We start from the raw sequence: 57,671 nt of genomic DNA, 5'->3' as shown, positions 1-57,671 counted from the left end.
TTTATTAAGAAATATTTAACAATTATAAAATTACTTCAATGATTAGTATGTAATTTGATATTTAATCTAGCTTTTTACTAATTTTAGATGCGTAGTAATTGTTACTTTTGCATGAAATAAAACTTCTGATGTCGATTGCTGAATATTTAAAATTCAATCAAAAAATAAATTATAAAAACGAAATATTAGCCGGCTTAACTGTTGCTATGACAATGATTCCTGAATCGCTTTCGTTTGCAATTTTAGCTGGTTTATCACCTTTAATAGGTTTATATGGTGCATTTATCATGGGAATTGTAACGGCGGTTTTTGGAGGAAGACCAGCGATGGTTGCGGGTGGAGCAGGTGCTACCGTTATTACTTTAATCGCGTTGAATGCAACGTATGGTGAGCAATATATTTTTGCTGCGGTTGCTTTAGCAGGAGTTTTCCAGATAGTAATTGGTGTTTTCAAATTAGGAAGATTTGTTCGTTTAATTCCTCAACCTGTTATGTATGGCTTTCTAAATGGTTTGGCTGTTGTTATTTTTATGTCACAAATAGAACAATTCAAATCAACTACGAATGGAATAACGAGTTGGTTGAGTGGTACACCTTTTTATACGATGGCTGGATTGACGCTAATTACGGTTCTGATAGTTTATTTCTTTCCGAAATTAACGAAAATTATTCCAGCTTCTTTGGTTGCAATTCTTGTGACTTTTCTATTGGTAATTGGATTTCATATTGATACAAAGACTGTTGGTGATATTGCTAGTATAAAAGGAGAATTGCCAAGTTTTCATATTCCGAGTGTTCCGTTTACGTTAGAAACCTTGAAAATTATTTTGCCTTATTCGATTATTATGGGTTCGGTTGGGTTAATTGAAACTTTGCTAACGCTTACTTTGGTGGATGAGGTGACAGAAACAAAAGGTTCGTCGAATAAAGAATGTTTGGCGCAAGGTGCTGCAAATATTACAAATGGTTTTTTCGGTGGAATGGGAGGTTGTGCAATGATTGCTCAGACGTTTGTTAATTTAGATGCAGGTTCTCGTTCGAGATTAGGACCAGCAATTGGTGCAATTACAATCTTGATTATTATTCTAATTGGTGCTCCAGTGATTGAGAAAATTCCGATGGCAGCACTTGTTGGTGTAATGATGATGGTTGCGATTTCGACTTTTAAGTGGGGATTTTTTAAATTAATAACAAAAATGCCAAAATCGGATGTGTTTGTAAGTATTTTGGTGGCGATTATCACGATTGTGTTACATAACCTTGCTTTGGCTGTTTTTGTAGGTGTTATCGTTTCGGCTTTGGTTTTTGCTTGGGATAATGCTAAACGTATTCGAGCACGTAAATTTGTTGATGAAAATGGACGAAAAATATATGAGATTTATGGACCACTTTTCTTTGGTTCGACTTCTACTTTTTTAGAGAAATTTGAAATTAATTCTGATCCAAGAATAATTGTTATAGATTTGAAAGAGAGTAGAATAGTTGACATGAGTGCAATTGAATCTTTACATATTATTACATCTAAATATGCACAACAAGATAAAATTGTAATTTTGCGACATTTGAGTAAAGATTCTATTCGATTATTAGAAAATGCAAAAAGTGTTATTGAGGTAAATATTGAAGAAGATCCGACTTATAATGTGATGCCGAAATAAAAAAAGTCAGCTTTTTAGAAGCTGACTTTTTTTATAAATATCGTTCATTAATTACATTCATATGATGGATGGAATGACCAGCCATTACATAACCGATTTTCTCAACAGAATACTCTCGATTACCAACTTTTCCTATTTTGTTTAAAGTTTCATCATTAAAAGATTCAAACTGAAAGTAAGTTGCTTTCATCAAATTAGTCCATTCTTTTATTAATTCTTCGGGCTTTCTTTCATTTGCATTTGAAGTCAATACATAGGCGTTTTCATCGAAGAAATTTAATGTTTGTGAATCTTCTCTCGCAATATGTTGTGCACGATAGGAAAAAATACGTTCGCAATCTATACAATGTTGTATCATTTCTTTGATGGTCCATTTACCTTCTGCATAGGCATAATCCCATTTATCTAATTCTGTTACAATTATTAATGTTTTCTTGATGTCAGCAATACGTGTTTGTAAAGCATCTACAACTTCTATTCCATCGTAAATAGAAGTATAATTGTCGTGGTTTATTGTATTCATTTTTCAGTAATTTTTTACAATTTAAGGATAATTTGATGGAGTTATTTTAAGTATTTGTTAAAAATAAACCTTCATTTTTTTGAATTCATTTTTGATTTTAATAAAAAAATACGATTCTTTTAGAAATTTAAAATCTTGTATTTGATAAATTTATTTTCCTGAAAATCGTTGTTAAGTTTGAGTTGGAAAGTAATTTTAAAAACATAGAATATAAGCACATGATTTCTAACTTATCATACTCAAGTGGTGCATCACAATATCCTCTTTTAGGAGAAACAATTGGCGAAAATTTACGAAATACGGTTGCAAAATATCCGCAACAAGAGGCTTTGGTTTGCGTAGATCAAAATTATAGAGCGACGTATACAGAGTTTTATTCACAAACCGAACAAATAGCAAAATCATTGATTGCAATTGGTTTGCAAAAAGGAGATCGCGTAGGTATTTGGGCGCCAAATCGTGCAGAATGGACATTGTTACAATATGCAACGGCCCGTGTGGGAATGATTTTGGTTAATTTGAATCCTGCTTATCGTGAAAATGAACTCGAATTTGTATTAAATCAAGCTGAAATTTCTGCTGTTTTTGCTTCTTTAAGCTTCAAAACAAGTGAATATAAAGTGATGTTGAATAATGTAAAAGAGAATGCGAAATCACTAAAACATATCATTATTTTTGAAGAAAATTGGGATGATTTCTTGATTGAAGGAGAAGAAATTTCGACTTCAGAAGTGCATCAAATAGAGCAATCTGTTCAGTTTGATGATGCTGTAAATATTCAATATACATCTGGAACAACAGGCTTTCCAAAAGGAGTAACTTTAACGCATCATAATTTATTGAACAATGGTTTTTTTATTGGTGTTCGATTAAATTATACGCATCGTGATCGTGTTTGTATTCCTGTTCCATTTTATCATTGTTTCGGAATGGTAATTGGTAATATGGCGTGTACTTCGCATGGCGCTTGTATGGTAATTCCTTCGGATAGTTTTGATCCAGCAAAAACATTGAATGCAGTCGAAATGGAAAAATGTACATCACTTTATGGAGTTCCGACGATGTTTATTGCGGAATTAGAATTACCAAATTTTGATCGTTTCGATTTAACATCTTTGAGAACAGGTGTAATGGCTGGTTCGCCTTGTCCGATTGAAATTATGAAGAAAGTGCAAGCTAAAATGAATATGAAAGAAGTTTCGATTTGTTATGGGATGACAGAAACTTCGCCAGTTTCTACACAAACTATTATCGGAACACCTTTAGAAAAGCAAGTTTCGACGGTTGGAACAGTTCAAGATCATTTAGAAATTAAGATTATTGATCCGCAAACAGGAGATATTTTACCTCGTGGAATTGCTGGTGAATTTTGTACAAGAGGTTATTCCGTCATGCAAAAATATTGGAACAATCCGGAAGCGACATCACAAGTTATTGATGAGAATAATTGGTTGCATACTGGTGATTTAGCGACTATGGATGTTGATGGTTACATTAATATTACTGGACGCATTAAAGATATTATCATTAGAGGAGGAGAAAATATTTCTCCAAAAGAGATTGAAGATTTTTTGTACGAACATGAATCAATTTCTGATGTTCAAATTATTGGTGTTCCAAGTATCAAATACGGAGAAGAGGTAATGGCTTGGGTGAAAGTGAAAGATGGTATTACTATAACCGAAGACGAATTGAAGGCTTATTGTTTATCCATCGCTCATTTCAAACGTCCTAAATATTGGAAATTTGTACAAGAATTTCCAATGACTATTTCAGGAAAAATTCGAAAAATAGAAATGAGAGAAGTTTCTATTAAAGAATTAGGTTTAGAAAATGCACGAAAAGTTAAAACATCTTAAAAAAAGTATTAAAATCTATATCAAAAGTAGACTCAAAAATAATAATTTCAATTATCTTTGAGTCTATTTTAATTTTACAAAAATAAACGATCTAAACGATGTCAAATATCTTATTAATCGAAGATGAACAGGCAATCCGCAACGTTTTGAAAAGCATTTTAATGGATGAAAACCCAAAATGGAATGTGGATGAAGCTGAAAACGGAGCTGTTGGGCTTGAAAAAATAAAAGAAAAAGAATACGACTTAATTATAAGTGATATAAAAATGCCATTGAAAGATGGGATGGAAGTTTTATCGGAAGCGATGGAATATAATCCTGATTTAACAATGGTGATGATAACGGGGCACGGAGATGTTGATTTGGCTGTAGATGCGATCAAAAAAGGTGCGTACGATTTTATTTCAAAACCACCAGATCTTAATAAATTATTGACGACTGTTCGCAATGCTTTAGACCGTAAATCGTTAATCTCTTCGAACAAAGAATTGAAGAAAGAAAATAAAGCATTAAAGAAGAAAGTTGCGAAGAAATATGAAATGATTGGTGATGCTCCTGCAATTGCAGAAGTGAAACAAATCATAGATAAAGTGGCTGCTACAGACGCTCGTGTATTGATTCTTGGTCCAAATGGAACAGGAAAAGAGTTGGTTGCTCATCATTTGCACGAAAAAAGTGATCGTAATGTAAAACCTTTGGTTGAAGTAAACTGTGCGGCAATTCCAGCTGAATTAATCGAAAGTGAATTATTTGGTCACGTGAAAGGATCGTTTACTGGAGCCGTTAAAGACAAACAAGGTAAGTTTGAATTGGCTAACGAAGGAACAATTTTCTTAGACGAAATAGGGGATATGAGTCTTTCTGCTCAAGCAAAAGTTTTGCGCGCGCTACAAGAAGGAAAAGTTTCTCCAGTTGGTTCTGAGAAAGAAATTAATGTGAATGTTCGTGTGATTGCAGCAACAAATAAAGACTTACGAAAAGAGATTGAAGAAGGTCGTTTTCGAGAGGATTTATATCATCGTTTAGCGGTAATTATTATTAATGTTCCGGCGCTTAATGATCGTAAGGATGATATTCCTGCTTTGGTTGAACATTTTATTACAGATACGACAAGTCAAAAATCTTTTGATAATTCAGCTTATGAAGCTTTGAAAGAATTAGATTGGTCAGGAAATATTCGTGAGTTAAGAAATGTTGTTGAACGTTTATTGATTTTGGGCGACAATCCAATTTCGAGAAAAGATGTTGAACAATTCGTGAAAAAATAATTCATCTCAGATGAAAAAGATTTTCTTTTTGCTATTTATCGGTCAACTCTTTTTATTTTCATGTAAAAAGGATAATGTAGAAGTGGATAAAAGTTCGGATGGTTTGTCGCATGAAGATGTATTGTCTTTAGAGAAAAATTCTGTTTTTACGAGCGAAACGCTTATTTACAAAGGAGTTTTTGAAGGAAAATATTTTGGAGATAAAATCGTTTTGAAATTAGCAGATGACAAATTTACTGCTGAATACAAAGGTCAATCTTATAACGGAGAATTATTTAAAAAAGATGATGGATCGTTGATGGAGATTGATTCAAAAAAGAAAAAATTACCTTTTCAATTTTTACGTTGGTCGGACAATTCGGAGATTATGATTCTCAATGAAGATGGAATGGCTGATGATAATGGTAAAAATTATTTAACAAGAATTTCAGACAAATGAAAATAAAATTTACGTGGATTTTAAGTCTTATTGCAATTACTTTTTTAGTAAGTTGTAATTCTTCTTCAGCCAGTAAAAATGATGAATTAGGAAAACGTTTTTTCGAAAATTATTCATCTCGAAAAGATTACAAAAAAATGTTATCTTTTTACAATGATAGTTTGGTGTATGAAAATGTGGAACAATATTCGGGAGGTTCTACGGTAGATCCACGTTATTTATTGAATGATATTATTCGTTGGAGTGATCAAACGATGCAATATGAAAATAATAAATTATTGAAAGTAAATGAATTATTTTCTAACGATTCGATAATTATTGCAAACGGAGAATTTTCGCCTTATACCTATAATGGAATGAAGTTTCCGGCGATGAAATTCACGACATATTTGTATTTAGATCAAAATTCGAAAATCAAAAAACAAGTCGATTGGTTTAATTATCCAATTGAGGATATTATAGAGTTGTATCAATTGCAACAAGGTCAAGACAAAATAAAATTAGATAAACAATAGTTTTTAGTAAATCCAGTTAGAGTTTTTTAACTGGATTTTTTTATTTTTAGATATGATAAGAATTGCCGTAGAAAATGATATTCCTGAACTGAAAAGAATGATGATAAAATTGTTACAACATCATCAATAGTTTAATGCATTGTATCAAATAGATTTGACCTACAAACATGATATTGATGATTTTTTCAAGGGAGTTTTACAACAAGAAAACATAAAAGTATTTGTAGCCTAAATAGAAAGTCATTTAGCTGGATATATTATTTGTTCCAAACATCTTTGTCCGAAATACTTTGTGATTAAATCAAAAGGAAGAATAGATTCGTTGTATGTTGATGCAAATTATCGCAATCAAAACATCGCTTCTAAATTGGTTGAAGAAGCGATAAATTTCTTGAACGATCAAGCATATATTGAATTAGAATTTACAGCTGAGAATCAATTTGCAAAAGGTTTTTGGCTGAAAAATGGTTTTGAGATTTTGAATCATCAATGTATTTTGAAATTGAATTAATATCAAAAAAAAGCTCCAAAATAGGAGCCTTTAATTTATTGTTCAGAATTGAAATAGACTTTATAATAATACATTTTCTTTTCTTCGTCAAAACCACGTTCCAAATATTCTTCGGCTGCATCAGGATTTGTCAAATCTAATTTTATGTTAATCTTTGTATCTAATTTAATTTCACTTTTAATTTTCTTAGATTCTTTCATCAAAGTTGGAACTGAAACTTCGAAAGCTTCCACAAATTCAACACGATTATTTTCGCTATAATCTTTCTTATATTCTTTGAATTCATCAATAATTTCGAAAGGTTTCAAAACTTGATCTTCAAAAATTTCATTCGTTACAACTTCATTCGAATTCAGCACATTTATCGAATTTGAGATAAATTCTGCTTGTTGTTTTTTGTCTGTTTTATCCAAAAGAAAATCATTCGAGAAATCTGTAATCAACTCCATATATTTCTTCGTATGGTAATTGTTATCCTTAATCAAATCAATTTCCAAGAAATTTTTCTTCCAATATTCTGACTCCACATTTTTATCATCGATAGAGTAGACACGGAAACCTTCGTCACGATAAGCATCAAGAATAAGACAGGCTTTGTCGATTCCTTCTAGCTTATAACCTTTCCAAATGTTGTAATCTAAACCACGTGATTCGTCAAAACGCAAGAATTTCTTCTTATTCTCTAATTTATAAATTCCAATTCCACGACAAGGAATTCCGTCGAACATCATATTTTCGAAAAGTGCAATAAAAACTTCACCACTTTTGATCTGCGGATGCAATGATTTCTCGTATAAATGACTTAAAACTTCTTGCGAAAAATCGATAAAATCTATTTCTTCATCAAACATTTGTTTGCATTGATTGTACAAAACATTAAATTCTAATTTTTCTGTATAATGCGTGAAACGATTAATTTCGAGTGTTTTTTTGAATGGACTTAATAAGAAAGGAACCAATTGTTCTTCCTTAGATTCATCGTATTCTAGTGTTTTATCGGCAAAAATGTTAGCTTCTTCTCGAACTTTATGTCCAACTTTTTGTAAACTAATAAAGGCGATGTAAGCATTTTTAACGTCAATCATTTTATATAATTTCTTAAAAACAAAAGTAATCAATTCAGAAATCAATACAAACGATGTCAGGAATAAAAATATTTAACAAAATTGTCAAACAAAAATGTTAATGCAATTCATTGAATTTGAATGGATTATAAATTATTTTGATTATTATAACATTTTCTATGGTTTAAACTTATAATTATGGCACGGAAATAGTATTAGGAGAAATGTCTTAATTTATTAAAAAGTTAGGTGATGAAAAATATTAAATTTACACTTTTAGGAGTAGCTTTTACAGCCATGTTAGCTGTTGGTGTAAATGCTCAAGATAGAGGTCAAAGAGGTGGTGAGAGAAGTTCTTCTTCAAGAGAAGCAACTTCAAGAAGTAAAGGGAATGGACGCTCTGAAATGGCTAGAACAGAAAATAGAACTAGTCGTATTGAAGGAAATAGAACAGAAAGAATAGGTCGTGGAAATTCTACGAATGAATCTTGGAAAAATTCTACAAATAGAACTGAACGTGAAACGAGTACACGTATAGATAGAAATAATACAGCGATTGTAAGTAGTAGATCAAGTTCTAATAAAGATTGGAATAATAGTGGAAATAACAGAGAAAATAACCAAGGTAATCAAGGTAATAGATCTGAGAGTTTAAAAAACAGAGATTTCTACAACAATCCAGTTCGTATAAATTCTAGCTCATACAACAGAGGAAACCGACCAGTTTCTAATGTGAATGTAAGAAACTATAACAAGTATTCGTATAACAGTTATAACTTCTACGGAAACAATGGTATTTACTATCGTCCTTATAACAATGGATATGTGAGATATATGCCATATGTAGGATTTAGAATTAATATTTTACCAGTAGGTTATGTAACAATTAATATTGGTAATAGAAATCCATATTATTTCTACGAAGGTGTTTATTACAGCCCAAATAGAAATTATTATGAAGTAGTTCAAGCTCCACTAGGTGCTATCGTATATGCGTTACCAGCAGGATATGAAAGAGTAGATTATGGAGGAGAATATCTGTATGAATTTGGAGGTGTTTTGTACCAAAAAATTTACAATAGAGGAACAAGAGCTTATCAAGTAGTAGGTTATTTAGATTAGTATAGGTTTTAGTAGTTAAGTAAAAGCCCAAACAGATTGTCTGTTTGGGCTTTTTATTTGTAGCGAAGAGCAGAATCGAACTGCCGACCTCAGGGTTATGAATCCTGCGCTCTAACCATCTGAGCTACCTCGCCTAAATTTTAATTTTTGCAAAGGTAATTTTTTTTTGATTTTATAACAAAACTTATTTTGATTTTCTTTGGTAGATACAATTCATTTTATATCTTGCGACTTCAATAAAATAGAATTATGCCAAAAAAGAAATATCAAGTAGAATTTTCAATCAAGTCTTCACCGTCTTTGCTATATAACTATATTTCAAACCCTTCTGGTTTATCAGAATGGTTTGCAGATAACGTAAATTCTCGTGGAGAAAAATATACTTTTATTTGGGATGGACACGAAGAATCTGCATTTTTGATGAAATCTAAGCAAGATGGATACGTGCGCTTTCAATGGGAATATGATGAAGATACAAAATATTTCTTCGAATTAACAATTGTAGAAGACGATTTAACGAACGATGTATCATTAGTTATTACAGATTTTGCTGATGAAGACGAAGTAGAAGAATCAAAACAATTGTGGGAAAGTCAAATTGAAGATCTTAAAAAAATCTTAGGATCTGTTTAAAATCTATTATTTTGAAAATTAACTTAGGTGGCGTTATTGTCGAAAAAGCAAATGCAGAAATAGGAATTCAGAACAGAGCTTTTCGTAATGGTGATGCTGTAAAAGAAATTTTGCGATTTGTAAATGGTGAAATTATTGATTGGGAAGATCATTATTTCAATTTAATGGCTTCTATGCGTATTTACCGCATGAATATTCCGTTAGATTTTACACCAGAATTTTTTCAAGAACAAATCAATTTATTAGCAGAAGCAAATCAGACCAAATCAGGGAAAGTAGAATTTTTTGCGTTCAGAAATGATGAGGGCGATTATCTAAAAGCATCCATCAATTATTTGATTTCCATTGAAAATAGTGAAAATGATTGGGAGTTTTTACAAGCTGAAAACGAAATTGATGTTTACAAAGATTATGCAATCAATACTGCATTTTATTCACTTGTAAATACGTATCGTCCAGAAGAAAATATTGCAGAAATCTATCGTTTAGAGAATGATTATGCTGATATTATTTTGCTAAATGCAAACAAAAAAATGGCGCGTTCTTTACGAGGAAATATTTTTGTTGTGAATGGAGAAACGATTCGTACACCGAAAAAAGAAGAAGGTGTTATTACTAGTGTTTTGAGAAATAATTTCATTACAAAAATTAATAAAGCCGAAGAATTTAAAGTAGAAGAAGTCGAAATTTTTCCATTTGAAATTCAGAAGGCAGAAGAAGTTTTCATTTTGATTGATGGAATTGGAATTTTACCAATTACCAAAAATCGTAAAAAAGAATACACTTTAGACAAAACAAAATCGATTTTTAAATATTTATAATCGATTAATTCATAGAAGGATCAGCGGGGGTGTTTAGCCAAATTAAGTTCTCACCTCCAAGCTGTTTCATCAATTTTTTCCACAAATCAGCATCCCAACGCTCAAAAATATCAAAATCCAAATCCGTTACAGCCCACGAATTGTTGTTTAATTCATCTTTGATTTGCTTTGGTGCCCAACCACAATATCCAATAAAAAACTTGATTTCATCTTGACTAATCAAATTCTGATTTACTGCATCACGCACATCTTCATATACGCCAGACCAATATAAATTTTCAGTAATTTTTTCACTATTTCTGATTAAATCAGGTCGTTTGTGAATATAATAGATGTTTTCTTTATCGACAGGTCCACCTTCAAAAACAATAGATGCAGACTCCATTTCAGATACAAAAATACTAATCGGAATATGAGATGAATGATTAAGAATAAAACCAATACTTCCAGATTCTAAGTGTTCTGTAATTAAAATTACACTTCGCTGAAAAATATCGTTACTTAATGTTGGTTTTGCGACCAAAATAGCTCCTTTTTTTATACTTTTGATAGACATTTTTGTTTCGGTTTTGTTACGTGAAATCTTGACGAAATATACAATTAGCTGTTTAAAAATATAAAATAATCATTAATGAAACAAGATTTAAGTTATAAAAGAAAAGTTTACGAAAAACAGTCGATGAATTTTGATTCGTTAAGAGAAAATCCGATCGAACAATTTCGTGATTGGTTTCTGCAAGCTGAAGAATCGGATGGAGTGGATGAAGCAAATGCGATGTCTGTTGCAACGATTGGTGAAGATGGATTTCCGAGAACGCGCGTTGTTTTATTGAAAAGATATACGGACGAAGGTTTTATTTTTTATACGAATTACAACAGTCAGAAAGGAAAAGCTTTATTAGAAAACCCGAAAGTTTGTTTGTCATTTTTTTGGCCATTTCTCGAAAGACAGATTATTATAAAAGGTGTAGCTGAAAAAACTTCGGATAATAATTCGGATGGATATTTCGAAACACGTCCAAGAAGTAGCCAGTTAGGCGCTTGGATTTCGGCGCAAAGTTCTGTGATTGATGAGCACGAAGATTTGGCGGCAGAGGAATTGGAATTAGAAAAAAAATACGAAGGAAAAGAAATTCCTCGTCCAGCACATTGGGGAGGTTTCTTGATTCGCCCAACTGAGATAGAGTTTTGGCAAGGACGTCCAAGTCGTTTACACGATAGAGTTCGTTATGTTTTACAAGACGATTTTGATTGGAAAAAAGAGCGTTTAGCACCTTAAGATATAAAATAAAAGCCTCTAATTAAGAGGCTTTTGTTTTTGATGTATAGTCTAATAATGGTTCGTATTCTTTTAGGAAAGCAGCTTTTTTTTGAAACAATAAGTTATTTGAAACTTGATCTACAAAGTATAAATTTTCGATTAAATTTTCAAAAGCATTGTTGTTATAACCTGTAGAGTCAAAAAAGAAAATCCAATCTTCATCTATAAAATATTGTGCATTTTCAATTTCTCGAATAGTTATTTTTTCCTTTGCGATTTCACTTTGTAGAATATCTTTTGTTACATTTTTCAATTGCTCTATTTGATTATTCAAAACTGTTAAAGCTTCGATTCTTAGCTTTTCGTGAATAGGTTTTGTTGCAAAATTAATATGAGTTCTAATTTCATCTACCAATTGAATATTTGCTGATAAATCTGCTTCAACTTTGATGCAATCTTCTAACAAAATAGTTTTTTGTTCATCTAAATTAGATTTGAAAAAGATTTTGATATTGTCTAAATATTCTGAGAACTCAGCTTCTTTTTCCTTATTAATTTGCTCTAATTCTTCTTTAACTTTCAGTACATCTTGTTTTTTATTGTAAACAACATTGTTGTATTTGAATGGTTGCGGCTTTTTTTGACTAGTAAAAAAATCTAATTGAAGTAAATCAATTTGTAAAGCTAAATATTGTTTTGCAACTAAAATATTTTCATCCGAAAACAATTCATTCGTAGGAATATTTTGTTGTTTATTCGTTAAATCAACTTCTTTAATTCGATCAAAAGGTAAATCATAATTTGTAAAAAAATGATTGTAAACTTTAGGGTAATTGTATTTGTTATAAATGGTTTTAAACGTTTCAATAAATTCTGAATTATTTATTTCATTGACACGATATAAATTTAATTGAAAGAAAAAATTGAATGTAAATTCTTCTTCAAATTCATTATTTTTTTGAAGTAATGTAATTGCTTTTGGAGATTTATCTATTTTAGAATGATGATTTGTAGACGCTATATTTGCCAAACGTTTGTCCATTTCTGGATGTGTCGACCATAAATCTTCAAATTGTAGTAAAGAATGATTTTGATTAAATTCATTAATTCCAACAATAGCTAAATTATTTTCTAAAGAAAGTTCGTAATCATCGATATAAAAATCAACTAATTGATTCATGTTTTGATAAATATTAGTCGAAAACTTTTGATCATCTTGTAAATTTGTATAAAAATTAGCTAATTCTTGGTAAACAAATTGATACAATTCTATTCTCAATAATGGTTTGCTCATCGTCTCAATTCCCACAACATTTGTTGCAATTTGATCAGCATGAAATTCCATTTCTCGACTTAATTTTAGATAATTGAATTCTAATTTTTTGTGTATTATTTTCAAAATAGATTCAATCATTTTATTGTAAGCAACAGCGCCCATTGAAATAAAACCAACAATTCCATTAATTTGACCTAAATTATCAACATCAAATTTTAAGGTTTGATTACTGTATAAAATATCTTCCATAATTTTGGTCGCATTTCCAACATGGCTACCAATTGTCATTGATTTTTGAGAAAAATGCCCAAATTCGTGCGCAATAATTCCTTTTAACTCATTTTGAGAAATACCATGAAGCAAACCAACGCCAATAGATAAGTTTTTTCTTGTTGGAAAAACTAAACTTTGTAAATTGTTCGAATAGGAAACATATGCATTTACATCATCAATAATAAATACTTTTTTGGGATGTTTTGTGCCAACTTTATCTGCGGTTGCTTTTATTAATTTGAATAATTCTGGTTGATCTGTTTCAAAAATTTCAATTCCATTTGTAGCTGTTTTTTTGAAAATATTTAGAATAAATTTAATATTATAGTAAACGATTAAACCTCCTAAAGCCAACAGTCCCAAACCTAAAAAAATAGTAATCCACATTGGTTTAGCAATGACGATAGCGATTCCTCCACAAACGCAAATTATGAAAATGATGATGCTCAAAATTGTAGAAAAGAAGAGAGTAATCAAGAAAAGAGCAATCCATACTGCCGATTTTTTTTGCGCCTTTTTGTACGTTTCGGAAACGTTTATTTTAAAAGAATTCATAGTGTTAATTAAAGTTTCGAATATAAAAAAACCTGATGAAATTTCATCAGGTTTTTTCTATATCATTTTATTGTTGATTATTTATTAAACTCTTGTGCAGTTTTACGAATAATCGCTAAACATTCGTGTAATTGTTCTTCGTTCATCACTAAAGGAGGAGCGAAACGAATGATGTTTCCGTGTGTAGGTTTGGCTAATAATCCGTTGTCTTTCATTGCAACACAGAAATTCCATGCTGTTTCAGATTCTGGTGTATCGTTGATTAAAATTGCATTTAATAAACCTTTTCCACGAACTGATTTGAATAACGGAAATTCTTCAGCCATTTTCGTAATTTCTGCTCTAAAAATTTGTCCTAATTTTTCAGAATTTTCAGCTAATTTTTCGTCCAAAACAACTTGCAAAGCTTCTGTAGCAACAGCCGCAGCTAATGGATTACCTCCATAAGTAGAACCGTGTTGTCCTGGTTTGATGACATTCATTATTTCATCATTTGCTAAAACTGCAGATACTGGATAAGCTCCACCTGAAACGGCTTTACCTAAGATTAAAACATCAGCATCAATATTTTCGTGATCGATAGCTAACATTTTTCCAGTACGTGCGATTCCTGTTTGAATTTCGTCCGCGATAAATAAAACATTATGTTGTTTACATAATTCTTCACAAGCTTTCAAATATCCTTCAGAAGGTACATTAACACCAGCTTCTCCTTGAATTGGTTCTACTAAGAATGCACAAATTTTATCTGCTTTTTCTTCTAAAATTTGTTTTAAAGCTTCAACATCATTGTATTCTACAGCTTCGAAACCACTTGTGTAAGGATTGAAATTTTTACGTGCATCTTCATCATTCGAGAAAGAAATAATAGTAGTTGTACGACCATGGAAATTGTCTTTACATACTACAATAATCGCTTCACCAGTTGGAATTCCTTTCTTTTCGTAACCCCATTTACGAGCAATTTTTAGCGCTGTTTCTACAGCTTCAGCACCCGTATTCATTGGCAATACTTTATCGAAACCGAATAATTCTGTGATAAAATTTTCGTATTTTCCTAATTCCGCATTATAAAAAGCACGAGAAGTTAACGTTAATTTTTCGGCTTGATCTTTCAACGCTTTAATAATTCTAGGATGACAATGACCTTGATTAACAGCTGAATAAGCTGATAAAAAGTCGAAATATTTTTTTCCATCAACATCCCAAACGTAAACACCTTCACCTTTTTCCAATACAACTGGAAGTGGATGATAGTTATGCGCTCCGTATTTTTCTTCTAATGCAATTAATTCTGCTGATTTTTCCATGTAATAATTTGTTTTTGTTTGTTCGTAATATTTTATAAAAAAACCGACAAATAATGGTCGGTTCTATTTCGTTTCTAAATTTTTCTCAATTAATTGAATATCTTTTCCAAAGAATTTTTTTGCCACTTTTATAATATTATCTGTATTGTCAGAAATATAAAATGTATAGTTTGCAACAGTATCTTTAGCAGCCAATTTTCCTTCTTTTGCCAATTGATAAATTACTTGATTCACGACAATTAAAGGTGAATTTACGATATCAACTTTTCCTTCAAATACTTGATTGATTTCTTTTTCCAGATGTGTATAATGCGTACATCCTAAAATAATCGAATCAATTCCTTCTAATTTTTTGTTCAACAAATACGTTTCTAAAACTGCTTTAGAAATCGTAGAATTTGTAAAACCCTCTTCGATAACAGGTACTAAGAGCGGAGTAGCCATTTCAATAACCGTAATATGTTTATTTCGACGACGAATTGCTTTCTTGTACGCGCCTGAATTTACAGTTGCTTTTGTTGCAATAACACCTATCTTTTCTCTTAATTCGAACGAAACTTTCTCCGCAACAGGCGAAATAACATCGATAACAGGAATATCTTTTCCTGCAGCGTCTCTAATTTCTTTCAACGAATTAGCGGTTGCAGAATTACATGCAACTAAAATCGCTTTACAATTATTGTTTATTAAAAAATTAGTAATGTCTACCGAAAATTGTGTAATCGCTTCTTTCGATTTTTCTCCATAAGGCAAATTTTGAGTATCGCCAAAATAGATCAAACTTTCGTTTGGTAGCAGACGTTTTATTTCTTTTGCAAACGTCAAACCGCCAACTCCAGAGTCGAAAACACCAATTGGTCTGTTATCATTCATATCGCAAATTTAACAAATTAATTGATGTAAAATAATCTAGAAGCAATTCCGTCTGCGAAAAATTTTGCTTCGGGTTTCAAAATAATTTTATTTTCTTTCTTTTCGACTAAATTTTCGTTGATTAATTGATTGAGTTCTTCATGAAAAGAATTAACTAAAGGTTGAGAAAATTCTGAATTAATTCGATTTAAATCTATTCCATAAATTGTTCTCAATCCTATCATTATCATTTCATTAAATTTTTCTACTTCATTTAAAACTTCAATTTCTTGAGGTAGATTATTTTCGTTGATAGCTTGTATGTATTTAGAATTATTTGCAATGTTCCAAGCACGAGTTTTTCCGTTATAAGAATGTGCAGAAGGTCCAATTCCTAAATAATGAATTCCTTTCCAATAATTAGAATTGTGCAAAGAAAAATAGTCTTCTTTTCCGAAATTGGAGATTTCATATTGAATAAAATCATTCGAAGTTAAAGTGTCAACTAAAAGTTGAAATTGTTCGTTTTGACGATCTTCATCAACCGGTTTTGTGATTCCTTTTTTGATTTGATGATCTAAAATTGTTTTTTCTTCGACTGTTAATGCATAAGAAGAAATATGTGGAACATTCAGCTCAATTGCTTTTTGCAAATTTTGCTTCCACATTTCGTTGGTTGTGGTCGTAGAACCATAAATCAAATCAATAGTGATATTTTCGAAACCAAAATCTTGCGCCAATTTTATCGAAGTTTCAGCTTCTTGTACATTATGTGCGCGATTCATTAATTTCAAATCTTCTTCAAAAAATGATTGAACACCAATCGAAAAACGATTAATCGGAGTTGATTTTAAGAAATTAAGTTTTTCTTTATTCAAATCATCAGGATTCGCTTCGAGTGTAATTTCCTTTAAATTTTTGGTCGAATAATTTTTATAAATCGTTTCGAAAATACTTTCTAATTCAATTTCGGATAGGATAGAAGGTGTTCCTCCTCCAAAATAAATTGTTTCTAAAGGTGTTGAAATTTCATCTTTTCTGATCTCAAGTTCTTTATTAATTGCTTGAATTAAATTTGATTTATGTTGAAGATTTGTCGAAAAATGAAAGTCGCAATAGCTGCATTTTTGTTTACAAAACGGGATATGAATATAAATTCCTGCCAAAATATTATGATTTGAAGCAAAATTATAATGAAATTATAGGCTAAAAAAATTGTTATAAAAAAAAACTAAAAATTAATATTGGTTTTGTAAATAAATCTTATATCTTTATCAACGAAAATAAAATACTATGAATAAAGGAACTGTAAAATTCTTTAATGAAGAAAAAGGATACGGATTTATTAAAGATGACGAATCAGGAAAAGAGTACTTCGTACACGTTTCTGGTTTAACAGACAAAGTAGCTCAAAACGATAAAGTATCTTTTGACTTAGAACAAGGAAAAAAAGGCATCAACGCCGTTAATGTGAAAGTAATCTAATTAATATATTATCTCAACATATTTCTTGTAAGCGACCTATTTAGGTCGCTTTTTTTATTTTTTGATTTCGTCGCTATTTTGATAAAACTCTGCATCATGTAGTAATTCATTCACGAAATGATACAATCTTCCTAGCTGATATTTTGCTAAATAATGACCATATAAACTAGCTAAATAGGTTCCTAAAGCCATAAATAATGCTATAGGAATACTCCAAATCCATACACTATTTCCTTGTACAATATATTCAGAAAACGCATAAGAGCCTAAGGTGATAAAAATGGCTCCGCTTAAACCATACAAAAATGCGAAAAATGTCCAAACATTAGAAGGTGGACCAATAATTCCTCTTACAACCAAATAGTCAGGATGATCAACGTCATCTTCAATTCTGATTTGTAGTTGCGGATGCCAATATTTATCCTTGTCTTTGCGGACACGAATCATCGCAACTTCTTGATTGGCATAACCTCCGTATTCAGTAGAATTTGTTTCAAGGTGTTTTTTGATTAAATCAATAAATTCTTGTTTTGATAAATGCGTAAAAACCTTAAAACGTGGTCGGCTTAAAAGAGACTTAATTGGAACTTTTTGGTTCATATTCTATTACTTTCTTTAAATTTACAATAAATGTTTAGATTATGACAAAAATCATTTCTGATACTTATGAGAAAATTTATGAAATAGTTCGTCAAATTCCCGAAGGACGTGTTTCTACTTATGGATTGATTGCAAAATATATAGGTGGAAAATTTTCTGCGCGCGTGGTTGGTTATGCGATGAATCATGCACATAATCGAGAAGATGTCCCTGCTCATCGTGTTGTAAACAGAAATGGTTTGTTAACTGGAAAACATCACTTTAATCCTTCGAGTTTGATGCAACAATTATTAGAAAATGAAGGTGTGGAGATTATAAATGATAAAGTGGTTAATTTTAAAGAAATTGTATGGAATCCGAACGAATCTCATTAAAATCTGTAACAAAATTTACTTTCTTCTTACTAATTTTACAAATCAAATGATATAGAAAATGGAATTTTTATTGCAAGCTCAAGGCTTAACAAGAAAATATAAAGATAAAATTGCGCTCAATAATTTTAGTATCAATATTCCACAAGGTTCTATTTATGGACTTTTGGGACCAAATGGTGCTGGAAAAACAACTTTTATTCGTATTGTCAACCAAATTACGGCGCCAGATAGTGGAACGATTTTGCTAAATGGTGAACCTTTGACAAAAAAATCAATCGGTCAAGTTGGTTATATGCCAGAAGAACGTGGTTTGTACAAGAATATGAAGGTTGGAGAACAGGCACTGTATTTTGCAAAACTGAAAGGTCTTTCTTCTGCGGAAGCTAAAAAACGTACCGAATATTGGTTCGAGAAACTTGATATGATGTCTTGGTGGAATAAGAAATTGAGCGAGTTGTCGAAAGGAATGGGACAAAAAGTTCAGTTTGTAATTACAGTTATTCACAACCCTTCTTTGCTCATTTTCGATGAACCTTTTAGTGGTTTTGATCCTGTAAATGCGCAAATTATTGCGAATGAAATTCTTGAATTAAGAGACAAAGGAACGACAATTATTTTCTCAACGCATCGTATGGAATCTGTGGAGGAAATGTGTGATCATGTGGCATTGATTAATCAATCGAATAAAGTATTAGATGGAACAATCGAAGAAGTTAGAAATCAATTTAAGACAGGGAAATTTTCGATTCAATTGAATGAAATTCCCGCTGATTCTCTTCAAAATTTAGCGAATGAATTTGAGATTTCGGAAGTTCGAAACGTTAATCAACGAACTGAATTTAATTTGTTGTACAATAAAGAAACACCAACCAATGTGATTTTAGATAAATTGATGCAAGTGGGGCAAGTTCATCAATTCAAAGAAATTATTCCTTCGATGAATGATGTGTTTTTGGAAGCCGTCAAACAAAGTTCAATTCCTAATCTTTAAGCTAATTTTCAAATGAAAAATATATTTTTAGTTGCACAACGCGAGTTCTTTTCTCAAGTAAAAAACAAAGCGTTTATTGTTATGACTTTTCTTTCGCCTTTGTTGATTGTTGGAGCAGGAGCGGTGATTTTCTTTTTGAGTTCTGCAAATAATTCCGAAGTGAAAAACATTGCAATTGTAGATGAAAGTACAGAGTTTGTAACCTCGTTTAAATCGACTAAACAAATGATGTTTAGTATTTACACGCCTCAAGAGTTGAAATCTATCAAAGATACTTTGAAAGGAAGCGAATATTTGAATGCGATTCTTCATATTCCGAAAAATACAGATGGAAATTATGAAAATATCGAGAAAAATACTGAATTAATCACAAATGGAAATCTTGGAATTACTGATCGTGAAAAACTTTCGAGAACGATTAGTGATAAAATAGTAAAAGAAAAACAGGCAAAATCTGGTATTGACAAAGCGGCTTTAGAAGCTTCTAAGGCACGTGTTAACCTGAATGTTTTTAACGTTACAGACGGAAAAGAAGATAAAGGAATGGAGTTGAAAATCGGATTATCGATGTTTTTAACTTACATTATTTTCATGTTTGTGATGATTTATGGTGTAAAAGTAATGCGTTCTGTGGTTGAAGAAAAAAATAATCGCGTTGTCGAAATTATCATTTCTTCTGTAAAACCTTTCGAATTAATGATGGGTAAAATCTTAGGAACGACAATGGTTGCAGTCACGCAATTTGCAATATGGATTGGAATGACAATGGGGTTATTGATTTTATTTCCAACAATTGCTGCTTCAAGAATGGATATGTCGCAACAAATGATGAATCAAGCACAATTAGCCGAGACTAATCCAGATATGATGCAAAAAGTAACAGAAATTAGCGAAGTATTGTTAACGTTTAATTATCCGTTAATCATTTTTGCTTTTATTTCTTATTTTATCTTAGGATATTTGTTCTACAGCTCTGTTTTCGCGGCAATTGGTTCTGCGGTTGACAATGATACAGATACGCAACAATTTACATATTTTCCTTTAGTTCCGATGATGATTGGACTTTACGGAAGTATGACAACTTTCGAAAATCCTGATGGTCCAGTTGCTTTTTGGTTATCAATGATTCCATTGACTTCTCCCATCTCAATGATTACTCGAATTCCGTTCGATGTTCCGATTTGGCAATTAGCTTTATCCTTATTTTTGCTGTTAATCAGTACAATATTTATGGTTTATATTGCTGGAAAAATCTATAGAATTGGGATTTTAATTTATGGTAAAAAACCAACTGTGAAAGAAATGGTGAAATGGATTTCTTACAAAAACTAATTTCACACAATTTATAAAACCAAAAAAAGAGTTTGATTTATCAAGCTCTTTTTTGATGATAGATATTCGATTTATTTTGTAATCAACGTAAATGTTTTATTCATAATAGAATCCACCTTAAAGGTTAATTTATCTGCACCTTTTGCATTTAAATGATCTGAATTTTTGAAATCTTTTTTACTGAAACTTTTATTATTGATAAAGTAATCGATGAAAATGACATTATCATATTTCGATAAGCGATTAATATTATTTTTTAAGTTGAAATATTGAGGTGTTTTTATAACATAATTTTTATACAAATTAGTTGTAGGAGTAGCCAATAGAACAACTTTTATATCATTTGATTTTGCTTGTTTTATAATTTGTTCTAAATCATGATAATTTGTTTTTATAATACGTTGTATTTGATTTGAATTCAAATTTGCACGATGTCTTTCAAACGTTTTTTTAGCATAAATACTATCATTCCAACTTGGTTCGTATCGTTTTTTTATATATCCATTAGTATCTATTGTCAAATTATTTTTATCCTCAATCCAATAATCTTTTATTCGATTATAATTAACTTCAATGGGTTCTGAAAAAATTTCGTAATTAAGATTTAAGTCATTATTATTTATATCAACATTCCAATAAATTGAATAATATTTTAACTTTTTTTGATTAAAATCATTCAATTGTTTTGTAAACGAAAAATACGAAATGGGAATAATAATGGTTTTTAAATTGGGTAAATATTTTCGATTTTGTTCAAAAATTTTATAATCTAAATCTAGTGATTGAGCAGAATTTGCAACATTAAAAGTTTTATTGGTAAATAATTTTGGATTGAGCCCTGTAAAAGTATGTGAACTTCCAAGAATCAAAGTTTCTATTTGTTTTCCATTTTCTTTTAAATAATCTGCTTTGTATTTGTAAGCATTCGGAATTTTTCGAAGCGTTTGTTCTATTCCAATTATTAGCATAATAACAACTATGAATAAAGGTATAATGAAGTGTAATAATTTTTTCATGAAGATCTAGAAATCTTGAAATTTCATTTTTTAGAATTGTACAAAAATAAAGTAATTCGTTATAATTTTTTGTCAATTTTTCAACTACTTTCTTATTTTAAACTTACTTTTGAGTTAAAATTCGATAACATGATAAATCCAAATGATAGACTATTGGTGATAAGTACGAGTACTATTCACGGTTATAGTTTTTTAGAATATATAAAAGATGAAATCAAAGAATTTATTAATTCTGATGAAATCATTTTTGTTCCCTATGCGCGTCCTTCGGGAATTTCGTACGATGATTATACGCAAAATGTAAAAGATGCTTTGCAAACGGTTGGAATTTCTGTAAAAGGTTTGCATACTTTCGAGAATAAAAAAGAAGCAATTTTACATGCGAAAGCGATTTTTATTGGAGGAGGAAATACATTTTTATTGCTAAAAACGTTATATGAACTTGGTTTGGTCGAAGAGTTGAGAAGTGCTGTACATAATGGAACGCCATATATTGGAACTAGCGCAGGAAGTAATTTGACAGGTTTAACAATTGGAACAACAAACGATATGCCGATCGTTTATCCACCAAGTTTTGATGCATTGCAATTTTTACCTTTTAATATTAATCCGCATTATTTGGATCCTGATCCTAATTCTACGCACAAAGGAGAAACAAGAGAAACACGTATCAATGAATTTCACAAGTTTAATCATCAAGTTGTAGTTGGATTGAGAGAAGGAAGTTGGCTTCGTGTAGAAAATGGAGTGGTGGAGTTGAAAGGAAAATTATCGGCCCGAATTTTTAGACAAAATGAACAACCAATTGAGATTGAATCTGGTATTTTAGAAGAAAAAGTTTATAGAATATAGAAAAACTCTTCACTTTTCAGTGAAGGGTTTTTTTGTTATATTTGATTGATTTAAAATTGAATAATGAAATATTTGTTGATTCTCATAATTGGTTTAATGAGTTGTTCGCAACATAAAATATCTAAAAGTGTAAAGGACAAAGATTATATCTTTTTTCTCCATAATAAATATTTAGAAACACATAACGATGGTGATTATGATACAGTTTATAAAACTAAAATTGAATATTCTAAAGTTTTGAATTCATTCAGGAATGACGGATTTATTGTGATTAGCGAGAAAAGAAAGCCAAAAACAGACGGAATAATATATGCAAAAAAGGTTGTTAATCAAATTGATAGTTTGATTAATATAGGAGTTGGACCTAATCATATTACGGTTGTAGGAACTTCCAAAGGTGGTTATATTGCGCAATATGTATCAACTTTTAAAAATAATCCTCAAATCAACTATGTATTTATAGGTTCGTTTCAAGAAAGTGATTTAGAAGAAATGCCTGATATAAAATTTTCTGGAAATGTTTTAATCATTTACGAGAAGTCTGATGCATTTGGTGTTTCAGCTATAAAACGTAAAGAAAATTCAACGAATAAAATCAATCATTTCAAAGAAATTGAATTAAATAATGGCTTAAAGCATGGTTTTCTTTATAAAGCTCTTGATGAATGGATTGAACCAAGTAAAAAATGGGCGAGGAGAAATTATGATTTTAAATAAATGATTCATTTATAATTTTTCCTAAAAATCACTCGAACTGACAATTTTTATTCAATCTGTACAAGAAATATCTTATACAAAAAAAGGTTAGACTCTAAAAAAAATAGAATCTAACCCAAGTTTATTTTGTTACTTAAATACTATAAGAAATGGTGATATTAAGATTTCCTTACTTCAATTTTTTAGCAATATACATTTTTTCTGCTAATTGAACAGCTTTGTACGCATCAACAACACCGCCTGTTACAGAAATATCTGTTAAAGCAGGATTTTTGTTGACAGATTCTAACAATATTTGTTTGATATCTGTTGCAGTTAATTTAGGATAATGTGCCCAAACCAAAGCCGCAACTCCTGCTACAACTGGAGAAGCCATAGAAGTTCCGCTTTCATTTTTGTATTCCCCATCTTTATTAGGAACAGTAGAATATATTTCATTTCCTGGCGCAAAAACATCTACAGACTTTTTACCAAAATTAGAAAAACTTGCTCTTAAATTGTTATTATCCATTGTGTTTGCTCCAACTGTAATTACGTTTTTAGAAACTTCTGCACCTTTGTTATCATAAACAGTAGGGAAGTGAATTTCGTCATCAATATTTACGTTTTCATTTCCTGCAGCTTTAATCAATAAAAGACCTTTTTTCTCCGCATATTTAAATGCATCCCAAACAATTTGTTTATCTGGAGAATAAGCTTTTCCAAAAGACATGTTCAAGATTTTTGCTCCATTATCTGCAGCATAACGAATGGCATTTGCAACATCTTTATCGCGTTCGTCTCCATTTGGAACTGTACGAACTGACATGATTTTTACATAACCATTTCCTGCGATTCCATCCATTCCAATTCCGTTACCAGATTTTGCAGTAATAATTCCAGAAACGTGCGTTCCGTGCATAGAATCAGGACCGTCTACATCATTATTTCCGTAAAAACGTTCTGATTTATCAGCATAATTATCACCAACAATTGGACGAGGATCTAATTCTGTATTCAAGTTAATTTCAACTTGTTCTTTGTAGTATTTTGTTCCTTCAGAAATTTCATTTCCAACTTCTGTTAAGAAATCTTTCATCGATTTTCCTTCCCAAGCTTCTTTCGGAACCATACCAAAAATAATCATCCCTTGTTGTGCTTCTTTAGAAACAGGTTTAAAAGACATCATATTTTTTTCATTCAAATCTTTTTCGCCCCATTCTTTAATCAAAGCAGGAAATGCAACCGAGAAAACATCATTCATCTGTACATATTGCGCTGCATTTTGTTTTGCTTCGGCTAATTTATTTTCGAACTCAGGTTTTATTTTTTGATATTCTTCAAATTCTTTTGGGAATTTTGTTTTGTTTGAAGCTGCATCTTTACTTTTTTCGAATAAATCGCGGTATTTTACAAAAAGACGTGTTAACTCTAATGTATCTCCATCAACATTTTTACCATCTTTTCCTCCGATAAAATTCCAACCGTGAACATCATCAACATACCCATTTTTATCATCGTCAATTCCATTCCCAGCAATTTCTTTGCTATTTGTCCAAATATTATCTTTTAAATCTGGATGAGTAATTTCAACTCCAGAATCTAAAACACCAACAATTAACTGTGAAGGTTTACGTTTTTTTGATTCTAAAAATTGTAAAGCTTTTTGAGTATTAACACCATAAACACCACTTTCTTCGAAAGATTCGTGTTGCCAATATTTTTGATCAACTTTAGGTAAAGGTAGAGCAGTTGTAGTTTCTTGTGCGAACGATGCCACACCAACAAACATGGCAACTGATATACTTAATAAGAATTTTTTCATAATTGATTTTATCTATATGTCGAGAAACAACCGAAATTGTTACATCTAAAATTATCCCGAGTTTAAACGCAAAAAAGGCTCCAAAATTTGAAGCCTTTTTATAATGTTGTGTTAAATTTAAAATTATTTCAACTTACGTTGTTTGTAAATTTCTTCAGCTTTTTGTACAGCTTTGTAAGAATCTACAACACCTCCAGCAACAGAAATATCTTTTAATTGATCGTTTTTATTTACTGTTTCCATTAAAATAGTACGAATATCTTCTGCTGTTAATTTTGGATAATGTGACCAAACTAATGCAGCAACACCAGCAACAGCAGGCGAAGCCATAGAAGTTCCGTTTAAGAAACGATATTGATCAACACCTGGATATGTTGCATAGATCTCTTGTCCTGGTCCAAAAACATCTACCGATTTTTTACCATAGTTAGAGAAACGAGCTTTTAATGCATTTGGATCTTTAGTAGAAGCACCAACTGTAAGGACAGATTTAGAAACAGTATTTCCATTTCTGAAATTAGTTGGATAATGTACATGAACATCAATATCTTCGTTGCTATTTCCTGCAGCTTTAACGATTAAAACACCTTTATCAGAAGCATATTTGAACGCATCCCAAACTAAATCTGCATCAGGAGAATAAGGTTTTCCGAAAGACATGTTCAAGATTTTTGCTCCATTGTCAACTGCATAATAAATAGCATTTGCAACATCTTTATCGCGCTCATCTCCATTTGGAACTGTACGAACAGACATAATTTTTACATTATTTCCTCCTGTTGTTCCTTCAGAACCGATATTATTTCCTCTTACAGCACCGATAATTCCAGCAACGTGAGTTCCGTGAGAAGACTCAGGTCCGTTAGAATCTCCGTTTCCATAAAAACGCTCTTTCTTATCATTTGGATTGTCAACATTTTTACGATCAACCAAATCTAAATTTAAGTGAGAAGATAAAGCATCTCCCTTCGCAGCACGACGAGCAGCTCCTAAATAGGTATTCGAAACTTCTTTCATCGTTTTTCCAATCCATTGCTCTTCTTTCAATTCACCAAAAATCCATAAAGCTTCTAAGATTTGAGAATCTGTTGGTTGATAATTTTTTAAAATATCTTTGGTTAATTTAGTATCACCAAATTCAAGAACCATTTTATTTACACCACCTTCAACTGCATTCAATTTAGATTGAGCAACTTGTTGGTTATATTTTGCTTTTCCTACAGCGCTTAAATATTCTTTTTCAATTTTTTGAAATTCAGCATATTCAGTAGGATTTTTTAAAATAGCTTCATGATTTTTCTTTTGATCGAAAGTTGCGTATTTAGATGATAAAGCTTTGTAAACACGTGTTAATTCAGTTGTATCATCATTGTAATTGATTCCTTTTGCTGTTCCTAAGAAAGACCATCCATGCACATCATCAATATAACCATTTTTGTCATCATCGATTCCGTTTCCTGGAATTTCTTTTGGATTTGACCACATATTTGCTTTCAAATCTTCGTGGAAATTTTCAACACCACTGTCCAAAACTCCTACAATAATTGTATTAGCTTTTCTTTTGTTGTCTTTTAAGAATTGTAAAGCTTGATCAGTATTTACACCATAAACACCTGTTTGTTCTACACCTGCATGATACCATTTTTCTTTTGGTACCTCTGTTGTTTGTGCTTGAGCAAACCCTAATGTAAAGGCAAATCCTAAAGCAATAAATAATTTTCTCATGTTGTTATTTTATTAAGTTTTTTAAATATACTGCGGCACTTGGCCCTTCGCTAAAAAGTAAATCTAAGATACTCAAACCTTCTATAAACTCAAATTTATCATCAAAAACTTGTGCATATTCTGGTAAGTTGTATTGAGAAGCTTTTTTAGCAGAAAATTGATTTCTGAAATCATTTTCAGGATTTAAATCTTGATATGTTTCAGTTTTAGAAATATCTAAATCTAAGCTTAATTTCTTGTTGATAAAATCAATTGTTTTTAGATTAAAATCTAATAAAAACTTTTCTTTTTGTTCTAAAATCGGAATAACTTCATCTTCATAATATTCGAAATATGGAGAACTTTGATAAGCTGACTTTAATGATTTGATATGTTCTTTTTGCCAATCATATTCGTAAGAAGGTTGTAAATCTTTGAATAAGCGCGTTCCGTTGTGTAAGATTGGAATATTCAACATCAATTTACCATTTGCGCCCAAAATATACATGCGGTTACGGTAAGTTTGCTTTTGAAAATTTTCTTGAACTTCGATATCCAAAGTTTGGCTTTTTACCATTTCTGCATAGTAATCAATCGGTCCAAAATAAAAAGCTGCAAACGTATTTTTCATTCTATTATTTTATATGGAAATGTGCATTACAATTAGCTTATAATGCACATTTATAGTGTTGTTAATTTTATAATTTAGAGGATTTTAATCGCTCTTTTTATTAATATTTGTTTTTCTTTTTCTCTTTACGAGCTTTTACAATATCATATCCAATCCAACCAATTAAGGCAATTAAAACATAAATTCCGTACGAAGTTTTGTCCGGATTATCATTATTTATTGAAGTAAAGAAACGATTCCAAATAAATTTCTTAGGAGCAGCAGGCTCGAACATTCCGTTCATATTTGCCCAAATCATAATTGGACGACCAATAATATGATCTTCTCCAACATAACCAAAGAAACGTGCATCTAATGATTGATTTCTGTTATCACCAACCATAAAATAATAATTTTGTTTGATTTCGTATTTATCTGTTTTTTGATCATTGATAAATACATCAAACTTACCGTTTGTAGAATCAACTCTTAATGTATTGTTTTCATAGCGACGAATAATGTTAATATATTGCGCTAAAGTTTCTTTGTTAACATCAACTACATCACCTTTTTTCGGAATGTATAAAGGTCCGTATTGATCTGGATTCCAGTTTTTGTTTACTGGAAAAATAGTGTTTGTACTATCAATTTTTCCATTTACAATATGTTCCGTTTTTTCACCTACAGGTTGTAAAATAGGTTCAACAGAAACTACATTTGCATTAGATTTCATTGCTGTAACATGAGCATCAGTCAAAGCTGCAAATTGATAAATAAATGTTCCGTCACCTTGTTTTGCAGCATTATAATCTGTACTTATGATTCCAAAATTATCGTATAATAATTTATCACTGAAAGGAGTTTTTACAACAACTGTATAAGCATGCTGAACTTGTGCATCTTTTTTCGGAATGAATTTTTTATCGTTTACATATAAAACTCCATTACGAATCTGTACAGTTTCTCCTGGTAAACCAACTAAACGTTTTACATAAGCATCTTTACGATCGATCGCATTGTAAATAGAATCTGTAGGATAGTTGAAGACAACAATATCATTCGATTTTAAATCTCTCCAACCTGGAATACGCATATAAGGTAGGCGAGCTTTGTCGATAAAACCATCTCGGTAAATAAATTCTGAGAATGGAATTCCGATTGGTGTCATAGGAACACGCGCTCCATGACTTACTTTTTCTACAAATAAAGCATCACCAATTTTGATTGTATTTTCCATTGATCCTGTTGGAACAATCATTGGTTGAATAAACCAGTTATGAACCAAAGTTGCTAAAACAAGGGCAAAAATTAAGGAAGAAACAAATGTTGGTTTGCGTTTTTCTGGACCTAAATATTTTGGATTATCAGAATAATTAACCGCAAAAATGTATAAACCTAAAGTCAAAACCATAATGACTTTGTCTTTTGTTTCAATTTTTCCGTAAGAATCTCCTAAATCAACAAAGAATACTAACCAAAAAATAGGACCAACAATTGGCAAATAAAATAGAATAATCCACCATTTTGGACGATGGATAATTTCTAAACCTTTCCAGATATTTAGAAAAGGAATATAAGCTTGAATTGCTTGCTTTCCAGCATTTTTATATAATTTCCAAGTTGCAGCTCCAAAGATTATATTGGCAATAATAAAACCAATTAACCAGTAAATTAGTACATGCATAAGTTTTTGATATTTAGTATTTTAATTTAGTTCAGTTCAAGTACATCTTTCATTGTGAAAACACCTTGTTTATTCCAAATCCATTCCGTAGCAATCACGGCACCTAAGGCAAAACCTTTGCGAGAATGCGCCGTATGAGAAATCTCAATAGTATCTACATCAGAGTTATATTGTACGATATGTGTTCCGGGAACATCCTCGATTCTTTTTGCTTCAACTGGAATAATGTCTTTTGCTTTTTCGTCCATCGACCAAGAATTATATGTTGAATTGTCAATAATTCCTTCTGCAATTGTAATCGCTGTTCCAGAAGGTGCATCAAGCTTTTGTGTATGATGAATTTCTTCTAGATTAATTTGGTATTCGTTACGATATTTATTCATCATTCGAGCTAAAATAGAATTTAATTCGAAGAATAAATTAACGCCCAAACTAAAGTTAGAAGCATATAAAAAAGCGGTGTTATTTGAAATTGCTAAATGATTAATTTCTTCTTGTTTATTTAACCATCCTGTTGTTCCACAAATTGTTGCGACTTTATTTTCAAGTAATACTTTAAGGTTGTCGTAAGCAAATTCTGGTCTAGAAAATTCTATTGCAACTTCAACATCATTTAATTCTTCCGCAAGTGGAGTACGAGATATTTTAAGTACAACTTCGTGTCCGCGTTGAATTAAAATTTCTTCAATGGCTTTTCCCATTTTTCCGTATCCTATTAATGCAATTTTCATCTGTAATTTCTAAAATTTTAAGTTAAATGCCAATCCTAAAACTGGCTCTAATGTCATTTCATCTTGAATGACTGTTGGTTTGAATGACATTTCTGTGTCATTACGAACTGTGAATAAATGCGCATCAACAGTAGCATCTACAATATTTAATAAATAAGCTAATGCAGTTAAAGCGACACTATAATCACGTTTTCGTTTGTAATCATCTTGAATAACTGCCAATTGTTCTGCAGATAAAATTCCTGTGAATTCGTTTGGTGTTCCTTCTCTTACCGCAATATAAGCTTTTCGGTATTTTTTGTACAAATTATTGTAATAAATCGTGAAACCTGTTCCTGTACCTACTAAACCAAGCGCAATAGGTGCTTTTAACCATTTTTTGTTGTACAATTGTCCAGCACCAGGTAAAATAGCCGAATACAAAGATGCTCTAATTGGACTTTTTTCCATCAAAACTTCTTTAGTTACGCTCATTGTATCGTTTACAATAATATTATTTTCGACAACGACTAAAGAATCCGTTTTAACCTGACCAAAAGCAAACGTCGAAGAGATCGTTAATCCAAGTAAGAATGATTTAATTTTCATTTAAAAATTTTCTTAATCGTTCAAACTCATCATCTGAAGTAAAATTCAGAATGATTTTACCTTTTCCATTATTTGCACGTTTTATTTCAACTTTCGTATTCAATAAATTTGAAATAGAACTTAATGCTTCTTTGTACTGATAAGGCAATTCATTTGTTGCTTTTTTCTCAGGTTTGCCTTCTTTTATCGATTTGATTAAACGTTCTGTATCACGTACAGATAAATTGTTTTTGACAATTTTTTCGTAAATATCAAATTGTAAATCAGTATCATCAATAGCCATCAAAGCGCGACCGTGTCCCATTGAAATCATTCCGTCACGAATTCCTGTTTGGATAATTGGGTCTAATTTTAATAAACGCAAATAATTGGTAATAGACGTTCTGTCTTTCCCAACACGTTTACTTAATTCTTCTTGTGTTAACTTGATTTCATCAATCAATTGTTGGTAAGAAAGTGCAATTTCGATCGCATCTAAATCTTGACGCTGAATATTTTCGACCAATGCCATTTCCAGCATTTCTTGGTCATTTGCTAAACGCACATAAGCCGGAATTGTTTTTTTACCAGCTAATTGCGAAGCGCGAAAACGTCTTTCACCAGAAATCAATTCATATTCACCAGTTGGTTTTTTACGAATCGTAATCGGTTGAATAACGCCTAATGTTTGAATAGACGAAACCAATTCCTCTAAAGTTTTTTTATCGAAATTAGTTCGTGGTTGCCAAGGATTCGCGGTGATTTTTTCTAAATCTATTTCCAAAATGTTTCCAACCAATTTTTTAGCACCTTCATCTTGTGCTGTTTTTACAGTTGGTTCATCCTTTAATAGAGCAGATAATCCACGTCCCAAGCGATTATTTTTGTTTGGCTTTGCCATTTTATTTAAACTGTATCGTTGTTGTTAATTAAAAATTCACGCGCTAAATTTAAGTAATTTTCTGCACCTTTACTTGCTGCGTCGTACTGAATAATTGTTTCGCCAAAACTTGGTGCTTCTGACAAACGTACATTTCGAGTAATAATTGTTTTGAAAACCATTTGCGGAAAATGATTGTTCACTTCGTCTAATACTTGATTAGAAAGGCGTAAACGCGAATCATACATCGTCAACAATAAACCTTCAATATCCAGTTCTTTGTTGTGATGTTGTTGAATTCCTTTTATCGTATTTAATAATTTTCCTAAACCTTCTAATGCAAAATATTCGCACTGAATAGGAATAATCACAGAATCTGCAGCTGTAAGCGCATTCAAAGTAATTAAACCAAGTGAAGGCGCGCAATCTATAATAATATAATCATATTGATCTTTGATTTCTGACAACGCGTTTTTTAACATGTATTCGCGGTTCTCGTAATCTACAATCTCAATCTCGGCAGCAACTAAATCTAAATGAGCAGGCATCAAGTCTAGGTTTGGCGATTCTGATTGTAAAATAGCTTTGCTCGCAAGCACTTCATTTTCCAATACTTCATAGGTTCCAGCTTCGATTTCATCCAAATCAAAACCCAAACCAGATGTTGCATTTGCTTGCGGATCTGCGTCAATTAATAAAACTTTTTTCTCTAAAACACCTAATGAAGCGGCAAGGTTTAACGAAGTTGTCGTTTTACCAACACCACCTTTTTGGTTAGCAATAGCAATAATTTTACCCATAATTTACGTTCAAAACGATTTCAAAAATACAATATTTAACCTTGCTAAACCTTAAAGAAAAAATAAATTTTTGAATAATTGTTGAATATTTGTTTTACATCATAAAACATCAGTTCTGTAAAGCTAAATTTTAATATTATTTTATCTTTTTAACAGAATTAAAAAACTTATATTTGCGACAAGTATTTTTATAATTTTTTTAATAAAAAAAGTTGATGAGTTTTAACCTTTTATTCGAAAGCGTTGAGAATAGAAAGAGCTTTAACGCAGTAGTTTTAATGAATAGAAACGAATTTAAGAATTATTCTTTCCCCTTATTGCTTCGCAATGTATATTATGCGATACGTCTGTAATACCCTAATTTTTTTGCAAAATTTTTAGAATTATTAAACACACGTAACATTTATAAAGCATAATGAAAACTAAATACATAGATTTAATCACGCAATCATTTGACTTTCCACAAGATGAATTTGAATTAGATGGAGAGTACTTAAAATTTAATGGAATTGACCTAAAAGCTTTGGTCGAAGAACATGGAACACCATTAAAATTCACATATTTGCCTAAAATTTCGCAAAACATTCAGAAAGCGAAAGGTTGGTTCGAAAAAGCGCGTGAAGAGTTAAACTATGAGGGAACTTACAATTATTGTTATTGTACAAAAAGTTCTCACTTTCGTCACATTTTAGGTGAAGCATTAAAAAACGATATTCACATTGAGACATCTTCTGCATTTGACATTAATATTGTCGAAAATTTGATTGGAGAAGGTTTGATTACAGACGATCAATATGTTGTTTGTAACGGTTTCAAGCGTGAGGAATATGTAGAAAATATTGCTCGTTTGGTAAATAGCGGACATCGTAAAACGATTACAGTAATTGACAATTACGAGGAAGTTGATTTGTTTTCTGAGGCAATTGAAGGTGATTTTGAAATCGGAATTCGTATTGCATCGGAAGAAGAACCAAAATTTGAATTTTATACTTCTCGTTTAGGAATTGGTTATAAGGATATTGTTCCTTTTTATCAGACAATGGTAAAACCTAATGAACGCATTAAATTGAAAATGCTTCATTTCTTTATTAATACAGGAATTAAAGACAATTCGTATTATTGGAATGAGTTGACAAAATGTTTGAGAGTTTATGTAAACCTTAAAAAAGTTTGTCCAGAATTAGATAGTTTGAATATTGGTGGTGGATTCCCAATCAAAAATTCGTTGAATTTCGAATATGATTACGAATACATGGCGAAAGAAATCTTGTTGCAAATTAAAATGATTTGTGATGAAGAAGGAATTGCTGTTCCAAATATTTTTACAGAATTTGGTTCGTTTACAGTTGGAGAAAGTGGAGGAGTAGTCTACAAAATTCTTTATCAAAAGAAACAAAATGATAAAGAGTATTGGGATATGATCGATTCTTCTTTTATGACAACTTTGCCAGATGCTTGGGCAATTTCGAAACGATTTGTAATGTTACCAATTAACCGTTGGTACGATAAGTATGAACGTGTATTATTAGGAGGTTTAACATGTGATTCTGACGATTATTACAATTCAGAACAGCATGTAAATGCTATTTATCTTCCGAAATATGATCAAGCAAAACCATTGTATATCGGTTTCTTTAATACAGGAGCATATCAAGATAATATTAGTGGTTTTGGTGGAATTAATCACTGTTTAATTCCTCAGCCCAAATATATTTTGATTGATGAAAATTATGAAGCAAAAGTATATTCTGAAGAACAAACGCATCAAGATGTGTTGAATACTTTGGGATACAAATAATTGAATTTTAAATAAATAAAAAACAAATAAAATGAGTAAAGGACCAATCAGTCAGTTTATAGAACATAACTATAGACACTTTAATGCAGCTGCTTTAGTTGACGCTGCAAAAGGATATGAGCAACACTTGTTAGAAGGTGGTAAAATGTTAATTTCTTTGGGTGGAGCAATGTCTACTGCTGAATTAGGAATTTCATTAGCTGAAATGATTCGCCAAGATAAAGTGCACATCATTTCTTGTACAGGAGCAAATTTAGAAGAAGACGTAATGAATTTAGTTGCGCATTCACACTATAAAAGAATTCCAAATTACCGTGATTTAACACCAGAGCAAGAGCGCGAATTGTTAGATACGCACTTCAATCGTGTTACAGATACTTGTATTCCAGAAGAGGAGGCTTTTCGTCGTTTACAAGAGCATTTAGAGAATGTTTGGCATGCTGCTGAAGAAAAAGGTGAGCGTTATTTACCACACGAATTTTTATATCAAGTTGTAAATTCTGGAGTTTTAGAGCAATACTACGAAATTGATCCGAAAGATTCTTGGATTGTTGCTGCAGCTGAGAAAAATTTACCTATCGTTTGTCCAGGTTGGGAAGACTCTACAACAGGAAACATTTTTGCGTCTAACGTAATCAAAGGTAATTTAAAAGCGTCTACAGTAAAATCTGGAATTGAATACATGATTTACTTAACAGAGTGGTATCGTGCTAATTCTGATGGTAAAGGTGTAGGTTTCTTCCAAATTGCTGGTGGTATCTCTGGAGATTTCCCAATTTGTGTTGTTCCAATGATGTACCAAGATTTAGAGTGGACAGATGTTCCTTTCTGGGCATATTTCTGTCAAATTTCTGACTCTACAACATCTTACGGATCTTATTCTGGAGCTGTTCCAAACGAAAAAATTACATGGGGTAAATTAGACATCGATACGCCGAAATACATGATAGAATCTGATGCGACAATCGTAGCTCCATTGATTTTCAACTATATTTTAGGAAACTAATCAATAGAATATATTAAGCATAAAAAAAAACCACTTCAATCGAAGTGGTTTTTTTGTTATATATCGTTCCGATAATTAATCTTTCATTGCTTCACCAGCTTTTCTATGCGTAAATTTTCCATAGATATGTCTTCTTGCAAAACGGCTTGGAGAATCAGAATTTACCATTTTGATGTACGTATTTTTAGGAACGCCAAAATACTCGTAATGATTTCCATCTAAATGTTCTACTTTCAAAATTTGTTCATCCATATAAAAATCATGAATGTTAGATTTTGCAGTTGTAATCGTATATTCTTCTTTGTTTTTTTCGTGCGTTTCAGGATTAATACTTACTAAAAAGTGGTATGCTTCGATCACAACTTTACTTTTTTCTTCAGCTTCTATTTTACCTGCTTCGTCGTTGATAAATTTATCAGGATGCGCATCTTTCATCGTATTTCTGTAAATTGTTTTCAACTCTTTTAGAGTTACATTTTTATCAACTCCAAGTAATTTTCTGTGTTCTACAACGCTTTTCATAATTATAATCCTTTTTTCGGAGTGCAAAAGTACGGATTATAAATCACGAAATGCGCTTAATATCCATAAGTTTCGTTAAGGTTATGATAAATAATTTTCTTTTTGTTGAGAATTTGATATTTCAATTCCAATACTATCCTTGTTTATAGAAATCAGTTTAGCTTGCTGAATAGGTTCGTTTTCGTATTCATATAGCTTTGGATCATCAGAATTAATATTTAATGTTTCAGAAACAATATCACTATAATCTGGTCTCGCGATATTGTTTGATTTTTCTAAAATAGGAAATTTAGATTCAGAATTATAGATATAAGCACGTTTCATTGCCATAACTTTTTTCGTAACTACTATTTTATATTCATCGTTTACTTTAATGGTTTGAATTGTATTCATATTGAATAAAAAACTAACGATAGATAGAAACGGAATTGCCATTGGTAAAATGCTTAATCCAACTAAAGCAAAAAGCAAAAAGCAAAAATCCATAAATTTTGATATAGATAATTTCCCAAAATTTAATAATGATATAAAAGGTGAAAATAATCCAAGTCCAAGCAAGAATTTGATAGGTATATTCTCCTTTTAAATTCAACCCCATAAGGTTTAAACTCAATAAAAATAAAATGAGAAGAACTGAAGAAATGATGTAGATTTTGAGTGATTTTGACATTTAGGTTATGATTTATTTATTCGAATATACATTATTTATATGATTTAATCGTTTTGTGTAAAATGAATTATCTCGAATATTTTTGTAATTTTAAGCAAGCTAACAACAAACAAAATAAGTATGAAATTGAAAGACGTTCCTGAATTGAAAAATTCTATTTTAGATCTTCCTTCAAAAGAAAAAGATAAACTTCTTTTGCGTCTTATCAATAAAGATGAAACTTTAGTAGAACATTTGCATTTTCAATTATTAGAGAATGAAAATGATTTGCAAGATCGTGTAAAAAATATTTATGAAAAGATTGATTTTCAGTTTGAAAAGTCTCATCACTTAATTAATCAGATTAACATAAATAGAAGTCATCGTCAATTGTTGTTGACGTTAAAAACATTGAGTGGAATTGTGAACTATCATGTTCAAATTACGAAAGATAAAGTGTCAGAATTTGAATTGAGAAAATATATCATTCAAGAATCTTTTAGTCGTTATCCTTATCTTTTTGAAACTTATACAACAGGAGATAATGCAGAAAAATTATACAATTATCAACATGGCAGATTGAAATTGATTTTTTCTATTTTTGAAAAATTTCATGAAGATTTAAAATTCGATTATTTAAACGATGTTGATGAAATTAATATTTTTTTAACAAAAACTCCTATAAATTTTAAGTCTTAATAGTTCTTTTAAACAAAAGTTTGCTTATGAAATATTTTGTGAAATAATAATTAAATTTACTATAATTGACTTATTATTAATTGGTTTGGTCTATTTTTGTTAGTCTTAAAAATAGTGAATTAACAAATTATTAATTTAATTAATTGTTAAACATCGAAAAAAGTATAGTTAGTTCTGTGTAAACAGAACTAACTATTTTATATTTGCATGGTTTTGTAGATTATACAATTATGAATATAAAAAATCAAGCATGTAATTTGGATCTTTTTTGCAGCTATAGTGCTTTTTTGGAGAGAACTTATGGTTTTCCTCCATTGACGGCTAAGTTGCAAGCATACATGATTTTAGAATCAGATGAGGAGGGATTTACTTTCGAAGAACTTCTTGAGATTTTTAATGTTAGTAAAAGTTCCTTATCAAACTCTATTAACTACTTACTATCGATGAAACATATCGAATACATAAATAAAATTAACTCTAGAAAAAGATATTTTAGATTAAATTTTAATTATTTGACAGAGAAATTAGATTTTTTATATGAAATGATTTCTCAAGATATAGGTTATACAAATCGAATAAAAGAACATAAACTAGAGAATAATACGCTTTCTAAAAATGTTGAAAATAGGGTCGTTGATATCTATTTGGAACATCTTAATCAAACAAAAGTGATATTAGACGAGACAATACAAAAAATAAATAAAATTCAACTAGAAAATAAGTAAAAGTAATATGAAAAACGTTAACGTTATAATGGTTGGTGCTTTGGCAATAGCTTTGAGTTCTTGTGGAAAGAAAGACAATGCTGCTGCTCAACAAGCACAAGGTCCAACGCCTTATCCGGTGGTTGATGTGCCAACGAAAGTGGTAACGAGTTATGATGAATACCCTGCAAATATTCAAGGTATTGTAAATAATGATGTTCGTGCAAAAATACAAGGATATATTACAGAAGTTTATGTTGATGAAGGTCAATATGTACAAGCTGGTCAACCTTTGTTCAAATTAGAGACAAATGTTTTAACTCAGAATGCGGATGCTTTGAAATCAGGTGTTGGTGCAGCGCAAGCTAATGTAAAAGCGGCTCAGGCTAATGTAAGTGCAGCGCAGGCGGCAGTGCAAGCAGCTCAAGTAGAGGTGAACAAATTAACTCCTTTAGTACAAAAAAACATTATTAGTAATGTACAATTAGAAACTGCAAAAGCTAATCTAGCAAAAGCGCAAGCGAGTTATAATCAAGCTGTAGCTGCTAAGTCTCAAGCGCAGGCTGGTGTTACTCAAGCGCAAGCAAGTTACAAAGGAGCTCAAGCAAATGTAGATTATTCTGTTGTTAGAGCACCTATTAGTGGAGTGGTTGGTTCTATTAATTCTCGTCAAGGGACATTAGTTGGTCCTACGGATCAAGTTCCAATTACTACAGTTTCAAATACAAGTAGAGTATATGCTTATTTCTCAATGAATGAGAGAGATTATTTAAATTTTATTTCAAAAACTGAAGGAACAACTTTAAAAGATAAATTAAATAAAATTCCAGCGGTTGATTTAGTATTAGCAAATGGAGAAGTTTATCCTGAAAAAGGAAAAATCCAAACAGTAACTGGTCAAATTAATCCTGTAACTGGAACAATAGATTTCCGTGTATCGTTTAACAACGAATCAAGATTGTTAGCAAACGGAAACTCAGGACGTATCCGTGTTCCTAAAACTTATGTAGATGCAACAGTAGTTCCTGCTGCTGCAACATTTGAGCAACAAGGTTTAACTTATGTTTACAAAGTAAGAAATGACTCTGCAATTGCTACAACAGTTAATATTTTAGACAAAACAAATGGTCTTGTTGTAGTTAAAGACGGAGTTAAAAAAGGAGATAAAGTGGTTGCACAAGGTGTTGGTAAATTAAGAGATAAAACACCTATTAAACCTACAACTGCAAATTTTGATCAAATTGTAGAATCTACAAAAACAGTTTTCTAAAAAACGAATTGTATGTTAAAAAAGTTTATTGAAAGACCCGTTCTATCGACGGTAATTTCTATTATTATATTAATATTGGGTGTATTGGGATTGATTATTATTCCAGTTACTCAGTATCCGGATATTGCTCCTGCAACTGTTCAGATCACTGCATCTTATCCAGGTGCAAATGCGAAGACAGTAATGGAATCTGTTGTAATTCCAATAGAAGAGCAAGTAAATGGGGTTGAGGGAATGGACTACATTCAATCAACTGCATCTAATAACGGTTCAGCAACAACAACAGTTGTTTTTAAACCAGGAGTAGATGGAGATATTGCGCAGGTAAACGTGCAAAACCGTGTTGCTCGTGCAACTCCTTTATTACCTTCAGAGGTAACACGTTCAGGAGTTGTAACGCAAAAGCAACAAACGTCTGCCTTAATGTTTACATCTGTTAGTTCAACTAATCCAAAATATGACCAAAAATATATTCAAAACTATTTGAATATTAATGTTATCCCTGCTTTAAAAAGGGTAAATGGTGTAGGTGATGCAACAGTTTTTGGAGCAATGACTTACTCTATGCGTATTTGGTTAAATCCATCTCGTATGGCTAGCTATGGATTGGTTCCTTCTGATGTTTCTGCTGCATTATCACAAGAATCTTTAGAGGCTGCAGCTGGAGCTTTAGGGCAAAATGCTGGACAATCTTTTGAGTATGCAATTACATATTCTGGACGTTATAAAACGGAAGATCAATACCGTAATATTGTTATAAAATCATTAGGTAATGGTCAAGTTTTAAGATTACAAGACGTTGCAGATATTGAGTTTGGTGCACAAACATATTCTAGTACATCTGAAATGAATGGTAATCCATCTGCTGTATTTGCAGTTTACCAAACACCAGGTTCTAATGCACAAGATATCATTAATAACTTAAGAATTGAACTTGAGAATGCATCTAAACAATTTCCAGATGGTATATCATATACTATTTTAATGGATACGAATACATTCTTAGATGCTTCTATTGAGAAGGTAATTCATACAATGATTGAGGCATTTATATTAGTATTTATTGTTGTATATATCTTCTTACAAGATTTCCGTTCAACATTAGTACCGTTAATTGCTGTACCTGTTTCTATTATTGGTACATTCTTTTTCTTAAACTTAGCAGGTTTCTCATTAAACTTGTTAACGTTATTTGCCTTAGTTCTCGCCATTGGTATTGTGGTGGATGATGCCATTGTTGTTGTGGAAGCTGTTCACGCTAGGATGGAATCTCATCATGAAACACCTTTAGATGCAACTAAGAATGCAATGGACGAAATTTCTGGAGCTATTATCTCTATTACGTTAGTAATGTGTGCGGTATTTGTTCCTGTAACATTTATTTCTGGTCCAACAGGAGTTTTCTATAAACAATTTGGTATTACTTTAATTGTTTCTATTTTAATTTCTGCTTTAAATGCCTTAACATTATCTCCAGCATTATGTGCTTTATTCTTAAAAGCTCATGAAGAAGGAGAACACAAACGTAATTTTGTTCAACGTTTATTTGATGCTTTCAATACAGCGTTTGATACAATGACAAATAAATACGGAAGATCATTTAAGTTTTTATTTAAACATAAATGGATTTCATTTATCATCATTATTGCTTCTGCTTTCGGAATTTATGGAATTGGTAAAATGATGCCATCAGGATTCGTACCAACAGAGGATAATGGATTCATTATTGGTAATATCGAATTACCAGCCGGTGCTTCTATGGACCGTGTTTATGAAGTAGAGAGAGAATTCCAACAAAAAATAAAAGATATCCCAGGAGTTGATAAAGCAACAATTATTTCTGGTAACTCTATTATTAATGGTGCGGGATCTAACTACGGTATGATGTTCGTAAAATTAAAACCATTCGAAGAGCGTACAACAGATGATTTACAGGTAAATACTATTATTGGTAAATTATTTGGAGCTGCTGCTCAAATTCCAGATGCTCAAATGATTTTCTTCCAACCACCAGCAATTCCTGGTTTTGGTATGTCATCTGGTTTCGAATTAAAGTTAATGGATAAAACCGGAGGAGAAATTAATGACTTTAATAAATTCGCTAATGAATATATTGGTGCATTAATGCAAAGACCTGAGATTTTATATGCTCAATCTTCTTTAAATACTAATTTCCCTCAATATGAAATTGATATTAATATCGAAAGAGCAAAACAATCAGGTGTTTCAGTTAGTTCAATTTTCTCTACATTACAAGGATATATTGGAGGTTTATATGCAGCAGATTTTACACGTTTTGGTAAACAATACCGTGTTTATATTCAAGCATTACCAGAAGATCGTATCAACGAAATGAGTTTAAATAAAATGTTCGTTAAAACAACAGATGGAACAATGACTCCAGTATCACAGTTTGTAATATTAAACCGTGTATATGGACCAAACTCTATTAACCGTTTTAACTTATTTACGAATACAAATATTAGTGGGGCTGTAAAACCAGGTTATTCTACAGGTGATGCGATTAATGCAATTAACGAAGTTAATGCACAAGTATTATCTGCTAATTATGGAACAGATTTCTCTGGTTTAACTCGTGAAGAGGTAAATGCAGGTTCACAAACAGTATTAATCTTTGCATTATGTATTGTGTTTGTTTACTTTATTTTATCTGCACAATATGAATCGTACGTATTACCATTAGCAGTATTATTATCTGTACCATGTGGTATTATGGGAGCATATTTATCTCAGTGGTTAGCTGGTCTTGAAAATAACATTTATTTCCAAATTGCCTTAATCATGTTAGTTGGTTTATTAGCTAAAAATGCGATTTTGATTGTAGAGTTCGCTTTACAAAGACGTGCACACGGAATGACAATTGTTCAAGCTGCTATTGATGGTGCAAAAGCACGTTTACGTCCAATCTTAATGACATCTTTCGCCTTTATTTTAGGTTTAATGCCATTAGTTGTTGCAACAGGAGTTTCTTCTGCTGGTAACCGTTCAGTTGGTACTGGAGCAGCATTTGGATTATTAATCGGAACAGTTTTAGGGGTATTCGTAATTCCAGTATTGTTTGTTATTTTCCAAACATTACAAGAGAAAATCAAACCAATGAAATTTGACCGTCCACAAGGAGAAGTTGAACATAATAATTCAATCTAATTATGAAAAAGTATAGAATATTAAATATTACTTTAATTGCTACTGGATTGTTTGCTGTTCAGTCTTGTTTCGTAGCAAAAGATTATCATCGTCCTGAAGCTGTTGTAAATGAAGCAAATTTCAGAACAGATGTTATTGCAAAAGACAGTGCAAGTGTTGCAACTGTTTCTTGGAAACAAATTTTTACAGATACTCAATTACAAGCTTTGATTAATCAAGGTTTACAAAATAATTTAGATATACGTTCAGCACTGCAAAATATTGCAGTCGCTGAAGCGTATGCTAAACAAGGTAAAGCAGGTTATTTACCAACTTTATCTGTTGGACCAAAATATACATTTACAGAAAGTTCAGTAAATACTCAGTTTGGGGCAGCTATTGCTAACCAAGGAGGTAAAAGAGCTGCAAACCAATATGAAGTTTCAGGTAACTTAAGTTGGGAAGCAGATATTTGGGGTAAAATCAGAAGTAATCAACGTGCATCTGCTGCAACTTATTTACAAACCGTAGAAGCGCACAAAGCGGTAAAAACACAAATTGTTGCTTCTATTGCAAATGCGTATTACAACTTATTGGCTTTAGATGAGCAAAAAAGAATTTTAGATAAAACTTTAATCAACCGCGAGCAAAGTTTAGAAACAACGAAAGCTTTGAAAGAAGCTGGTAATGTTACAGAAGTTGCAGTTAACCAAACAGAAGCGCAATTGTTCAATGTGAAATCATTATTGGTTGACGTCGAAAATGGAATTAAGATGAATGAAAATGTGATGAGTATTTTGTTAGGAACAAATCCTCAATCTATTAATCGTACAAACTTAGCTTCTCAAAAAATTGACGAAAAATTATCTGTTGGTGTTCCAGCTCAATTATTAGAAAATCGTCCTGATATCAAAGCTGCAGAGTTTGGATTGATGAACGCTTTTGAGAATGTTAACGTTGCGAATGCAAGTTTTTATCCTTCTCTTTCTATTACTGCAACAGGTGGTGTACAAGGAATTGATATCGATAAATTGTTTAGTGCGCAATCTTTATTTGCGACGGTTATCGGTAGCTTAACTCAGCCTTTATTACAACAACGTAAATTGCGTACCCAAAAAGAAGTTGCTTTAGCAAATCAAGAAAATGCTTTGATTAATTATAAAAGCAAAATCTTAAATGCAAGTAAAGAGGTTTCTGATGCGTTATACACATACGATGCAGCAACGAAGAAAGCTGAATATAAACAAAAAGAATATCAATTATACAATCAAGCAATTACCTATTCTGAAGAATTGTTAAACTACGGTATGGCAAACTATTTAGAAGTAATTACAGCAAGAGACAATGGGTTGAATGCTGAATTGAATGTTGTTGATGCGAAATTATCATCTTTATCATCAATGGTCGAATTATATCGCGCTGTTGGAGGTGGATGGCAATAAGCAATTCTAATCTTAAGAAAAAAACCTCTCAAATATTTGAGAGGTTTTTTTATACTTCTATTTCTCTAAAACTTCGCAATGAATAATATTGTGAGAAGTTCCTACAAATTCTATTAACCAATTTTCAGTAGTTTCTTCAATTCGATTTTCATCTTTCCAAATTAGATAATCAAATGAAATTGGAATCGAAACAAATTTACTTTTTGGATGAGAAGCAAGTTCACTCAAATCTTCTTCAATTTTTTGTTCCATTTCAAATAAATCTTTTGGTTTTGATTTATGAAAACTATAATAATCAATCGCGATTAATTCTAATATAATTTTGTCGTTTGTAAATGTTTGCGCAAAATCGTAAATCGTTTGAAAAACATCGTTCAAGGTATGTTTGTGAAACAAATGATGCTGCTCAAAATATTGTCCTAATCCCATCAAATAATCGAAAATAGAATACTTTTGACTAATATATTTCAGCGTTTCTGGCGTTCTTGGTTTGTTCCAATAAATCTCCAGAGCATTTTCTAAAGCAGTAATATTTTCTAAATCATTTTCACTTAAAAAATCACTTTTTATAATTTGATAAGGCGGCATTGGATCAAAATGGTAACCATAGTTTTCATATTTTTGACGAACTGGAGTCCCTTTCAGAAATTTCAGAAAACCTAATTGCAATTCTGGTGGATATAGTTTAAAGGTTTCTTCGAAACTAAATTTCAAATCATCAATATATTCCAAAGGTAAACCAACAATTAAATCTAAATGCATCTCAATACGATCTTTCAATTGATTGATAACATTTGACGTTTTTTCAAAATTTTGCTTGCGCGAAACTTCTCGATTACTTTGTTGATTAACGGTTTGAATTCCGATTTCGAAACGGAAAAGATTTTTTGGAACATTTTCGTTGATGAATTTTATAATATCAGGATGAACAATATCTGCTGTAATCTCGAACTGAAAAACATTTCCTTCACGATAATGATCCAAAATAAATTGAAACAATTCGATCGTAAAATCACGTTTTATATTAAATGTTCGATCCAAAAACTTAATTGTTTTTCCATGCTTCATCAAATACAACAAATTTTCTTTAATGGTTTCCATCGGCAAATAGCGCATTTTATTGTCTAAACTTGCTAAACAAAACTCACATTTATAAGGACATCCACGAGAAGTTTCGATGTAACAAACCTTCTTTTCCAAATCCGCTGGATTATCGTATTGATAAGGATTTCGACCTTTTAATCGATTAATATCAAATTGAATATTTTGTGCATTGAAAACAACTTTGTTCTCTTTTTTGTAAACTAAATTCGGTACATTTTCTATTGCGGGATAATTTGCTGCAAATTCCTCGAACGGAATTTCTCCTTCACCTACAATGATATAGTCGATATAATCATTTGCAATCACATCATCATATTCGTAACTAACTTCTGGTCCACCCAACAAAATTTTAGTTTCAGGAGAAATTTGTTTGATTCGTTTACAAACTTCTAACGTCTGCGTAATATTCCAAATGTAGCAACTAAAACAGATAATATTGTATTTAACGCATTTTTCTGCAACTTCATCAAAGTCAGATTTAATCGTAAATTCTTTCCAAAAAATATTTCCATGATGATGATTTAAATCGTACAAAATACGAATTGCCAAATTGAGGTGAATATATTTTGCGTTTAAAGTCGTTAATAAAATTGATGATTGCATAATTTGTAATTGATTTGCAAAAATAATAATTAAAAACCTATCGCTGTACCGCCCAAAGAAACACTTGTTTTGTTATATTTTGTAGGCGTTTTTTTCTTTTTCACTTTGATTGAAAAAATAACAGGTTCTAATGGTAATTCGTTCTTTGTTTCAAATTCACTAATTTTCATGACTTTGTCTAAACCTTTTGTAATTTCTCCAAAAACTGTAAAATCATGATCTAAACGAGGCTGTCCGCCATTTTTTAAATATTCAGCGCGTTGTTCTGCTGTAAATTTGATTCCTTTTTTAGTTTCCAAATCATCTAATTCTTTCGCTGTAATTTTTTTTCCTACAACAAAATAAATTTGATTGTAATAAGAAGCTTTTTCTTTATTTCCATCTCGACCAGCACCTAAAGCTCCCATTTTATGAAAAGCTTTCGGATTAAATTCTGGCGCTAAACGAATCGGTTTTTGCTCTGGATGTTCGGCTTCTCGCGCCAAAATAGGATCATCTAATTCGCCTCCTTGAATGACGAAATCTTTCACAACTCTGTTAAATTGTGCATTTGTATAAGTTCCTTTATTAATCTCACTCAAAATCAAATCGCGATGTTTGGGAGTGAAATCATATAACATTACATCAAATTTTCCGTAATTAGTTTTGAATTTTAAAGTATAGGTTTGCGCAGAAACAAAACTCGAAATTGAAAATCCAATTCCGAGAGCAATATTTTTTAATAATCGATGATTCATTGTAAATTTTCTTGTTCTAAAGATAACAACAAATATAGAAATCTGAATGATTTTAAGCTAAATTCATAATCATAATTAAACTTCCAACACCAATAATTACCCATAAAATAATCGCCATTAATAACGGTTTGTAGCCGATATTTTTCATCATTTTGAATGATAAACTTGTGCCGATTAAGAATAATGTAAGCGTAAGAGCAGCTTTAGATAGATCGATAATAATTGGACTAAATTGATGGACAAAAGGTACATAGGTATTCACACAAATAGCGATTAAAAATAGACCAATAAACCACGGAATATTAATTTTTGATGTGTTGTTTTTGAAAAACAATAAGGTTAAAAACGATAATGGAATAATCCAAAGTGCGCGAGCTAATTTCACTGTTGTAGCGATTTGTAAAGCTTCTTCTCCGTATTTACTTGCTGCTCCAACGACAGAACTTGTGTCGTGAATTGCGATAGCGCACCATAAACCAAATTCGTGTTGAGATAAGTTGAATAAATGTCCAAGCGGTGGGAAAATCAATAATGCAATTGAGTTTAATGTGAAAACTACTGCTAAAGCAACCGAAATTTGATTGGGTTTTGCTTTTGTAATTGGCGCGATTGCAGCGATTGCACTTCCTCCGCAAATTGCTGTTCCAGCGGAAATTAGGTAGCCTGTAGCTTTTTCAATTTTGAAGAGTTTGGTAAATAAAAATCCTAAAATCATCAACGTAGAAATACTTACAACGGTGAATACAATTCCTTCTTTTCCTGCTTGTATAGCCGAAAAAATATTCATTCCGAATCCTAAACCTACCACAGCAACTTTCAGTAAAGTGTTTGATACTTTTCGTGATTGTACTTCGTATGGATTTCCAAATATTTGCGCAACAACAAATCCTAAAACTAATGCGATAGGAGAGCTTATAAAAGGCATTAAACATAGAAATGCACAAATTAAAAAGATAACTTTTTGTGTAGTGAATTGTTGAAATAAGCCTTTTTCTGAATGTATAATTTTCATGATTTGAATAATTTTATGGTACAAATTTCTTGTACTTATTATTCAAAAAGAAATGATAAAAAGTAATCTATTATTACTTTAAGTTATAAATATTGCAAAAATTAATAAACAAATTCACCAATTTAGATTGATCACCTTCTGGAATGATAAAATTGAAATTACGTTCTATCACAAGGTTTTTAATGTCAATAATAGTTAAAGTTTGATTTTTAAGTTCTTGTAAAATAGATTGAATTGATAAAAACGCTAAAGCATCAGAATGTAACACATACGATTTTATACTTTCTGTACTTCCCAATTGAATTTCGATATTGAGTTCATTTAGCTTTATATTTTTCGATTTTAAAGCTAAATCAATGGTTTCTAAAGTTCCAGAACCAGGTTCCCGAAAAACCAACGGAATGTTCTTTAAATCATCTAATTTGATATTATTTTTGGTAAAAATAGAATGATTTTGACGAGAAACTAACACAATTTCATCTTTCATAAACGGAAAATAATGAAACGTTCTATTTTTGATTTGAGCTTCAATTAAACCGACATCGATTTTATGATTTCCTAATAATTCTTCAATTCTTTCCGAATTTTGAATCACCAAACTCAATTGAATTTCAGGAAATCTTTTTCGAAATTCTGCCAAAATAGGAGGTAATACATATTGCGCAATTGTCGTACTTGCACCCAAACGTAAAATTCCTTTTTGTTTTTCTTGTAATTGCCCAATTTCAAATTCCATTTTTTGATAAACAGAAAAAATTTCTTCTGTATATTTTAATAGAATTTCACCAGCTTTGGTCAATTTTATTTTCGTCCCATTTCGTTCAAATAACTTAATGTTAAGATTTAATTCAATTTCTTTAATGTGTTTTGTAACAGCTGGTTGTGTTATGTTTAATTCGTTTGCTGCTTTCGTGAAATTCAATCGTTTAGCAACCGTATCAAAAACTTTTAATCTAAAATCGAACATAAGAAATTATTGAAATAAGCTTAAATTGTATTGCTTTACCAAATCCAAAATCATATGATATCCAGCTGCGGAATTCCCATGTTCGTCAAGTGCAGGACTGAAAACGCCGATACCAATTTTGTTTGGAACGGAAACGGTAATTCCGCCACCAACGCCAGATTTACTTGGTAAACCAACGGTGCGTGAATATTTGCCACTAAATTCATACATTCCAGCAGTCAACATTTGAGATTGAATTAACTGTGAGATTTCTGGATTTTTATACGTTGCATCACCATCAAAACGTGTGCATTGATGCGCAAAGAAATAACCAATTTTAGCTAAATCTTCGGCAGTTACTTCGATAGAACATTGTTTGAAATAGTTGTTCAACTTTTCTTCATCACCTTCAATCAAGCCATTATTTTTCATCAAATAAAACATTCCACGATTTTTGTGTCCCGTTTCTTTTTCAGAATTATAAACGGATTTGCTATAATCTATCGAATTATTTTTGGTGATGTAGCGAACCATTTCAAGGATTTTTTTGAAAGGAATTTCACCTTCACCATCAATCATAGAAGTTGTTAAAATCGCACCAGCATTCATCATTGGATTCAGAGGTTTTCCTGTCGTTTCAAGGTTTGCGTAATGATTAAATGGTTTATCTGTTCCGAAATAACCCATTTTAGAAAATACATTTTTCTCCCCTTTTTCTGTAACAGCAATCATCAACGCAATGATTTTAGAAATACTTTGAATTGTAAATTTTTGATTGATATCGCCAACATTTATCACTTTACCATTTTCATTAACTACAGAAAAAGCAATTTTATCCGCTTGCATTTTTCCTAATTCTGGAATATAATCGGCAACTTTTCCTTCTTTGTAAAAAGCTTTATTTCTCTCAAGAATATCGTTTAATGTTTTTTCATTAATCTGTAAACTTCTCGAACTATTTTTTGACATATTTTGTCCATAAACAGTTTGATTAATTGGATTAAAACATGTTAAAGTAAGACTTAGAAGTAATGTTGAGAATGTATATCGTTTCATTTTATTTGATGTAAAACACAAACTTAAAAAATATTTGGTTGATTCGCCGAGATAAAATAGTTTTATATAAAATGTAGAATCTAAAATTTATAAAAAAATGAAATATTTCGTCCTATTGTTATCGAGTTTGTCTTTTGCGCAAACCTATCAAGTGATTAATGAGGAAAATTCGTCTGTTAGTTACCGAGGTTTGGCTTTTCAGGATGCAAAAACGTTTATTGTTTCTGGCTCAAAAAATACAATTGGTAAAACGATAGATGGTGGTAAAACATTTAGTTGGATTAATCCGAAAGTTGTTGAAAATAGAGATTTTAGAGATGTAGAAGTTTTAGGAAAAGATAATTATTTAGCTTTAGGAATTGATTCTCCTGCTTATATTTTGCAAACGAAAGATGGCGGAAAATCATGGAATAAAATGTATGAAAATAATGAAAAAGGTATTTTTTTAGATGCAATTTATGTGGATAAAACTTCGAAGAAAATTACTGTCTTGGGCGATCCAATGTCATCAGATAAACCATTTGTAATAACTTCTTCAATTACTGATCCGACAAAATGGGAAGTTTCAATATCGTTTCATGGTCAACCTTTGCGTCTAAAAAATTCGAAAGAAGCTTTTTTTGCTTCAAGTGGGAGTAATTTATATGTAGATGCAAAACAAACCTTGATTGTTACAGGAGGAGAGTTGTCGAATTTATACTATTATACACCCAAAGGTGGACAAATTTATGCGTTAGAGAAAACAAAAAGTTCTACTTCTGGAATTAATGGAATGGCTTATGACGTAACAAATAATGTAGGATACTTGGTTGGTGGAGATTTTACAAAACCAGAAGATTCGAGCTATAATTTCTATAAATTTAAGTTGACAAATGGTAAAATTGCTTTTCAAGATTCATGGAAATATCCAACAGGATATAAATCTGGTGTAACAATTATTTCAAAAGATAAAGTCTTGGTTTGTGGATATTCAGGAGTGGATTATTCAGCAGATGGAGGACATAATTGGACAAATATCACAAAAGATAGTTACAATAAGTGTACAGTTTCGCCAGATAAGAAATATGTGATTTTGGTGGGGAATAAAGGAAAGATTGGAAAAGTTACGTTATAAATATTTTCTAAAATTAAAATTAGATTAGAAATTGATTTTCAATTTTATAAATATTAGTTTCTTATTAAATTTGAATAACCTAATACAATTCATAGTAAAGGGTGGTTAGTAGTTTTTTTAGTAAAAGTTCAGATATTTTTATCTGAACTTTTTTTGTTAAAATTATTCTTAAAGTTGAGAATTAATTCTTCTTATGATTTCATAATCTTTAACTTTAATAAAATTCAATCTAAAAAATATTCAAAATGAAAAGAAGTGCAAAAGCAGTTTGGAATGGTTCGGTCACAGAAGGATCAGGAACATTAACCACACAAAGTACAGTATTAGATAATACACAATATTCGTTCAAAAGTCGATTTGAAGAAGGAGTAGGAACAAACCCAGAAGAACTTCTGGCAGCGGCTCATGCAGGTTGTTTTACTATGAAAACTTCTGCATTACTTGGTGACGCAGGTTATACAGTAGAAAAATTAGAAACCGATTGTAAAATTGTTTTTGAAGGAGGAAAAGTTGTTCGATCAGAATTAAGCTTAACAGCAAAAATTCATTCGATTACAGATGAAGAATTTCAGAAAATAGCAAAAGAAGCAGAAGAAACCTGTCCGATTAGTGTTTCATTTAGTTTCGAAAAAATATTGGTTTCTGCAGTTTTAGTTGAATAAATTGTTAGAATCAAAATAAAAAATCCAACAAGTTACTTGTTGGATTTTTTTGTTATTTCAAAACAGGAATTTCGATGTAAGAATCGTGATAAATTCGTTGTGTTTGTTTCAAGAAATCTTTCGCGGTTGCTTCATAAACATTCATAAATTGTTGCGGATTGCGGTCTGCTAAAGGAAACCATGTATTCTGAACTTGAATCATAATACGATTTCCTTTCTTGAAAGTATGTCCAACATCTGGCATAGAATACGTTACATTTGTTTTCTGATTAGGAACCATTGCTTCAGGCTTTTCAAAACTATTTCGGTATTTTCCTCGCATAATTTCGGCACGAATCAAATTTTGATATCCAGCCATCAATTTTCCGTTATATTTTGGTGTATCTTCAGGAAAAACATCAATCAATTTTACTACATAATCAGCATCTGTTCCTGTTGATGAAACAAATAAATGATTGATAATTGGACCTGTAATTGTCATATCTTCCGTTAAAATATCGGTTTGATAAACCATAACATCAGGACGAGTTGACGCAAATCGTTGATCATCGACCATATATTCTCGTGGACGACTTTCTAAAACACCACCTTGATATGGAACAGGATTATTTGGATCTGCTACATATTCATCAAAACTTGTATTATTAGTCTGTTGAAAAGATATTTTTCCGTTGGCTTGCAAATACATTTTCTGAGTTGTCACATTCTTTGGTGGCCAAGTATCAAACTGTTTCCATTCGTTAGAACCTGTGATAAAGATTTGCGCTTCTGTCGGTTTGAAATTTCCTTTATCTTTTAAATAATAATTGAAAAAAGGTAATTCAATTTGTTGCTGATAATATTCACCTGTTGGCGTTCCAAACTGCATATCGCCAAACGTATCGGCTTTAGAGCGAACCCAACCACCATGAAACCAAGGTCCAGCTACCAAAATATTTGTCGCATTCGGATTTTGTTTTTCAATCGCTTTATAGGTTTCAAAAGCACCATAAACATCCTCAGCGTCAAAGAAACCACCAACCGTCATCACAGCAGGTTTCACATTGGTAAGATGTGGCAAAGGATTTCGATCTTGCCAAAATTGATCATAATCAGGATGTGCAAACAAATCATTGTAGAATTTGATATTATCTTGGAAATATTTATCCTTCAATTCCTTTACAGATCCGCCTTCCAAATAAAAACGGTAATTATCTTTGATTGGATATTCTAATGATTTTGGACCTTTATCTGGCGTAATTGGTTGCGGACGTTTCACACCAAATGACGACATAAATTTGAAAGAATCATTCAGAAATAAAACACCATTGTGATGAAAATCGTCGCCTAAAAACCAATTCGTAACTGGTGCTTGTGGCGAAACAGCTTTTAGCGTTGGATGTGAATTAACCAAACTCATTGTCGAATAAAAACCAGGATAAGAAATTCCGTATATTCCAGCTTTTTGGTTGTAATTTTTCATGTTTTTTGCCAACCATTCCAATGTATCGTAGGTGTCTGTACTTTCGTCAATCACCTTTTTATTTTTCGTTTTATTAACAGGTCGTACATCTTCAAATTCACCCTCGCTCATCCATTTTCCTCTCACATCTTGGTAGACGAATATAAATCCTTCACGCATTTCTGCAGGGAAATTGCCAAGCGATTTTTTATACTCATTTGCTCCGTAAGGCGCAGCTGTATAAGGTGTTCGATGAAGTAAAACAGGATATTTCTTGGTTTGATCTTTTGGCGTATAAATAGCCGTAAACAATTTCGTTCCATCTCGCATCGGAATCAATTGTTCGGTCTTTTCATAATGCTCTCTAACATAGGCAGAATCTGCTTTTGCATCTTGCGCATAGCTAATTCCACTCATCAAAATAAGACTAAGTAGAGTTGCTTTTTGAGTAAATTTTTTCACGTATTTATCAATTTTACAATACTATAAATGTAAAAAACTTTTATTTTTTTAAAGTATAAATCGAATTATTTTCTACAAATGATTTCAATATCGATAAAGTTTTAATTATTTTTTATGAATTCGAAAATTCGAACACTTTTTTTGATTAAATTAGTTAGCCAAAATCAATTGAAATGAAGTTAACTGCAAAAGCAACAATTCAAATTCAGAAATCTAAAAATGAAGTTTTTGATGCGATTGTTAATCCAAATAAAATGAATCAATATTTTATCGCTTCTTCTACAGGTGCTATCGAAACTGGAAAAATTGTTGAATGGAAATTCCCTGAGTTTGATGATATTTTTCCTGTAATGGGAGGCGATTTAAAACAAGATGAATACATTTCTTTTGATTGGAGCGGTGGAGTTGATGATATGTTGGTGGAGATTTTTCTCGAAATAGGAGAAAATGATTCGACAATTGTTAAAGTCATTGAACATGAAATGAATGATGATGAAGCTGGAATTAAGCAATTGATGGGACAAACAGAAGGTTGGGCTAATTTCTTGGCTTGTCTGAAAGCTTATCTCGAATACGGAATTAATTTGCGCAAAGGTGCTTTTGATTTTATGAAACCTTAAAAATCAACAAAAGACATACGTATGATCACAATTGAAACAATAATAAATGCTCCAATAGATCAAGTTTGGAAAGCTTTTAATTCTCCTGAAGATATTGTAAAATGGAATCAAGCTTCTGATGATTGGCATTGTCCGAAAGCAGAAAATGATTTGCAAGTTGGAGGAAAACTAAACAGTACGATGGCTGCAAAAGATGGTAGTTTTCAATTCGAATTTGAAGCTAAATATGACGAAATCATTCCAAATAAATTTATTCGTTACTACATTGCAGATGGTCGCAAGGTTGAAATAAATTTTCATGAAGAGAATAATTTAACCAAAATCACAGAAAAATTTGAACCAGAAAGTCAAAATTCTACTGAAATGCAAAAACAAGGTTGGCAAGCTATTTTGAATAGGTTCAAAAATTATGTTGAATCAAAACGCTAAAAATAGTAGAAGATGGATGAAAATAAATCAAAAATGGTCAAATGGTTTCCGTTGATAAATGTTGTGGAAAGTTTGCAAAAAGCGTTGGAAATGGGATGGAAATCTATTCATGAGATTAAAAATAAAGAAGGAAATCTTCAATTTGCAATTGTAGAAGATCCTGCTGGAGCTGTTTTTGGATTAGCAAATGCTTAAAATATGAAAAAAGTATCGTTTACAGAAGTTATTTATGCGCGACCCAAGCATGTGCATAAAGTAATGATTGCGCCAGATTCGTATAAAATTTGGACGAAACCGTTTAGTGAAACTTCAGATTTTAAAGGAGATTGGTCCGAAGGTTCTCATGTTTATTTCACTTATGAGACCGAGAAAGGTTCGGCTGCGATGATTGCTACTATAGATGAAAATATTGTAGGAAAATCAATCAAAATGCGTCATATAGGAAAGCTGAACGAAGATGGTCAAGAGATTTTTGATGGACCAGAAATTGATGCGTGGAAAAATACAGAAGAAACGTATAAATTGGAAGATGTAGAAGGTCACACACGATTAACCTGTTCGGTAGAAATAGATGATCAGGTTTTTCCAGAAGCTCAAGTCAGAGAAATGTGGATAAATGCACTGCGCAAGTTAAAAGAAATTTGCGAGGATTAATGATGATGACAGATAATTTCACAACTATTGATGAATATATTCTTGGGTTTGATCAAACTAAACAGGAGATTTTAGAAAACATAAGAAAAATTATTCACGAAACTGTACCACAAGCAACAGAAACGATTAATTATAAAATGCCAACATTTCGTTTGAATGGAAATGTTATTCATTTTGCGATGTTTAAAAATCATGTAGTAATTTATCCTGGAGCTGAAACAATCGAACATTTTATAAATGATTTGACCGATTATAAAACATCAAAAGGAGCAATACAACTTCCCTTGGATAAAGCTTTACCGAAGAAATTGTTAAAGGAAATTGTGTTGTATAAAGTTAATTTGATGAAAGATCTAAAAACTGGAGAATGGACAAAATACAATGCAAATTCGACGGAAGCGAATGAGACAATTCAACAAGTTGTAAATGAAACAGAACTTATAAAAGAGTTTAAATGGGGTGGAGATATTTACACGTTCAACAAGAAAAATGTGTTAGCATTTAGTGGCTTCAAAAATCATTTTGCGTTGTGGTTTCAAAATGGTGTTTTCTTGAAAGATCCATACAAAGTTTTGGTGAACGCAAATGAAGAAAAAACGAAAGCTTTGCGTCAATGGCGATTTAATTCTGCCGATGAAATTGATGTCGAAAAATTAAGAGAATATGTCTTAGAAGCGATTCAATTAGTGAAAGATGGAAAAGAAATAAAACCTCAAAAATCTACGCCAAAAGAAGTTGATGGAATTTTGAAAGATGTTTTAAATCAAGATGATAAGTTATTTACTTCATTTAAAGCTTTAATTAATGGAAAACAAAAAGAATACATTGAATATATTGATGAAGCAAAACAAGAGAAAACGAAAATTTCTCGCATCGAAAAAATAAAACCTATGATTATGGAAGGCAAAGGTTTGAATGATAAATACCGAAAATAATGCAATACGAAGTCGCAAATTTAGAAGAATACTTAACGTCAATTCCAGTAGAAAGAAAAGAAGCTGTTGAGAAATTAATTAAAATTTTGGCGGATAATTTACCCGCTGGTTTCGAGTTGCAGTTGAGCTATGGTCATCTTGGGTTTGTTGTGCCGCATTCACTTTATCCGAATGGTTATCATTGCGATCCGAAATCGCCGTTGCCGTTTATCAATATCGCTTCTCAAAAGAATTTTATTGCGTTATATCACATGGGAATTTATATGGACGACAAATTGCTGAATTGGTTTGTTGGTGAATATCCAAAATACTCGAAACGTAAATTAGATATGGGAAAAAGTTGTATTCGTTTCAAAAAAGTGGAAGATATTCCGTTCAAATTAATCGAAGAATTAGCGCAAAAAATTACGCCACAACAATGGATAGAAAATTATGAAAAAGTACTACTTACTCGAAAAAAATAAATCATGTCACAAATCGATAAATTTTTAAAAAAATTAGAAAAAAATAATAACCGCGAATGGTTTACGGAGCACAAAGTTGAATTTGATACGGCAAAAGCGGAAGCAGATTCAATTTTCAATGCAATTTACCAAGAATTAACTAAAAAGGAAGAATTAGAACCGCTCAAAATTTATAGAATTTACAGAGATGTTCGTTTTTCTCACGATAAAACTCCTTATAAAACTCATTTTTCTGCACAAACAGGTCGAAAGAAACCACAAAATAGAGGAGGATATTATTTCCATATTCAACCGAATCGTAATTTTATAGGTGTTGGTTTTTGGGGACCAGAGCGCGATGATTTGCTTCGTATTAGAAAAGATATTGAAGTTTCGGATGAATTAGCGAAGATTTTGCAATCAAAAATGATTCAGAAAGAATTTGGTGAAATGCAAGGAGATGAAGTGAAATCTGCTCCAAAAGGTTTTTCTAAAGATCATGAACGAATTGAATTATTACGTAAAAAGCAATATTTATTCATCAAGAATTTTACGGATGAAGAAGTTTTAGCAAAAGATTTTCCACAGAAAGTGGCAAAATCAATTCAAGTTCTTCAACCATTTTTAGATTATATGACCGAGGTTCTAACAACCGATGAAAATGGTCAACCATTATACTAAAAAAATAACCACAAAAAATACAATATTATGGCTAAAGTACACGCTTACTTAAATTTTAACGGAGATTGCGAAAAGGCATTTCAGTTTTATGAAACTGTTTTTGAAACGCAAAATATTGGGATGTATAAAATGGGAGATATGCCGCCAAGTCCAGAATTTCAGATTCCAGAAAGTGCAAAGGATAAAGTTTCGCATGTGGCATTGTTTATTAATGAAACAACAATGTTAATGGGTTCTGATATTATTGAAGAGTTTGGACATCAATACAAAGCTGTAAATAATAATTACATTATGATTGATGTTGATAATCCCGCAGAAGCGGATCAATTAAATGGTCGTCTTTCGGTAAATGTAAAACGTTAGAAATGCCTTTGGCTGAGCAGTTTTTTGCAGAACTTTATGCGTCTTTTATTGATCAAGTTTGAACATTTTGGATGATTCATTTCGAAGGATATAAAGCACATTCGATGTAAAATAAAATATTGTACTATTATTACAGATTTAATAACGAAATTGAACCTTAATAAAATAAGTATGAAAGATTATCGAATTCATTTTTACAATCAAATTTTGGTGAAATCTTATTTATATCCATGAAATATAGCTTTTTACTTTTAATAATTATTTTTACTTCGTGCAATTCGTATAATGTAAATCGCCTCGAAAAAAATGTTTCTTTAAATGAAAATAATACTGTTCAACTTAATTTAGAGGAACAAAAAATTATGTCATTATAAAGAATGATTTTCCAGAGGGTACAGATAAACTTCATGAAAAAATTGACCAATCTGTAAAAGGATTATTTAATGATGAAAATACGATTGTTAATTCATTAGAGTTTTATGATGAATACTATAAGTCTGATGAATTTATGAATTTTATAAATCATGATACTTACTATGATTATGCATTTATTGTAGAGTTAAAAGTAGAACCGTATATTCAAGTAGCTCAGTATCTAAGTCTTAATAAAGCGAAATTACCTGAAGAAGGAAAAGTAGATATGGCATTGCTTTACAGGTTCTTAATTTAAAAAATAGAGAGTTATTATTTTCTCAGAAAATAAATTTTGAGTTAAATAATACAACATTAACTAAATCTCCAGAATTTATTACTTCTTATGAGGAAAATTATTTTATTAATAATTTTTCAGATATTTTTAGGAATATAATAAATTATTAAAACCGAGTTTAGCTCGGTTTTATTTCGCGCTACATTTTGCGTGATGATATACATGAAAATTGCATGAATTCCCAATAAAACACAATTCATTTGCCTTTTTATGTAGCGAAAGTGCTAACTCAGTTTGTGATGAATCAGAAATAATAATTTCAGGAAATAAATCTATTTTTACAATCTTTCCGCTTCCGTCAGGATTAACTTGCAATGTGGCCTGCGAATGATCTTGGTAAGAAATTACATCAATTTTATGTGCTTTTTGCCCAACA

58 protein-coding genes, 1 tRNA gene and 1 pseudogene are annotated in these 57,671 nt (G+C 31.2%); 33 read left to right on the top strand and 27 right to left on the bottom strand.

Annotation, left to right across the window (positions count from 1 at the left end):
- Window positions 1-128: 128 nt before the first annotated feature.
- Window positions 129-1,658, top strand: coding sequence for a SulP family inorganic anion transporter (locus tag B4G36_RS02555; RefSeq protein WP_280035858.1), 1,530 nt, complete (start codon window positions 129-131; stop codon window positions 1,656-1,658).
- 31 nt (window positions 1,659-1,689) lie between these two features.
- Here B4G36_RS02555 and B4G36_RS02550 read toward each other — a convergent pair whose 3' ends face one another.
- A complete protein-coding gene (locus tag B4G36_RS02550; protein ID WP_291061744.1) occupies window positions 1,690-2,181 on the bottom strand; it encodes a DinB family protein in 492 nt (163 codons plus the stop codon).
- A 218-nt stretch (window positions 2,182-2,399) separates the two neighbouring features.
- Between B4G36_RS02550 and B4G36_RS02545 the strand changes: the two genes are divergently transcribed.
- From B4G36_RS02545 to B4G36_RS02525, 5 genes are all read left to right on the top strand, one after another.
- Entirely contained in the window at window positions 2,400-4,040 is a 1,641-nt protein-coding gene (locus B4G36_RS02545; RefSeq protein ID WP_291061742.1) for an AMP-binding protein, read from the top strand.
- A 98-nt stretch (window positions 4,041-4,138) separates the two neighbouring features.
- On the top strand, window positions 4,139-5,308 hold the full coding sequence (locus B4G36_RS02540) for a sigma-54-dependent transcriptional regulator (RefSeq protein ID WP_291061740.1): 1,170 nt from the start codon (window positions 4,139-4,141) through the stop codon (window positions 5,306-5,308).
- A 10-nt stretch (window positions 5,309-5,318) separates the two neighbouring features.
- On the top strand, window positions 5,319-5,747 hold the full coding sequence (locus B4G36_RS02535; protein WP_291061738.1) for a hypothetical protein: 429 nt from the start codon (window positions 5,319-5,321) through the stop codon (window positions 5,745-5,747).
- Window positions 5,744-6,262 carry a hypothetical protein gene (locus B4G36_RS02530; RefSeq protein WP_291061737.1) on the top strand — a complete coding sequence of 173 codons (519 nt, stop codon included), beginning with the start codon at window positions 5,744-5,746 and terminating at the stop codon, window positions 6,260-6,262. The genes B4G36_RS02535 and B4G36_RS02530 overlap by 4 nt, the downstream gene beginning before the upstream one ends.
- A 232-nt stretch (window positions 6,263-6,494) precedes the next feature.
- The gene (locus tag B4G36_RS02525; protein WP_291061748.1) at window positions 6,495-6,773 is read left to right on the top strand and encodes a GNAT family N-acetyltransferase; all 279 of its coding nucleotides are present in this window, start codon (window positions 6,495-6,497) and stop codon (window positions 6,771-6,773) included.
- A 35-nt stretch (window positions 6,774-6,808) separates the two neighbouring features.
- Here B4G36_RS02525 and B4G36_RS02520 read toward each other — a convergent pair whose 3' ends face one another.
- The gene (locus tag B4G36_RS02520) at window positions 6,809-7,858 is read right to left on the bottom strand and encodes a nucleoid-associated protein (protein WP_038330727.1); all 1,050 of its coding nucleotides are present in this window, start codon (window positions 7,856-7,858) and stop codon (window positions 6,809-6,811) included.
- A gap of 231 nt (window positions 7,859-8,089) precedes the next feature.
- Here B4G36_RS02520 and B4G36_RS02515 point away from each other — a divergent pair, with 231 nt between their 5' ends.
- Window positions 8,090-8,959 (top strand): DUF6515 family protein, encoded by an 870-nt coding sequence (locus B4G36_RS02515; protein ID WP_291061735.1) that lies wholly within the window; start codon window positions 8,090-8,092, stop codon window positions 8,957-8,959.
- A 60-nt stretch (window positions 8,960-9,019) separates the two neighbouring features.
- Here the strand turns inward: B4G36_RS02515 and B4G36_RS02510 are convergent.
- Window positions 9,020-9,093: transfer RNA gene (locus tag B4G36_RS02510), tRNA-Met, on the bottom strand.
- Window positions 9,094-9,208: 115 nt separating this feature from the next.
- On the opposite strand from B4G36_RS02510, the gene B4G36_RS02505 reads away from it, so the two are divergent.
- Together B4G36_RS02505 and B4G36_RS02500 are read left to right on the top strand one after the other, a co-directional pair.
- Entirely contained in the window at window positions 9,209-9,592 is a 384-nt protein-coding gene (locus tag B4G36_RS02505; RefSeq protein ID WP_038330532.1) for an START-like domain-containing protein, read from the top strand.
- An 11-nt stretch (window positions 9,593-9,603) separates the two neighbouring features.
- Window positions 9,604-10,413, top strand: coding sequence for an aminotransferase class IV (locus B4G36_RS02500; protein WP_219033939.1), 810 nt, complete (start codon window positions 9,604-9,606; stop codon window positions 10,411-10,413).
- Window positions 10,414-10,417: 4 nt separating this feature from the next.
- Here the strand turns inward: B4G36_RS02500 and B4G36_RS02495 are convergent, their stop codons facing one another.
- Window positions 10,418-10,969 (bottom strand): YqgE/AlgH family protein, encoded by a 552-nt coding sequence (locus B4G36_RS02495; protein WP_219033938.1) that lies wholly within the window; start codon window positions 10,967-10,969, stop codon window positions 10,418-10,420.
- 75 nt (window positions 10,970-11,044) lie between these two features.
- On the opposite strand from B4G36_RS02495, the gene pdxH reads away from it, so the two are divergent.
- Entirely contained in the window at window positions 11,045-11,692 is a 648-nt protein-coding gene (gene pdxH / locus B4G36_RS02490; RefSeq protein ID WP_115000403.1) for a pyridoxamine 5'-phosphate oxidase, read from the top strand.
- A 22-nt stretch (window positions 11,693-11,714) separates the two neighbouring features.
- Here pdxH and B4G36_RS02485 read toward each other — a convergent pair whose 3' ends face one another.
- The 4 genes from B4G36_RS02485 to hemW all read right to left on the bottom strand — a co-directional run bounded on the left by B4G36_RS02485 (window position 11,715) and on the right by hemW (window position 17,106).
- On the bottom strand, window positions 11,715-13,778 hold the full coding sequence (locus B4G36_RS02485) for a M48 family metalloprotease (protein ID WP_291061731.1): 2,064 nt from the start codon (window positions 13,776-13,778) through the stop codon (window positions 11,715-11,717).
- Between the two features lie 77 nt (window positions 13,779-13,855).
- On the bottom strand, window positions 13,856-15,088 hold the full coding sequence (gene rocD, locus B4G36_RS02480; protein WP_291061729.1) for an ornithine--oxo-acid transaminase: 1,233 nt from the start codon (window positions 15,086-15,088) through the stop codon (window positions 13,856-13,858).
- 63 nt (window positions 15,089-15,151) lie between these two features.
- Entirely contained in the window at window positions 15,152-15,961 is an 810-nt protein-coding gene (gene murI, locus B4G36_RS02475; protein ID WP_291061727.1) for a glutamate racemase, read from the bottom strand.
- A 17-nt stretch (window positions 15,962-15,978) separates the two neighbouring features.
- Window positions 15,979-17,106, bottom strand: a complete 1,128-nt coding sequence (gene hemW / locus B4G36_RS02470) for a radical SAM family heme chaperone HemW (RefSeq protein WP_291061725.1) — start codon at window positions 17,104-17,106, stop codon at window positions 15,979-15,981.
- Between the two features lie 127 nt (window positions 17,107-17,233).
- Between hemW and B4G36_RS02465 the strand changes: the two genes are divergently transcribed.
- Complete coding sequence (locus B4G36_RS02465; RefSeq protein WP_038330556.1) at window positions 17,234-17,425, top strand: cold-shock protein; 192 nt, start codon at window positions 17,234-17,236, stop codon at window positions 17,423-17,425.
- A 54-nt stretch (window positions 17,426-17,479) separates the two neighbouring features.
- Here the strand turns inward: B4G36_RS02465 and B4G36_RS02460 are convergent, their stop codons facing one another.
- Entirely contained in the window at window positions 17,480-18,025 is a 546-nt protein-coding gene (locus tag B4G36_RS02460; protein WP_291061723.1) for a hypothetical protein, read from the bottom strand.
- Between the two features lie 41 nt (window positions 18,026-18,066).
- On the opposite strand from B4G36_RS02460, the gene B4G36_RS02455 reads away from it, so the two are divergent.
- The 3 genes from B4G36_RS02455 to B4G36_RS02445 are packed head-to-tail and all read left to right on the top strand — an operon-like array spanning window position 18,067 to window position 20,722.
- A complete protein-coding gene (locus tag B4G36_RS02455; protein ID WP_291061721.1) occupies window positions 18,067-18,399 on the top strand; it encodes an MGMT family protein in 333 nt (110 codons plus the stop codon).
- A 58-nt stretch (window positions 18,400-18,457) separates the two neighbouring features.
- The gene (locus tag B4G36_RS02450; protein ID WP_291061719.1) at window positions 18,458-19,390 is read left to right on the top strand and encodes an ABC transporter ATP-binding protein; all 933 of its coding nucleotides are present in this window, start codon (window positions 18,458-18,460) and stop codon (window positions 19,388-19,390) included.
- 12 nt (window positions 19,391-19,402) lie between these two features.
- Entirely contained in the window at window positions 19,403-20,722 is a 1,320-nt protein-coding gene (locus B4G36_RS02445; protein WP_291061717.1) for an ABC transporter permease, read from the top strand.
- Window positions 20,723-20,793: 71 nt separating this feature from the next.
- On the opposite strand, the gene B4G36_RS02440 is transcribed toward B4G36_RS02445, so the two are convergent.
- A complete protein-coding gene (locus B4G36_RS02440; RefSeq protein ID WP_291061715.1) occupies window positions 20,794-21,690 on the bottom strand; it encodes a hypothetical protein in 897 nt (298 codons plus the stop codon).
- 177 nt (window positions 21,691-21,867) lie between these two features.
- Between B4G36_RS02440 and pepE the strand changes: the two genes are divergently transcribed.
- Both pepE and B4G36_RS02430 read left to right on the top strand, forming a co-directional pair.
- The gene (gene pepE, locus B4G36_RS02435; RefSeq protein WP_291061713.1) at window positions 21,868-22,590 is read left to right on the top strand and encodes a dipeptidase PepE; all 723 of its coding nucleotides are present in this window, start codon (window positions 21,868-21,870) and stop codon (window positions 22,588-22,590) included.
- Between the two features lie 96 nt (window positions 22,591-22,686).
- On the top strand, window positions 22,687-23,307 hold the full coding sequence (locus B4G36_RS02430) for an alpha/beta hydrolase (RefSeq protein WP_291061711.1): 621 nt from the start codon (window positions 22,687-22,689) through the stop codon (window positions 23,305-23,307).
- Between the two features lie 169 nt (window positions 23,308-23,476).
- Here B4G36_RS02430 and B4G36_RS02425 read toward each other — a convergent pair whose 3' ends face one another.
- The 8 genes from B4G36_RS02425 to B4G36_RS02390 all read right to left on the bottom strand — a co-directional run bounded on the left by B4G36_RS02425 (window position 23,477) and on the right by B4G36_RS02390 (window position 32,087).
- Complete coding sequence (locus B4G36_RS02425) at window positions 23,477-25,111, bottom strand: S8 family peptidase (RefSeq protein ID WP_291061709.1); 1,635 nt, start codon at window positions 25,109-25,111, stop codon at window positions 23,477-23,479.
- Window positions 25,112-25,234: 123 nt separating this feature from the next.
- Window positions 25,235-26,836, bottom strand: coding sequence for a S8 family serine peptidase (locus B4G36_RS02420; RefSeq protein ID WP_291061707.1), 1,602 nt, complete (start codon window positions 26,834-26,836; stop codon window positions 25,235-25,237).
- 4 nt (window positions 26,837-26,840) lie between these two features.
- Window positions 26,841-27,446 (bottom strand): WbqC family protein, encoded by a 606-nt coding sequence (locus B4G36_RS02415; RefSeq protein ID WP_291061705.1) that lies wholly within the window; start codon window positions 27,444-27,446, stop codon window positions 26,841-26,843.
- Between the two features lie 100 nt (window positions 27,447-27,546).
- Window positions 27,547-29,109 (bottom strand): signal peptidase I, encoded by a 1,563-nt coding sequence (gene lepB, locus B4G36_RS02410; RefSeq protein WP_221855207.1) that lies wholly within the window; start codon window positions 29,107-29,109, stop codon window positions 27,547-27,549.
- 26 nt (window positions 29,110-29,135) lie between these two features.
- The gene (gene dapB, locus B4G36_RS02405; protein WP_291061703.1) at window positions 29,136-29,840 is read right to left on the bottom strand and encodes a 4-hydroxy-tetrahydrodipicolinate reductase; all 705 of its coding nucleotides are present in this window, start codon (window positions 29,838-29,840) and stop codon (window positions 29,136-29,138) included.
- A gap of 9 nt (window positions 29,841-29,849) precedes the next feature.
- Window positions 29,850-30,428: a DUF5683 domain-containing protein gene (locus tag B4G36_RS02400; RefSeq protein WP_291061701.1), complete on the bottom strand. Its 579-nt coding sequence runs from the start codon at window positions 30,426-30,428 to the stop codon at window positions 29,850-29,852.
- A complete protein-coding gene (locus tag B4G36_RS02395; protein WP_291061699.1) occupies window positions 30,418-31,308 on the bottom strand; it encodes a ParB/RepB/Spo0J family partition protein in 891 nt (296 codons plus the stop codon). The genes B4G36_RS02400 and B4G36_RS02395 overlap by 11 nt, the downstream gene beginning before the upstream one ends.
- A 5-nt stretch (window positions 31,309-31,313) precedes the next feature.
- Window positions 31,314-32,087 carry a ParA family protein gene (locus B4G36_RS02390; protein ID WP_038330582.1) on the bottom strand — a complete coding sequence of 258 codons (774 nt, stop codon included), beginning with the start codon at window positions 32,085-32,087 and terminating at the stop codon, window positions 31,314-31,316.
- Between the two features lie 415 nt (window positions 32,088-32,502).
- On the opposite strand from B4G36_RS02390, the gene B4G36_RS02385 reads away from it, so the two are divergent.
- Window positions 32,503-33,885, top strand: coding sequence for a decarboxylase (locus B4G36_RS02385; protein WP_038330584.1), 1,383 nt, complete (start codon window positions 32,503-32,505; stop codon window positions 33,883-33,885).
- 31 nt (window positions 33,886-33,916) lie between these two features.
- Window positions 33,917-34,891, top strand: coding sequence for a deoxyhypusine synthase family protein (locus B4G36_RS02380; protein ID WP_180904449.1), 975 nt, complete (start codon window positions 33,917-33,919; stop codon window positions 34,889-34,891).
- A 75-nt stretch (window positions 34,892-34,966) separates the two neighbouring features.
- On the opposite strand, the gene B4G36_RS02375 is transcribed toward B4G36_RS02380, so the two are convergent.
- Window positions 34,967-35,413 (bottom strand): KTSC domain-containing protein, encoded by a 447-nt coding sequence (locus B4G36_RS02375; protein WP_038330588.1) that lies wholly within the window; start codon window positions 35,411-35,413, stop codon window positions 34,967-34,969.
- An 81-nt stretch (window positions 35,414-35,494) separates the two neighbouring features.
- Window positions 35,495-35,899, bottom strand: a complete 405-nt coding sequence (locus B4G36_RS02370) for a hypothetical protein (RefSeq protein ID WP_291061696.1) — start codon at window positions 35,897-35,899, stop codon at window positions 35,495-35,497.
- Window positions 35,900-36,203: 304 nt separating this feature from the next.
- Here B4G36_RS02370 and B4G36_RS02365 point away from each other — a divergent pair, with 304 nt between their 5' ends.
- From B4G36_RS02365 to B4G36_RS02345, 5 genes are all read left to right on the top strand, one after another.
- A complete protein-coding gene (locus B4G36_RS02365) occupies window positions 36,204-36,761 on the top strand; it encodes a hypothetical protein (RefSeq protein ID WP_291059981.1) in 558 nt (185 codons plus the stop codon).
- Window positions 36,762-36,991: 230 nt separating this feature from the next.
- Window positions 36,992-37,486: a GbsR/MarR family transcriptional regulator gene (locus tag B4G36_RS02360; RefSeq protein WP_291059979.1), complete on the top strand. Its 495-nt coding sequence runs from the start codon at window positions 36,992-36,994 to the stop codon at window positions 37,484-37,486.
- A gap of 7 nt (window positions 37,487-37,493) precedes the next feature.
- On the top strand, window positions 37,494-38,735 hold the full coding sequence (locus B4G36_RS02355; protein WP_291061694.1) for an efflux RND transporter periplasmic adaptor subunit: 1,242 nt from the start codon (window positions 37,494-37,496) through the stop codon (window positions 38,733-38,735).
- Between the two features lie 12 nt (window positions 38,736-38,747).
- Window positions 38,748-41,903, top strand: a complete 3,156-nt coding sequence (locus tag B4G36_RS02350; RefSeq protein WP_291061691.1) for an efflux RND transporter permease subunit — start codon at window positions 38,748-38,750, stop codon at window positions 41,901-41,903.
- A gap of 2 nt (window positions 41,904-41,905) precedes the next feature.
- On the top strand, window positions 41,906-43,324 hold the full coding sequence (locus B4G36_RS02345) for an efflux transporter outer membrane subunit (protein WP_291061689.1): 1,419 nt from the start codon (window positions 41,906-41,908) through the stop codon (window positions 43,322-43,324).
- A 57-nt stretch (window positions 43,325-43,381) separates the two neighbouring features.
- On the opposite strand, the gene B4G36_RS02340 is transcribed toward B4G36_RS02345, so the two are convergent.
- From B4G36_RS02340 to glsA, 5 genes are all read right to left on the bottom strand, one after another.
- Window positions 43,382-45,031: a B12-binding domain-containing radical SAM protein gene (locus B4G36_RS02340; RefSeq protein WP_219033972.1), complete on the bottom strand. Its 1,650-nt coding sequence runs from the start codon at window positions 45,029-45,031 to the stop codon at window positions 43,382-43,384.
- Between the two features lie 29 nt (window positions 45,032-45,060).
- Complete coding sequence (locus B4G36_RS02335; RefSeq protein WP_219033971.1) at window positions 45,061-45,768, bottom strand: peptidylprolyl isomerase; 708 nt, start codon at window positions 45,766-45,768, stop codon at window positions 45,061-45,063.
- A 52-nt stretch (window positions 45,769-45,820) separates the two neighbouring features.
- Window positions 45,821-46,780 (bottom strand): YeiH family protein, encoded by a 960-nt coding sequence (locus B4G36_RS02330; RefSeq protein WP_115000367.1) that lies wholly within the window; start codon window positions 46,778-46,780, stop codon window positions 45,821-45,823.
- Window positions 46,781-46,853: 73 nt separating this feature from the next.
- Window positions 46,854-47,747, bottom strand: coding sequence for a LysR family transcriptional regulator (locus B4G36_RS02325; RefSeq protein WP_291061687.1), 894 nt, complete (start codon window positions 47,745-47,747; stop codon window positions 46,854-46,856).
- A gap of 6 nt (window positions 47,748-47,753) precedes the next feature.
- Entirely contained in the window at window positions 47,754-48,695 is a 942-nt protein-coding gene (gene glsA / locus B4G36_RS02320; protein ID WP_371875726.1) for a glutaminase A, read from the bottom strand.
- 184 nt (window positions 48,696-48,879) lie between these two features.
- Between glsA and B4G36_RS02315 the strand changes: the two genes are divergently transcribed.
- Window positions 48,880-49,896 (top strand): WD40/YVTN/BNR-like repeat-containing protein, encoded by a 1,017-nt coding sequence (locus tag B4G36_RS02315; protein ID WP_291061685.1) that lies wholly within the window; start codon window positions 48,880-48,882, stop codon window positions 49,894-49,896.
- A 245-nt stretch (window positions 49,897-50,141) separates the two neighbouring features.
- Entirely contained in the window at window positions 50,142-50,558 is a 417-nt protein-coding gene (locus tag B4G36_RS02310) for an OsmC family peroxiredoxin (RefSeq protein ID WP_291051772.1), read from the top strand.
- 52 nt (window positions 50,559-50,610) lie between these two features.
- On the opposite strand, the gene B4G36_RS02305 is transcribed toward B4G36_RS02310, so the two are convergent.
- Window positions 50,611-52,461: a CocE/NonD family hydrolase gene (locus B4G36_RS02305; protein ID WP_291061683.1), complete on the bottom strand. Its 1,851-nt coding sequence runs from the start codon at window positions 52,459-52,461 to the stop codon at window positions 50,611-50,613.
- Between the two features lie 173 nt (window positions 52,462-52,634).
- Between B4G36_RS02305 and B4G36_RS02300 the strand changes: the two genes are divergently transcribed.
- Genes B4G36_RS02300 through B4G36_RS02265 form a run of 8 tightly spaced genes read left to right on the top strand, consistent with a single transcriptional unit; the run spans window position 52,635 to window position 56,586 of the window.
- On the top strand, window positions 52,635-53,081 hold the full coding sequence (locus B4G36_RS02300; RefSeq protein WP_291051766.1) for an SRPBCC domain-containing protein: 447 nt from the start codon (window positions 52,635-52,637) through the stop codon (window positions 53,079-53,081).
- A gap of 21 nt (window positions 53,082-53,102) precedes the next feature.
- Window positions 53,103-53,510: an SRPBCC family protein gene (locus B4G36_RS02295; protein WP_291051763.1), complete on the top strand. Its 408-nt coding sequence runs from the start codon at window positions 53,103-53,105 to the stop codon at window positions 53,508-53,510.
- 12 nt (window positions 53,511-53,522) lie between these two features.
- Complete coding sequence (locus B4G36_RS02290) at window positions 53,523-53,705, top strand: hypothetical protein (RefSeq protein WP_291051759.1); 183 nt, start codon at window positions 53,523-53,525, stop codon at window positions 53,703-53,705.
- 3 nt (window positions 53,706-53,708) lie between these two features.
- On the top strand, window positions 53,709-54,164 hold the full coding sequence (locus B4G36_RS02285) for a hypothetical protein (protein ID WP_291051756.1): 456 nt from the start codon (window positions 53,709-53,711) through the stop codon (window positions 54,162-54,164).
- Window positions 54,165-54,169: 5 nt separating this feature from the next.
- A complete protein-coding gene (locus tag B4G36_RS02280; protein WP_291061681.1) occupies window positions 54,170-55,099 on the top strand; it encodes a DUF1801 domain-containing protein in 930 nt (309 codons plus the stop codon).
- A complete protein-coding gene (locus B4G36_RS02275; protein ID WP_280045677.1) occupies window positions 55,099-55,563 on the top strand; it encodes a DUF1801 domain-containing protein in 465 nt (154 codons plus the stop codon). Before B4G36_RS02280 ends, B4G36_RS02275 begins: the two co-directional genes overlap by 1 nt.
- Window positions 55,564-55,566: 3 nt before the next feature.
- Window positions 55,567-56,223 carry a DUF2461 domain-containing protein gene (locus B4G36_RS02270; RefSeq protein WP_280045675.1) on the top strand — a complete coding sequence of 219 codons (657 nt, stop codon included), beginning with the start codon at window positions 55,567-55,569 and terminating at the stop codon, window positions 56,221-56,223.
- A 27-nt stretch (window positions 56,224-56,250) separates the two neighbouring features.
- The gene (locus B4G36_RS02265; protein ID WP_291061679.1) at window positions 56,251-56,586 is read left to right on the top strand and encodes a VOC family protein; all 336 of its coding nucleotides are present in this window, start codon (window positions 56,251-56,253) and stop codon (window positions 56,584-56,586) included.
- An 838-nt stretch (window positions 56,587-57,424) separates the two neighbouring features.
- On the opposite strand, the pseudogene B4G36_RS02260 reads toward B4G36_RS02265, so the two are convergent.
- Window positions 57,425-57,671 (bottom strand): annotated as a pseudogene (locus B4G36_RS02260) (osmotically inducible protein OsmC); the annotation flags it as partial.

This window comes from Empedobacter sp. UBA3239 (genome assembly GCF_002362875.1).
Taxonomy (GTDB): Bacteria; Bacteroidota; Bacteroidia; order Flavobacteriales; family Weeksellaceae; genus Empedobacter; species Empedobacter falsenii_B.
The sequence above is the reverse complement of the archived record's forward strand: the minus strand, read 5'-3'. Positions and strand labels throughout refer to the sequence as shown.

What these genes read in the sequence shown, in the direction of transcription:
- B4G36_RS02555 (WP_280035858.1), top strand. Translation starts at nt 129, where the DNA reads ATGTCGATTGCTGAATATTTAAAATTCAATCAAAAAATAAATTATAAA.
- B4G36_RS02550 (WP_291061744.1), bottom strand. Translation starts at nt 2,181, where the DNA reads ATGAATACAATAAACCACGACAATTATACTTCTATTTACGATGGAATA.
- B4G36_RS02545 (WP_291061742.1), top strand. Translation starts at nt 2,400, where the DNA reads ATGATTTCTAACTTATCATACTCAAGTGGTGCATCACAATATCCTCTT.
- B4G36_RS02540 (WP_291061740.1), top strand. Translation starts at nt 4,139, where the DNA reads ATGTCAAATATCTTATTAATCGAAGATGAACAGGCAATCCGCAACGTT.
- B4G36_RS02535 (WP_291061738.1), top strand. Translation starts at nt 5,319, where the DNA reads ATGAAAAAGATTTTCTTTTTGCTATTTATCGGTCAACTCTTTTTATTT.
- B4G36_RS02530 (WP_291061737.1), top strand. Translation starts at nt 5,744, where the DNA reads ATGAAAATAAAATTTACGTGGATTTTAAGTCTTATTGCAATTACTTTT.
- B4G36_RS02520 (WP_038330727.1), bottom strand. Translation starts at nt 7,858, where the DNA reads ATGATTGACGTTAAAAATGCTTACATCGCCTTTATTAGTTTACAAAAA.
- B4G36_RS02515 (WP_291061735.1), top strand. Translation starts at nt 8,090, where the DNA reads ATGAAAAATATTAAATTTACACTTTTAGGAGTAGCTTTTACAGCCATG.
- B4G36_RS02505 (WP_038330532.1), top strand. Translation starts at nt 9,209, where the DNA reads ATGCCAAAAAAGAAATATCAAGTAGAATTTTCAATCAAGTCTTCACCG.
- B4G36_RS02495 (WP_219033938.1), bottom strand. Translation starts at nt 10,969, where the DNA reads ATGTCTATCAAAAGTATAAAAAAAGGAGCTATTTTGGTCGCAAAACCA.
- pdxH (WP_115000403.1), top strand. Translation starts at nt 11,045, where the DNA reads ATGAAACAAGATTTAAGTTATAAAAGAAAAGTTTACGAAAAACAGTCG.
- B4G36_RS02485 (WP_291061731.1), bottom strand. Translation starts at nt 13,778, where the DNA reads ATGAATTCTTTTAAAATAAACGTTTCCGAAACGTACAAAAAGGCGCAA.
- rocD (WP_291061729.1), bottom strand. Translation starts at nt 15,088, where the DNA reads ATGGAAAAATCAGCAGAATTAATTGCATTAGAAGAAAAATACGGAGCG.
- murI (WP_291061727.1), bottom strand. Translation starts at nt 15,961, where the DNA reads ATGAATGATAACAGACCAATTGGTGTTTTCGACTCTGGAGTTGGCGGT.
- B4G36_RS02465 (WP_038330556.1), top strand. Translation starts at nt 17,234, where the DNA reads ATGAATAAAGGAACTGTAAAATTCTTTAATGAAGAAAAAGGATACGGA.
- B4G36_RS02460 (WP_291061723.1), bottom strand. Translation starts at nt 18,025, where the DNA reads ATGAACCAAAAAGTTCCAATTAAGTCTCTTTTAAGCCGACCACGTTTT.
- B4G36_RS02455 (WP_291061721.1), top strand. Translation starts at nt 18,067, where the DNA reads ATGACAAAAATCATTTCTGATACTTATGAGAAAATTTATGAAATAGTT.
- B4G36_RS02450 (WP_291061719.1), top strand. Translation starts at nt 18,458, where the DNA reads ATGGAATTTTTATTGCAAGCTCAAGGCTTAACAAGAAAATATAAAGAT.
- B4G36_RS02445 (WP_291061717.1), top strand. Translation starts at nt 19,403, where the DNA reads ATGAAAAATATATTTTTAGTTGCACAACGCGAGTTCTTTTCTCAAGTA.
- B4G36_RS02440 (WP_291061715.1), bottom strand. Translation starts at nt 21,690, where the DNA reads ATGCTAATAATTGGAATAGAACAAACGCTTCGAAAAATTCCGAATGCT.
- pepE (WP_291061713.1), top strand. Translation starts at nt 21,868, where the DNA reads ATGATAAATCCAAATGATAGACTATTGGTGATAAGTACGAGTACTATT.
- B4G36_RS02430 (WP_291061711.1), top strand. Translation starts at nt 22,687, where the DNA reads ATGAGTTGTTCGCAACATAAAATATCTAAAAGTGTAAAGGACAAAGAT.
- B4G36_RS02425 (WP_291061709.1), bottom strand. Translation starts at nt 25,111, where the DNA reads ATGAAAAAATTCTTATTAAGTATATCAGTTGCCATGTTTGTTGGTGTG.
- B4G36_RS02420 (WP_291061707.1), bottom strand. Translation starts at nt 26,836, where the DNA reads ATGAGAAAATTATTTATTGCTTTAGGATTTGCCTTTACATTAGGGTTT.
- B4G36_RS02415 (WP_291061705.1), bottom strand. Translation starts at nt 27,446, where the DNA reads ATGAAAAATACGTTTGCAGCTTTTTATTTTGGACCGATTGATTACTAT.
- lepB (WP_221855207.1), bottom strand. Translation starts at nt 29,109, where the DNA reads ATGCATGTACTAATTTACTGGTTAATTGGTTTTATTATTGCCAATATA.
- dapB (WP_291061703.1), bottom strand. Translation starts at nt 29,840, where the DNA reads ATGAAAATTGCATTAATAGGATACGGAAAAATGGGAAAAGCCATTGAA.
- B4G36_RS02400 (WP_291061701.1), bottom strand. Translation starts at nt 30,428, where the DNA reads ATGAAAATTAAATCATTCTTACTTGGATTAACGATCTCTTCGACGTTT.
- B4G36_RS02395 (WP_291061699.1), bottom strand. Translation starts at nt 31,308, where the DNA reads ATGGCAAAGCCAAACAAAAATAATCGCTTGGGACGTGGATTATCTGCT.
- B4G36_RS02390 (WP_038330582.1), bottom strand. Translation starts at nt 32,087, where the DNA reads ATGGGTAAAATTATTGCTATTGCTAACCAAAAAGGTGGTGTTGGTAAA.
- B4G36_RS02385 (WP_038330584.1), top strand. Translation starts at nt 32,503, where the DNA reads ATGAAAACTAAATACATAGATTTAATCACGCAATCATTTGACTTTCCA.
- B4G36_RS02380 (WP_180904449.1), top strand. Translation starts at nt 33,917, where the DNA reads ATGAGTAAAGGACCAATCAGTCAGTTTATAGAACATAACTATAGACAC.
- B4G36_RS02375 (WP_038330588.1), bottom strand. Translation starts at nt 35,413, where the DNA reads ATGAAAAGCGTTGTAGAACACAGAAAATTACTTGGAGTTGATAAAAAT.
- B4G36_RS02370 (WP_291061696.1), bottom strand. Translation starts at nt 35,899, where the DNA reads ATGGATTTTTGCTTTTTGCTTTTTGCTTTAGTTGGATTAAGCATTTTA.
- B4G36_RS02365 (WP_291059981.1), top strand. Translation starts at nt 36,204, where the DNA reads ATGAAATTGAAAGACGTTCCTGAATTGAAAAATTCTATTTTAGATCTT.
- B4G36_RS02360 (WP_291059979.1), top strand. Translation starts at nt 36,992, where the DNA reads ATGAATATAAAAAATCAAGCATGTAATTTGGATCTTTTTTGCAGCTAT.
- B4G36_RS02355 (WP_291061694.1), top strand. Translation starts at nt 37,494, where the DNA reads ATGAAAAACGTTAACGTTATAATGGTTGGTGCTTTGGCAATAGCTTTG.
- B4G36_RS02350 (WP_291061691.1), top strand. Translation starts at nt 38,748, where the DNA reads ATGTTAAAAAAGTTTATTGAAAGACCCGTTCTATCGACGGTAATTTCT.
- B4G36_RS02345 (WP_291061689.1), top strand. Translation starts at nt 41,906, where the DNA reads ATGAAAAAGTATAGAATATTAAATATTACTTTAATTGCTACTGGATTG.
- B4G36_RS02340 (WP_219033972.1), bottom strand. Translation starts at nt 45,031, where the DNA reads ATGCAATCATCAATTTTATTAACGACTTTAAACGCAAAATATATTCAC.
- B4G36_RS02335 (WP_219033971.1), bottom strand. Translation starts at nt 45,768, where the DNA reads ATGAATCATCGATTATTAAAAAATATTGCTCTCGGAATTGGATTTTCA.
- B4G36_RS02330 (WP_115000367.1), bottom strand. Translation starts at nt 46,780, where the DNA reads ATGAAAATTATACATTCAGAAAAAGGCTTATTTCAACAATTCACTACA.
- B4G36_RS02325 (WP_291061687.1), bottom strand. Translation starts at nt 47,747, where the DNA reads ATGTTCGATTTTAGATTAAAAGTTTTTGATACGGTTGCTAAACGATTG.
- glsA (WP_371875726.1), bottom strand. Translation starts at nt 48,695, where the DNA reads ATGTCAAAAAATAGTTCGAGAAGTTTACAGATTAATGAAAAAACATTA.
- B4G36_RS02315 (WP_291061685.1), top strand. Translation starts at nt 48,880, where the DNA reads ATGAAATATTTCGTCCTATTGTTATCGAGTTTGTCTTTTGCGCAAACC.
- B4G36_RS02310 (WP_291051772.1), top strand. Translation starts at nt 50,142, where the DNA reads ATGAAAAGAAGTGCAAAAGCAGTTTGGAATGGTTCGGTCACAGAAGGA.
- B4G36_RS02300 (WP_291051766.1), top strand. Translation starts at nt 52,635, where the DNA reads ATGAAGTTAACTGCAAAAGCAACAATTCAAATTCAGAAATCTAAAAAT.
- B4G36_RS02295 (WP_291051763.1), top strand. Translation starts at nt 53,103, where the DNA reads ATGATCACAATTGAAACAATAATAAATGCTCCAATAGATCAAGTTTGG.
- B4G36_RS02290 (WP_291051759.1), top strand. Translation starts at nt 53,523, where the DNA reads ATGGATGAAAATAAATCAAAAATGGTCAAATGGTTTCCGTTGATAAAT.
- B4G36_RS02285 (WP_291051756.1), top strand. Translation starts at nt 53,709, where the DNA reads ATGAAAAAAGTATCGTTTACAGAAGTTATTTATGCGCGACCCAAGCAT.
- B4G36_RS02280 (WP_291061681.1), top strand. Translation starts at nt 54,170, where the DNA reads ATGACAGATAATTTCACAACTATTGATGAATATATTCTTGGGTTTGAT.
- B4G36_RS02275 (WP_280045677.1), top strand. Translation starts at nt 55,099, where the DNA reads ATGCAATACGAAGTCGCAAATTTAGAAGAATACTTAACGTCAATTCCA.
- B4G36_RS02270 (WP_280045675.1), top strand. Translation starts at nt 55,567, where the DNA reads ATGTCACAAATCGATAAATTTTTAAAAAAATTAGAAAAAAATAATAAC.
- B4G36_RS02265 (WP_291061679.1), top strand. Translation starts at nt 56,251, where the DNA reads ATGGCTAAAGTACACGCTTACTTAAATTTTAACGGAGATTGCGAAAAG.